The 57,671-nt window shown below is 33.5% G+C and carries 57 protein-coding genes and 9 tRNA genes; 45 read left to right on the top strand and 21 right to left on the bottom strand.

Features of this window, described 5'->3' with window-relative positions; translation table 11 throughout:
- Positions 1–678: 678 nt before the first annotated feature.
- The 7 genes from PLR68_02110 (at position 679) to PLR68_02080 (ending at position 8,589) form a co-directional block, all read left to right on the top strand.
- Positions 679–1,074: a YraN family protein gene (locus PLR68_02110; GenBank protein HOW60524.1), complete on the top strand. Its 396-nt coding sequence runs from the start codon at positions 679–681 to the stop codon at positions 1,072–1,074.
- Positions 1,075–1,135: 61 nt separating this feature from the next.
- Entirely contained in the window at positions 1,136–1,489 is a 354-nt protein-coding gene (locus tag PLR68_02105) for a TraR/DksA C4-type zinc finger protein (GenBank protein ID HOW60523.1), read from the top strand.
- A 1-nt stretch (position 1,490) separates the two neighbouring features.
- Positions 1,491–1,946 carry a signal peptidase II gene (locus PLR68_02100; GenBank protein HOW60522.1) on the top strand — a complete coding sequence of 152 codons (456 nt, stop codon included), beginning with the start codon at positions 1,491–1,493 and terminating at the stop codon, positions 1,944–1,946.
- A gap of 986 nt (positions 1,947–2,932) precedes the next feature.
- Positions 2,933–6,019: a hypothetical protein gene (locus PLR68_02095; GenBank protein HOW60521.1), complete on the top strand. Its 3,087-nt coding sequence runs from the start codon at positions 2,933–2,935 to the stop codon at positions 6,017–6,019.
- Between the two features lie 72 nt (positions 6,020–6,091).
- Positions 6,092–6,499 carry a hypothetical protein gene (locus PLR68_02090; GenBank protein HOW60520.1) on the top strand — a complete coding sequence of 136 codons (408 nt, stop codon included), beginning with the start codon at positions 6,092–6,094 and terminating at the stop codon, positions 6,497–6,499.
- Positions 6,500–6,546: 47 nt separating this feature from the next.
- Complete coding sequence (locus PLR68_02085) at positions 6,547–7,449, top strand: hypothetical protein (protein HOW60519.1); 903 nt, start codon at positions 6,547–6,549, stop codon at positions 7,447–7,449.
- 18 nt (positions 7,450–7,467) lie between these two features.
- On the top strand, positions 7,468–8,589 hold the full coding sequence (locus PLR68_02080; protein HOW60518.1) for a hypothetical protein: 1,122 nt from the start codon (positions 7,468–7,470) through the stop codon (positions 8,587–8,589).
- A gap of 40 nt (positions 8,590–8,629) precedes the next feature.
- Here PLR68_02080 and PLR68_02075 read toward each other — a convergent pair whose 3' ends face one another.
- From PLR68_02075 to rpmH, 9 genes are all read right to left on the bottom strand, one after another.
- On the bottom strand, positions 8,630–9,838 hold the full coding sequence (locus tag PLR68_02075; protein HOW60517.1) for an O-antigen ligase family protein: 1,209 nt from the start codon (positions 9,836–9,838) through the stop codon (positions 8,630–8,632).
- A complete protein-coding gene (locus PLR68_02070; GenBank protein ID HOW60516.1) occupies positions 9,831–11,084 on the bottom strand; it encodes an O-antigen ligase family protein in 1,254 nt (417 codons plus the stop codon). The genes PLR68_02075 and PLR68_02070 overlap by 8 nt, the downstream gene beginning before the upstream one ends.
- 10 nt (positions 11,085–11,094) lie before the next feature.
- Entirely contained in the window at positions 11,095–11,874 is a 780-nt protein-coding gene (locus tag PLR68_02065; protein ID HOW60515.1) for a glycosyltransferase family 2 protein, read from the bottom strand.
- Positions 11,874–12,749, bottom strand: coding sequence for a glycosyltransferase family 2 protein (locus tag PLR68_02060; GenBank protein HOW60514.1), 876 nt, complete (start codon positions 12,747–12,749; stop codon positions 11,874–11,876). Before PLR68_02060 ends, PLR68_02065 begins: the two co-directional genes overlap by 1 nt.
- Before the next feature lie 27 nt (positions 12,750–12,776).
- Positions 12,777–14,192, bottom strand: coding sequence for a flippase (locus PLR68_02055; GenBank protein HOW60513.1), 1,416 nt, complete (start codon positions 14,190–14,192; stop codon positions 12,777–12,779).
- 18 nt (positions 14,193–14,210) lie between these two features.
- A complete protein-coding gene (locus PLR68_02050) occupies positions 14,211–14,684 on the bottom strand; it encodes a R3H domain-containing nucleic acid-binding protein (protein ID HOW60512.1) in 474 nt (157 codons plus the stop codon).
- Between the two features lie 21 nt (positions 14,685–14,705).
- Positions 14,706–15,386 (bottom strand): YidC/Oxa1 family membrane protein insertase, encoded by a 681-nt coding sequence (locus PLR68_02045; GenBank protein HOW60511.1) that lies wholly within the window; start codon positions 15,384–15,386, stop codon positions 14,706–14,708.
- A gap of 79 nt (positions 15,387–15,465) precedes the next feature.
- Positions 15,466–15,807, bottom strand: coding sequence for a ribonuclease P protein component (gene rnpA / locus PLR68_02040; protein ID HOW60510.1), 342 nt, complete (start codon positions 15,805–15,807; stop codon positions 15,466–15,468).
- Between the two features lie 54 nt (positions 15,808–15,861).
- The gene (rpmH, locus tag PLR68_02035) at positions 15,862–15,996 is read right to left on the bottom strand and encodes a 50S ribosomal protein L34 (protein HOW60509.1); all 135 of its coding nucleotides are present in this window, start codon (positions 15,994–15,996) and stop codon (positions 15,862–15,864) included.
- 346 nt (positions 15,997–16,342) lie between these two features.
- On the opposite strand from rpmH, the gene dnaA reads away from it, so the two are divergent.
- The 12 genes from dnaA (at position 16,343) to alr (ending at position 25,259) form a co-directional block, all read left to right on the top strand.
- Complete coding sequence (gene dnaA, locus PLR68_02030) at positions 16,343–17,746, top strand: chromosomal replication initiator protein DnaA (protein HOW60508.1); 1,404 nt, start codon at positions 16,343–16,345, stop codon at positions 17,744–17,746.
- Positions 17,747–17,791: 45 nt separating this feature from the next.
- Positions 17,792–18,940: a DNA polymerase III subunit beta gene (gene dnaN / locus PLR68_02025; protein ID HOW60507.1), complete on the top strand. Its 1,149-nt coding sequence runs from the start codon at positions 17,792–17,794 to the stop codon at positions 18,938–18,940.
- 79 nt (positions 18,941–19,019) lie between these two features.
- Positions 19,020–19,325 carry a DciA family protein gene (locus tag PLR68_02020; protein HOW60506.1) on the top strand — a complete coding sequence of 102 codons (306 nt, stop codon included), beginning with the start codon at positions 19,020–19,022 and terminating at the stop codon, positions 19,323–19,325.
- 113 nt (positions 19,326–19,438) lie between these two features.
- Positions 19,439–19,514, top strand: a tRNA-Pro gene (locus PLR68_02015).
- A gap of 166 nt (positions 19,515–19,680) precedes the next feature.
- The gene (locus PLR68_02010; protein HOW60505.1) at positions 19,681–19,935 is read left to right on the top strand and encodes a DUF5320 domain-containing protein; all 255 of its coding nucleotides are present in this window, start codon (positions 19,681–19,683) and stop codon (positions 19,933–19,935) included.
- 102 nt (positions 19,936–20,037) lie between these two features.
- Complete coding sequence (locus tag PLR68_02005; GenBank protein HOW60504.1) at positions 20,038–20,313, top strand: DUF134 domain-containing protein; 276 nt, start codon at positions 20,038–20,040, stop codon at positions 20,311–20,313.
- 18 nt (positions 20,314–20,331) lie between these two features.
- Positions 20,332–21,063, top strand: coding sequence for a ZIP family metal transporter (locus PLR68_02000; GenBank protein ID HOW60503.1), 732 nt, complete (start codon positions 20,332–20,334; stop codon positions 21,061–21,063).
- Between the two features lie 328 nt (positions 21,064–21,391).
- Positions 21,392–22,633 (top strand): thioredoxin family protein, encoded by a 1,242-nt coding sequence (locus PLR68_01995; GenBank protein HOW60502.1) that lies wholly within the window; start codon positions 21,392–21,394, stop codon positions 22,631–22,633.
- A gap of 150 nt (positions 22,634–22,783) precedes the next feature.
- Positions 22,784–23,719: a hypothetical protein gene (locus PLR68_01990; protein HOW60501.1), complete on the top strand. Its 936-nt coding sequence runs from the start codon at positions 22,784–22,786 to the stop codon at positions 23,717–23,719.
- Between the two features lie 113 nt (positions 23,720–23,832).
- Positions 23,833–23,906, top strand: a tRNA-Arg gene (locus PLR68_01985).
- A gap of 59 nt (positions 23,907–23,965) precedes the next feature.
- Positions 23,966–24,038, top strand: a tRNA-Ala gene (locus PLR68_01980).
- A 96-nt stretch (positions 24,039–24,134) separates the two neighbouring features.
- Entirely contained in the window at positions 24,135–25,259 is a 1,125-nt protein-coding gene (alr, locus tag PLR68_01975; protein HOW60500.1) for an alanine racemase, read from the top strand.
- A 5-nt stretch (positions 25,260–25,264) separates the two neighbouring features.
- Here the strand turns inward: alr and thiI are convergent, their stop codons facing one another.
- Positions 25,265–26,452 (bottom strand): tRNA uracil 4-sulfurtransferase ThiI, encoded by a 1,188-nt coding sequence (gene thiI / locus PLR68_01970; GenBank protein ID HOW60499.1) that lies wholly within the window; start codon positions 26,450–26,452, stop codon positions 25,265–25,267.
- 186 nt (positions 26,453–26,638) lie between these two features.
- Between thiI and PLR68_01965 the strand changes: the two genes are divergently transcribed.
- The 15 genes from PLR68_01965 (at position 26,639) to PLR68_01895 (ending at position 42,118) form a co-directional block, all read left to right on the top strand.
- On the top strand, positions 26,639–27,205 hold the full coding sequence (locus PLR68_01965) for a hypothetical protein (protein ID HOW60498.1): 567 nt from the start codon (positions 26,639–26,641) through the stop codon (positions 27,203–27,205).
- Positions 27,183–28,163: an NADH-ubiquinone oxidoreductase-F iron-sulfur binding region domain-containing protein gene (locus PLR68_01960; GenBank protein ID HOW60497.1), complete on the top strand. Its 981-nt coding sequence runs from the start codon at positions 27,183–27,185 to the stop codon at positions 28,161–28,163. The genes PLR68_01965 and PLR68_01960 overlap by 23 nt, the downstream gene beginning before the upstream one ends.
- 118 nt (positions 28,164–28,281) lie before the next feature.
- Complete coding sequence (locus PLR68_01955; protein ID HOW60496.1) at positions 28,282–30,015, top strand: [FeFe] hydrogenase, group A; 1,734 nt, start codon at positions 28,282–28,284, stop codon at positions 30,013–30,015.
- A complete protein-coding gene (ychF, locus tag PLR68_01950) occupies positions 30,006–31,079 on the top strand; it encodes a redox-regulated ATPase YchF (protein HOW60495.1) in 1,074 nt (357 codons plus the stop codon). Before PLR68_01955 ends, ychF begins: the two co-directional genes overlap by 10 nt.
- Positions 31,080–31,182: 103 nt before the next feature.
- The gene (locus PLR68_01945; protein HOW60494.1) at positions 31,183–32,178 is read left to right on the top strand and encodes a HAMP domain-containing sensor histidine kinase; all 996 of its coding nucleotides are present in this window, start codon (positions 31,183–31,185) and stop codon (positions 32,176–32,178) included.
- A gap of 68 nt (positions 32,179–32,246) precedes the next feature.
- On the top strand, positions 32,247–32,621 hold the full coding sequence (locus tag PLR68_01940) for a response regulator (GenBank protein ID HOW60493.1): 375 nt from the start codon (positions 32,247–32,249) through the stop codon (positions 32,619–32,621).
- 75 nt (positions 32,622–32,696) lie between these two features.
- On the top strand, positions 32,697–34,445 hold the full coding sequence (locus PLR68_01935) for an ATPase, T2SS/T4P/T4SS family (GenBank protein HOW60492.1): 1,749 nt from the start codon (positions 32,697–32,699) through the stop codon (positions 34,443–34,445).
- Positions 34,446–34,525: 80 nt separating this feature from the next.
- Entirely contained in the window at positions 34,526–35,749 is a 1,224-nt protein-coding gene (locus tag PLR68_01930) for a type II secretion system F family protein (GenBank protein ID HOW60491.1), read from the top strand.
- 77 nt (positions 35,750–35,826) lie between these two features.
- Complete coding sequence (locus PLR68_01925) at positions 35,827–37,194, top strand: prepilin-type N-terminal cleavage/methylation domain-containing protein (GenBank protein HOW60490.1); 1,368 nt, start codon at positions 35,827–35,829, stop codon at positions 37,192–37,194.
- A 1-nt stretch (position 37,195) separates the two neighbouring features.
- The gene (locus PLR68_01920) at positions 37,196–37,834 is read left to right on the top strand and encodes a hypothetical protein (protein ID HOW60489.1); all 639 of its coding nucleotides are present in this window, start codon (positions 37,196–37,198) and stop codon (positions 37,832–37,834) included.
- 77 nt (positions 37,835–37,911) lie between these two features.
- The gene (locus PLR68_01915) at positions 37,912–39,339 is read left to right on the top strand and encodes a hypothetical protein (GenBank protein ID HOW60488.1); all 1,428 of its coding nucleotides are present in this window, start codon (positions 37,912–37,914) and stop codon (positions 39,337–39,339) included.
- A gap of 138 nt (positions 39,340–39,477) precedes the next feature.
- On the top strand, positions 39,478–40,557 hold the full coding sequence (gene pilM / locus PLR68_01910; protein HOW60487.1) for a type IV pilus assembly protein PilM: 1,080 nt from the start codon (positions 39,478–39,480) through the stop codon (positions 40,555–40,557).
- A gap of 7 nt (positions 40,558–40,564) precedes the next feature.
- Entirely contained in the window at positions 40,565–41,122 is a 558-nt protein-coding gene (locus PLR68_01905; protein ID HOW60486.1) for a PilN domain-containing protein, read from the top strand.
- Entirely contained in the window at positions 41,119–41,781 is a 663-nt protein-coding gene (gene gspM, locus PLR68_01900) for a type II secretion system protein GspM (GenBank protein HOW60485.1), read from the top strand. The genes PLR68_01905 and gspM overlap by 4 nt, the downstream gene beginning before the upstream one ends.
- A 1-nt stretch (position 41,782) precedes the next feature.
- Positions 41,783–42,118: a hypothetical protein gene (locus tag PLR68_01895; GenBank protein HOW60484.1), complete on the top strand. Its 336-nt coding sequence runs from the start codon at positions 41,783–41,785 to the stop codon at positions 42,116–42,118.
- 54 nt (positions 42,119–42,172) lie between these two features.
- On the opposite strand, the gene PLR68_01890 is transcribed toward PLR68_01895, so the two are convergent.
- The 8 genes from PLR68_01890 to tsaD all read right to left on the bottom strand — a co-directional run bounded on the left by PLR68_01890 (position 42,173) and on the right by tsaD (position 46,447).
- Positions 42,173–42,246 (bottom strand) — tRNA-Arg (locus tag PLR68_01890).
- 27 nt (positions 42,247–42,273) lie between these two features.
- Positions 42,274–42,345: transfer RNA gene (locus PLR68_01885), tRNA-His, on the bottom strand.
- Between the two features lie 27 nt (positions 42,346–42,372).
- A tRNA-Arg gene (locus tag PLR68_01880) sits at positions 42,373–42,444 on the bottom strand.
- A 29-nt stretch (positions 42,445–42,473) separates the two neighbouring features.
- A tRNA-Lys gene (locus PLR68_01875) sits at positions 42,474–42,546 on the bottom strand.
- Between the two features lie 80 nt (positions 42,547–42,626).
- A complete protein-coding gene (locus PLR68_01870; protein ID HOW60483.1) occupies positions 42,627–43,937 on the bottom strand; it encodes a VanW family protein in 1,311 nt (436 codons plus the stop codon).
- 104 nt (positions 43,938–44,041) lie between these two features.
- A complete protein-coding gene (locus PLR68_01865; GenBank protein ID HOW60482.1) occupies positions 44,042–44,554 on the bottom strand; it encodes an Hsp20/alpha crystallin family protein in 513 nt (170 codons plus the stop codon).
- Positions 44,555–44,684: 130 nt separating this feature from the next.
- The gene (locus tag PLR68_01860) at positions 44,685–45,278 is read right to left on the bottom strand and encodes a hypothetical protein (protein ID HOW60481.1); all 594 of its coding nucleotides are present in this window, start codon (positions 45,276–45,278) and stop codon (positions 44,685–44,687) included.
- Positions 45,279–45,361: 83 nt separating this feature from the next.
- Positions 45,362–46,447 carry a tRNA (adenosine(37)-N6)-threonylcarbamoyltransferase complex transferase subunit TsaD gene (gene tsaD / locus PLR68_01855; GenBank protein HOW60480.1) on the bottom strand — a complete coding sequence of 362 codons (1,086 nt, stop codon included), beginning with the start codon at positions 46,445–46,447 and terminating at the stop codon, positions 45,362–45,364.
- Positions 46,448–46,546: 99 nt separating this feature from the next.
- Between tsaD and PLR68_01850 the strand changes: the two genes are divergently transcribed.
- The gene (locus PLR68_01850; protein ID HOW60479.1) at positions 46,547–47,272 is read left to right on the top strand and encodes an RNA polymerase sigma factor; all 726 of its coding nucleotides are present in this window, start codon (positions 46,547–46,549) and stop codon (positions 47,270–47,272) included.
- 67 nt (positions 47,273–47,339) lie between these two features.
- Here the strand turns inward: PLR68_01850 and PLR68_01845 are convergent, their stop codons facing one another.
- Positions 47,340–47,636: a hypothetical protein gene (locus PLR68_01845; protein HOW60478.1), complete on the bottom strand. Its 297-nt coding sequence runs from the start codon at positions 47,634–47,636 to the stop codon at positions 47,340–47,342.
- Between the two features lie 124 nt (positions 47,637–47,760).
- On the opposite strand from PLR68_01845, the gene PLR68_01840 reads away from it, so the two are divergent.
- Positions 47,761–47,832, top strand: a tRNA-Glu gene (locus tag PLR68_01840).
- Positions 47,833–48,201: 369 nt separating this feature from the next.
- Entirely contained in the window at positions 48,202–49,293 is a 1,092-nt protein-coding gene (locus PLR68_01835; protein HOW60477.1) for a hypothetical protein, read from the top strand.
- A 775-nt stretch (positions 49,294–50,068) separates the two neighbouring features.
- On the opposite strand, the gene PLR68_01830 is transcribed toward PLR68_01835, so the two are convergent.
- Positions 50,069–50,680 carry a hypothetical protein gene (locus tag PLR68_01830; GenBank protein HOW60476.1) on the bottom strand — a complete coding sequence of 204 codons (612 nt, stop codon included), beginning with the start codon at positions 50,678–50,680 and terminating at the stop codon, positions 50,069–50,071.
- A 1-nt stretch (position 50,681) separates the two neighbouring features.
- A complete protein-coding gene (locus PLR68_01825; GenBank protein HOW60475.1) occupies positions 50,682–50,960 on the bottom strand; it encodes a metal-sensing transcriptional repressor in 279 nt (92 codons plus the stop codon).
- 301 nt (positions 50,961–51,261) lie between these two features.
- Between PLR68_01825 and PLR68_01820 the strand changes: the two genes are divergently transcribed.
- The 8 genes from PLR68_01820 to PLR68_01785 all read left to right on the top strand — a co-directional run bounded on the left by PLR68_01820 (position 51,262) and on the right by PLR68_01785 (position 57,531).
- Positions 51,262–52,353: a hypothetical protein gene (locus tag PLR68_01820; protein HOW60474.1), complete on the top strand. Its 1,092-nt coding sequence runs from the start codon at positions 51,262–51,264 to the stop codon at positions 52,351–52,353.
- A 110-nt stretch (positions 52,354–52,463) separates the two neighbouring features.
- Positions 52,464–53,063: a DedA family protein gene (locus tag PLR68_01815; GenBank protein HOW60473.1), complete on the top strand. Its 600-nt coding sequence runs from the start codon at positions 52,464–52,466 to the stop codon at positions 53,061–53,063.
- A 135-nt stretch (positions 53,064–53,198) separates the two neighbouring features.
- The gene (locus tag PLR68_01810) at positions 53,199–54,113 is read left to right on the top strand and encodes a metallophosphoesterase (GenBank protein HOW60472.1); all 915 of its coding nucleotides are present in this window, start codon (positions 53,199–53,201) and stop codon (positions 54,111–54,113) included.
- 95 nt (positions 54,114–54,208) lie between these two features.
- Positions 54,209–55,051: an alpha/beta hydrolase gene (locus tag PLR68_01805; protein ID HOW60471.1), complete on the top strand. Its 843-nt coding sequence runs from the start codon at positions 54,209–54,211 to the stop codon at positions 55,049–55,051.
- 15 nt (positions 55,052–55,066) lie between these two features.
- Positions 55,067–56,221, top strand: a complete 1,155-nt coding sequence (locus PLR68_01800) for a glycosyltransferase (protein HOW60470.1) — start codon at positions 55,067–55,069, stop codon at positions 56,219–56,221.
- Positions 56,211–56,735 carry a DNA-3-methyladenine glycosylase gene (locus tag PLR68_01795; GenBank protein HOW60469.1) on the top strand — a complete coding sequence of 175 codons (525 nt, stop codon included), beginning with the start codon at positions 56,211–56,213 and terminating at the stop codon, positions 56,733–56,735. The genes PLR68_01800 and PLR68_01795 overlap by 11 nt, the downstream gene beginning before the upstream one ends.
- Before the next feature lie 53 nt (positions 56,736–56,788).
- Positions 56,789–57,388, top strand: a complete 600-nt coding sequence (locus tag PLR68_01790) for a Fe-Mn family superoxide dismutase (protein HOW60468.1) — start codon at positions 56,789–56,791, stop codon at positions 57,386–57,388.
- A gap of 71 nt (positions 57,389–57,459) precedes the next feature.
- Positions 57,460–57,531: transfer RNA gene (locus PLR68_01785), tRNA-Gly, on the top strand.
- Positions 57,532–57,671: the final 140 nt, after the last annotated feature.

Raw genomic sequence — 57,671 nt, 5'->3', positions numbered from 1 at the left:
TAATTTTTACTATCTTTTCTTTTTATTGAGTTATTTTTGTTAAAAAAGTTATTTTCATCATTTTTCCCCATAAAAAGCCTTTTATTATAAAATATTATTGACCGATTGTCTTTTTTTTGCTATAATTAGGTTATAAAATGTTCTTTACTAAATTAAATCTTCTTTTTGGAACAGTGGAAGCGTTCCAATCACAATTTCCCCCTATTTGTGATTGGAACGCTTCCACTGTTCAAGTGTTTCTTGATCAATGAATCAAGAAGCCGCCCTGATTCTAACCAGGGACCCTAAAACAAAAACAAAAAACTTTTTTAAATATAAAAATAAACAATAAAAAAGTAGTACCTTAAACAACCAATCAAAGGCTATCATGCCAGAGAACGGTAGAAGCATAAACATTAGTAAAGTTAGAAACTAATGAATTTCCGTATGTATACAAAATACACTTACGCTATAATGACGAACAAGCCTTCACCCGGGCTATATCATTTCCACGTTGAGTGTTGATACATACAAACACTCGGCGCTGTTCGCCATTTATTATATAATTGGGCGCTTTACAGCGCCGGGTTTCCATACCTTATTTTAGGGATAATGCGAGCATAAAAATCCGGTTTTATCCTCACATTAACCTTAAAGACGCTTCCCTCAACAGAGGGTTTTTGTTTTTATGCACATTATATGTCTTTTTCATTTAAATTTAAAAGCCTTTTAATAGGTAAGCACGGAGAAAAAATAGCCACTGAGTACCTTAAAGGCCATGGATACAAGATATTGGAAACAAACTTTTCTAATCCGGATGGTCGCCGTTTAGGCGAAATTGACATAATCGCCAAAGACAGGGAAGAAATGGTTTTTATTGAAGTAAAAACTCGCTCAGATTTCAATAAAAATTCTCCTCTACCTGAAGAAAGCATAAATGCAAAAAAACTGCATAAAATAAATAAAATAGCTAATTTTTATATTAATAAACATAGTTTATTTGATGTTTCTTGCCGATTTGATGCTATTTCCATATTGTTGGATAACAACAAAAATTGTTCCGAATTAAGACATTTAAAAAACATTTTTTTATAGTAGACATCGGACTTTTTTTTTGCTATAATTTCAGATATAAACCATTAATTGTCATAATTATATGTCTATTGAGCAACAAAATTTAGCAGAATTAAAAGAAAGTCTTATTAAAGAAAAAAAGAGGATACGGGAAGAGCTTGCGAGAATAGCTAAGCCGACAAAAAATCCTGATGATTACAACACTACTTTTGATAATATAGGGGACGATGAGGATGAAAATGCAACTGAGGTTGAGGAATATGCAGACAACCTTGCGTTGGAGGCTGTTTTTGAAAAACAGCTAAAAGAAATTTCTGACGCCCTTGATAAAATGGCTACTGATAATTATGGTAAATGTGAAAATTGTAAGGCTGATATACCATTAGAACGTTTAAGGGCCTATCCAGCAGCTAAAAAATGCTTTAATTGCCAGTAAAATGCAAAGAAAAATTTTAATAAACTATTTTTTTAGATTTTTGTGTTTTTTCACTGCTTTTTCTCTTATTTTTTTTATAGATCAGTTTTTTAAATATAAAATCCGTCATGAAGACGGATTTTATATATGCAATGAAGGCATATCTTTTAGCATAAGCATGCCAAATGCTTTTTTTTGGCTTTTTTTAGGCCTTTTTTGCTTGATCTTTATTATCTTCCTGATTAAAATAAAAACTGATTTATGTGTCTTTTTTTTAAGCACAGGAGTTTTTATTGGTGGAGCACTTTCAAATGCCTTTGATAGGGCTTTTTTTGGGTGTGTTTTTGATTATATTGTATTTTTTAGAGAATTATTGCCCGTCTTTAATATTGCCGATATAGGAATTTTTATTGGAAGTTTTATTATGTTTCTTACATTATTAAATAAAAACTTTAATAAAAAGTGGATAATTTGTTAATAATAGTTTTTTAAGGCGTTTTCTTTTGTTAATATAACCTTATTTAATTGTGTATAAAAAATAAAAACATAATTTATTTCTTTTTGTTTATTTTTGTCAACATATACATATAATTTTTAGTTATGCTTTATACACAACACGGAAAACAAAAAGTTACCTAATTTTCTAATTGATTTTTATCTTATCCACAAAAACATCTATCTTAATAATAATTAGGTTTATTATAATTAAATAAATTAAAATTAATTTATTAGTATTTTTCTAAAAAATATGCTAATATAATTTCAATAGGAGTTTTTAATATATTTAAATTTCCATGAAAACAAAAGAATTTATAATGAGCTTATTTTTTATTATTTGCTTATTAATTACCTATGGTCTTTTTCCTTCAAGAAATAATTTTCAGCTACTTATTATAATGGTTACTTTTTTTATTTTAATCCCTATAATATTTAATAAATTTATATTAAAAAAAAAGTTAAGTGATATTGGGATTAAGATTGGCAATTGGAAACAAGGATTAATTTGGAGTGGCATAAGTTTAATTATAACTGGTTTTGCTTTTTTTATAGCTATTTATTTTTTTGATTTTTTAACAAAATATCCCATAACTTCTTCTATTATAAATAATTATAAGGAGTTTATTTTTTATGAATTTTCAAGAGTTTTGCCTGTTATTTTTATATATGATTTTTTCTTCCGGGGATTTGTGCTTCTGATACTAGAAAAAAGAATATCCCAGTGGGGGATATTGGTCCAATTTTTACTTTTTTTTGCCTTAGTTATTGGGACAAAATCTTTAACTTGGTCTCTTTTTCCCTATTTAATAAGCGCTCCTTTAGCTGGTTGGATTGTATATAAGAGTAGATCTATTTTTTATGCAACAGCCTGTCAATTTCTTGTAATAATTGTTTTACATGCAAATATGGTGCGTTTAATAAATATGCAAATATAATGTTTTTAATAAAATAATCCCCTTTTTATTTATGCGTAAAAAAAATAAAAAATTAGTTTATCTGGCAACTATTTTATGTATGCTTTTTTTACAAACATTTCCTGCTCCAGTATATTTGCAAGCAGCTTCTGTCTCTTCCGACTTAAGTCAGGAAGATGAAGATGAGATTACCATAGCGCAACAAACCGCTGAAGGCAAAAAAGAGGGTCCCAAGGTAGAAATAAGAGTCATGTTCCCAGGAGGTGTTCCTCAAACTGGAGCTTCCGCAACTGCCGAAGCAGTGGTGGCAGGATTTAGTGGTGATAATCTTTATTATACATGGTATTTAAAGAATAAAGACTGTGATTTAACAGACGAGTGGTGGGATAAGGACGGAGGAGCCGATGGAGACTCGTGTGATTTGGATAACGATAATGTCATAACGCCTAACGATTGGAAGTTAGCCGCCCTAAGATATGCCGGCCAAAATAGTGCCGAGGGAGACACCTCCGCGGAAGCTGGAATAGAGGCGGTGCCCTCAGTCGAAGATGATGATGGATGGATTAAAACCTGGAAAAGAGAAAGCGGCAATAAGTATGAAGCAGAAAATTGCTATGTACAGGAACCAGTAAGCGGACTTATTTATGAATTAAGAAAAACGGAACCAATTTTCAAGACCCCATGCCCAGATGACTATCCGGTGCCAGCTTGCGTAGAAGACCGAACAATGAACTGCGAGGTGCTGGACCCAGCATTTACAGGAACAGAGCCGGTCTGTGACCCAACAAACACAAGTCCGCCCAACACTATACCGCCTTTTTATGATGCAAATGCATGCTGGGAACTGAAACATAATGACATGAATTTTAGTGGCTGCATGGTTAAAAGTATTGCAAGCTCAACTGGAGAAGCCGGAATGAAACAGGTATTTAATTGCACAACTAAAAGTGAGGACTATAAACTGTTTCATGCATATTTGTCGTGTAAAAATGGAGGAACACCGATATGCATGCCGGCAAGCGGGAATTTTAATATGATAGATAACAATAAAACTGCGCCTGATAATATTAGAGCGACTATAGTTAGAAGTGAAGGCGCGTTTTGTTCTTCATTGGGAAAGCCCAACACTAACATTGGTCTACTTGCACCTCCACCAGGAATTTTAGATGAAGTGCTCTATAGTTCAGAACATGAAAATTGTTCTTATCTGACGCAGGGCCTGATAAATGGAGTAAAGTCAGACGGAACCATTAGCGGGGTGTTTGTAGAAGATTCTAATTCTGAGGTAACAGGAAATCCAGATCTTGAACCAAGTTGTTCCTTTGGACCGGCGTTGGGGGAGGAAGATAATTTATGCAAACACCTATTTCCTTATGATCCGGACGAAAATTTTAAGCCCGGGGATGGCCAATTTAAAACTAATGAAAAAAATTTTTATTTTGGAGAAAATTTTAAAGGAAAAGCAGATGAAGCTACTGTAATTGGATTGGGAGCTAAAAAATTTAATTGGACATATACTGATGGCGATGAAATCGGGGTGGTTGTTGAGGGCGAAAGCCAACTAGCGGGACCACACAATGATTCAAAGAATATGATTATGTGGGCATTTTCAAAAGGCAAGTGTGATGAATTAAAGGACATAGTGGGGAAAGAAATGACAGACGGAGGAACTAATGGAACAGCAACGACAGCTTTTTATAAAGACCCTGAAAACAATAAAGGAATATTGACTACAGATTTTGATTTAGATAGATGCCTAGAAGAAAACTTAGTGGATCCGCTTAGCAGTGATGCAACCGGCGGAGTCTCATATGCTTTTGAAACAAAACTTTCTGCCACGCCTACAAATCCCCTGAATGACCCAGAGGGTTTAAACAGCGACACCCTGACGGTTCAGGCTATGTCAAAAAACTCGGGTGATTTGAAAGACATTTATTATGAGTGGAAAGTGGAGGCATTTACTTCTCCGCCAACTGAATCAAGCACGGGCGGACAGGACGTGAAAATAGGATCTTTAAGCGGTTTAGGTAAAAGCAAAATAAGCTTCCCGCTCACATTAGATATAGAGGGCGACATATTTTATCTAAGGATTACAGTAAAAACCACGGACAATAACTCTGGCCAATCAAGCCAAGGGCAGGTTATCGTTAAGGTTAGAAATCAAACGGAAACAATAAAAGTAAGAGAGATAAGCTATTCCGCATCAGGGATTAGTATAGGAAGTCAAATATGTAATGGACAAGGAGAAGCAATTTGTCCCGTGACACAAAACAAATTAGTGGCGGTCGAGGTAGATGGAGGAAGCGGCTATTCCTGGAAAGTTAACGGCCAATCAATGGAATGTCTTTCAACTCTCTGCCAGGGTTTTAATGGTCTAATCTTTCCTATTATAGGTAATCCGGGAGAATCCGTGAATGTTGTTGCTAGGGGAACAAACCAAAATGGCGTCAGGCAAGAAATTACCCAAAGATTTGTTATTGTCGGATCCTATGCTCAGATATCCAGTGCCTCAGGAGCTATGAGAAAATTTATGGGCACATACTACACCGTAGACAACAATGAAGTTGACTCTTTTAGTAATACAGTTATGGAAGCTAAAGAAGACACGAGGGTTTCTTTAACAGCTACTGCAGGAAACAGTTTTGGGCAAAAAGCAGTTTTTGAATGGTATCTTGATGGAGTCCAGGTATTAGATGGAGATGCTTCATATGGAAATGATGATGGTGATATTACAATTTCCTCTACAGGAGATTCTTCCACATTCGAATTTACAGTTAAAAAAGAAGCTAAGGACAGCTATTTGGTGGGATATAAAGTCAGAACAGCAAAACTAGAAAGAGCGGAGAGGGAGGGTCTCAATGCTTTGCGCAAAGAGCTTAAAGATAAGTGGGGCATCTCTCCTCTAAGTTCAAATAAAGACATCTATGTTAATCAGGAGTTTGTTATAGAAGTGACAAAAGACCCTATAACGTTTATGAAAAGTCCCCAAAAAGCAGGTATTTTTGCGAGCCTCATAACAAACCTGCCAGAGCAGATGTTGTTTTTGCTAAGAATAACAGTAACTTCAATCGTTCTGGTGTTCTCGATGGGGATAATATTTTCTTTAATGCCAGAATCAATTTTTGAAAAAAAAGAATAAAAACAAAATGGATAGCTTGTTTAAAAATGTTTTAAAAAATTTCAATAAGAATAATTATGAGATAAAACAAAAATGAAAAGAAAAAAAATAATTATAGCAATAAGTTTTCTATCCTCTTTATTTTTAGGCAGAGCAGTTCATGGTGTAGAAATGAAGTACAATCTACTGCAAGGGATTCCTGGCTTTTACGCTGCAGGCGAAACTGTGGATAATTTTCCGGATCTGATCCTAGCCATCTATAAATTCGGCATCTGGACAGTTGGCATCGCCGGACTTTTTATGATAACCATAGGCGGATTTTGGTATATGACCAGCGCAGGCAACACTGCCAGAGCTGAAACCGCCAAGCAATTGATTGCTGATTCTCTGCTGGGCATTGTGGCGGCCATGTCAGCTTATCTGATTTTATATATCATCAATCCCGATCTTACAAAAGTTGATCTAAGTATTATCCAGAGAACCTTTCAGTCCGGAGAGTAATAATAATCAATAAAAAACAGAATTGCATTATACCCAAAAGAATTAAAATGAAAAAATTTTTTTTAATTATCCCCATAGCCCTTTTTCTTTTTTGGGGACTAAGCAACACAACTCAGGCTGCGATAATGGAATACAAACTGCTACAAGGTATTCCTGGTTTTTATGATGCAGGCGCAAAGGTTGAGAGTTTTCCGGATCTGATCCTAGCCATCTATAAATTCGGCATCTGGACAGTTGGCATCGCCGGACTTTTTATGATAACCATAGGCGGATTTTGGTATATGACCAGCGCAGGCAACACTGCCAGAGCTGAAACCGCCAAGCAATTGATTGCTGATTCTCTGCTGGGCATTGTGGCGGCCATGTCAGCTTATCTGATTGTATATGTCATCAACCCCGATCTTACTAATATAAATATAGCTTTTGTGCCGGTAATTATTGAAGAAGGAGCAGAAGATGAAGACGCAATATCTCCTGGACCAACACCAGCGCCGACACCAAGAGATATAGCCCAAAGCAAATCACGCAACACCAAGCCACTTAGCCAGCCGTTTATCGAGGCGCTAGATTATGCTAATAGCAAAGGCGTGAAAACGATAGTAACTTCTGGCATCAGGACTTTCGAGGAACAGAAGGCGCTAGTGATACAAAACTGTGGAAGTTATCCTACTACAAAAAGATCAAGTCAATGCAGGATACCAACCAACACACTAAAAAACGGAAGAGATTCTCTCAAGAGATGTCCACATTGCGTGGGCGCAGCGGCAGACATATGGGTTGCCAAAGGCGGAGCTCAAGTTATTTATCAAAAACAATGTTTAAAAGATATTGGCAATTGCAAACGAATACAAAAACCCCTTATCGATGCAATGAAAGAAAAAGGTTTTTGCGTTCTTGCTTCTGAGCCCTGGCACTTCGAAAAGCCCAAAATGTCTTCAGCTTGCAATTAATAACAATACAAAATATTTATGAAAAAAATTTTTATATTTTCCTCAGCCTTGCTCGTATTCATTCTCTTTTTTTTAGGCATATATAACTTTGCTTTTAAACAAGATGTTCCGGAAAAAATTGTCCAGCCAGAGGAAAACAAAGAAATGGTTCCGCAAAAAATACCTGAAAAAATAAAATCAGTTTCTGATCAGGAAGTAATGAGCCCATTTTTTGACGAAAAAAACGGAACAATAGTTTTTTATTCGGCAGAAGACGGAACTGTTTGGCAAGCGATTGAGAACGGCAGTGGAGAAAAACAAATAGACCCGACCAAGCTCGATGGTCTGGCTGGCGCGTTGTGGTCTCTTGACCACAAAAAGGTTCTGACAACTTTCAAAAAAGATGGGCAGACTTATTTTTATGCCTATGATCACCAAAACAAAAAGGGTACCAGATTAAAAGATGGCACCGACCTAGTTGTTTGGGACAATGCAGGTGCAAAAATTTTCTATAAATATTATGACTCGATAAAAAAGGAAAGATCTTTAAACATAGCTGATCCGGACGGAGGAAACTGGCAGAAGCTTGCCAATATAGATTTCAGAAAAATATCCATGTCCGCTGTTCCATCAACTCCCAATGTTTCCTACTGGAATTATCCTGACGCAGGGCAAGAATCACAATTAATAATAGTAAACGCAATCAGTGGTCAGCCCCAAACTATTTTTAGGGGGAAACATGGAGCGGATTACTTATGGTCTCCGGATGGAACACAGGCGCTTGTAAGTTCCTTGGCTAGTGAAAACAGCAAGATAACCACGCTTGGGCTGGTAACAAGCAGTGGCGAGTATCATGATTTAAACATACCCACCATGGTTTCAAAGTGTGTGTGGTCATCTGACGGAAAGACCATTTATTATGCTCTTCCCGGAGGGATACCCGATAAGGCTGTTATGCCAAACGATTACCAAGAAAACAAATTTACAACCGAAGATACTTTTTGGAAAATGGATGTTGCTACAGCCAAGAAAGAGCGTGTGGTAAGTTCAGCAAACATTCCCAAAAAATACGATTCAAGCAATTTATTTCTTTCCAAAACTGAAGACTTTCTTTATTTTGTAAATAAAATTGACGGCAAATTGTACAGAATTGAAATGTAAACAAAATAGAAAAATGAAAAACGAAAGTGGAAGAAAGTTATTAATGTTTATATTTTTTATAAACAACAAGAGTTAAAAAAACACAAACCCAAAACAGAAAAGAGAGATCATTTTTCCAGTAAGGAGTATCTATCAATCCGTGTAAAACAGTGTAAAGAAAAAAACCAAAAATAGGTGCAGCAAAAGCTGCATTTTTTTTGTTATCTCTTAAAATATCCAAGAGAATTCGGAAAACATAGAATAATAAAAATAAAAAACCAGCTAAACCAAGCAGGCCAGTCTGTATCCAAAAAGCCAAGAAAATATTATGAGGTTCTGGAACTGCCCATTGTAAATAAGGAGGAAAATATTTCTGAAGAGAAAGATAATTTGTCTGAAAATTTCCTGGTCCAACCCCCCAAACTGGATTTTGTTTAATCATAAGCACAGAAGCTTTCCAAACCATAGTCCGAGATGCCCAGGATGATCTTTCAGAAAACAAATCTAAAAACTTGGGAGAATTTATCTGAAGTACAAATGCAGCTGCAATAGTTAAAAGAAAGATCGCTATAAACAGAAACTTCCTTTTTTTTGCAGCAAGTACTATTAAAACCAAAAAAGAAGTGCAAGCGGCCATCCATGCCCCATAGGAATAGGTATAATATAAAGGCGATAAAACAAGCAACAGCAAAAAAACATTTGTAAAAAAACCGTATCCATACGCATTTTTTCTGAAAGACTTGGCTAAAAAATAAAAACCGAAAAATATTCCTGGAGCAATATACATAGCCAGATAGTTAGGAGACAAATAAAAAGATTGCAAGCGATTGTCATAAGTTACAATTCCCAATATTTTATAGACAATGCTTATGGCGCCAACGAGTGCGGTAGAAAGAAAAATTGTCATGAATATTTTTTCAAGAAAAATTTCCGAGTCCAAAAAAACATAGAGCATAAAAGAAAAAATAATCGGCAAAATAAACCAGCTCTTGAAAATGGAAAAGCCCGAAGCATAAGAATTATTCAGAAGTATTGAAAATAAAACTCCCGTTACAACAAGAACAACAGAAGCAATAAAATATTTTGGCAGGCCGTAAAAATCATTTATAAATAATTTTTTTCTCTTAAAGAATGAAAAAAACATAACTGAAACCGCTAATATCTCGAAAAGATTGGTTGATATTCCTCCAAGGCTTAAGCGGTACAAATATAAGGGCAGGCTGAAAATAACCAAGCAGAAAAAATTTTCAATAGAAAGTATTTTATTCATATTTTTCAACAGCAGAACTTAAAGCGATAATAATAAAGAAAAGAATTAAGACATGAACAGAGAACAATGGATTTTCAAATAATGAATGAATGGAAAAAATAGTTATGCTGGCAACTCCAGCTATAAAAAAAGGATTTTTTTTGGCATTTTTCCAAAAAACAATAAAAACATAAAGCAAAAGAAAAAGAAAAACACCTGTCGCCAAAACACCAAGTTCGCTGGCTATATCCAGGTATAAATTGTGGGCATAAATAGGCTCGCGATAATCAGCATCTGGCTTGATTTCAAGCGAATAGGCTCCTATACCTACTCCCAAGGGTTTTTCTGTTATAATTTCCAATGCTTGTTGCCAGTTGGAAATTCTTGCTTTATTGGAACCTTCTTGCACGTCAAAAGTTGATATGAGTCTGCCAGCAACTGGGTTATGCGGAACAAGCATGATTAATAAGACAAAAAACAAAACTCCAGCCAATAATTTTTTAACCACACGCCTGGAGACTAAAGGCAAAGTCGTCAATGTGCCAGCAATGATGGCGACATAACTTCCGCGCGTAAAAGTAAAAATATCAGCCAGTAATATCGAAACAAAAATAAGAAGAAAAGCTTTTTTATATTTAGTTGCTGTCGCCCAAAGAACCAGGGACCAAGGCATAAGCATTTCAAGATAATAGGAAAACATATGTGGATCGGGAAAGTTTGCAATTGTACGCATATAGGTAGATCCGTCACTGTTGACTAGCCAGCTGGGATAAGAAAGAACTTCTTTCGAGAACGAATTTCCGAGAAAAAATGGAGCAATCTTTTCTGCTAAAAACGAATAAACAAAATCTATTCCAAAAATAAATTGAGAAGCAAACTGGAAGAGTCCAAAAAGGGAAATAATACCTGCACCAGCAACAAGAGCAATGATTATTTTACGTTGTCGGTATTTTTCATAAAATAGGTGGGCAGCAATAAAATAAACAGGCATCAAAGAAAAAAGAAACATTAATTTTTTCAATGACCAGCTTATTTTTTGAGAAAAACAAAGAGAAATGACAGCAAGTAAAGCAAAAAGAACAAGAGAGTAAGTTATTTTATTTTTTATAATCAGTGGATATTTGTTCTTTATTGAAATGATTATCCAAAAAATAAACAGCAAAGGTATGATTATTCTGGACACGGCTAAATCGACTCCTTCCAGCGGGTTTAGAGCAAATTGAAACGGCAAAAATGCGCAAAAAATCAGAAAAATTTTATAAAACATGAGACAAAGATTATCCTATAAAAAATAAAAAAATACTTCTGATTGTCCTTATCATGAAATAATAAATCGTGCCAAAGTTCTTTTTAAAATAGTAATCCTGTGACAGATAGTATTGTTCCTTTTGTTTTTTTGCATTTAATTTACTTTGGCCGCCATTATGGATAACATGGGCATTTGGGAAAAGTATAATTTTTTTGCCCATATTTCTTATGCGTCTGCACAAATCAACATCTTCGAAATACATGAAAAAATTTTCATCAAACCCATGGCATTTTTCAAAAACTTCTTTTGAAACAGCTAAAGCAGCTCCACTTGCCCAATCAACCTCACTGATTTCTTGTTTAAACCAAACAGCTTTGCTTTTTATGTATCCTAAATTGTTTTTAATGATATCCCAAAAAGTTATTTCATAACCAGCCCCCCAAGACTGAGGATGCCCATTCGGCAATATTAGCTTTGGCGCAGCTGCACCAATAAGTGGATCATTGAAAGAATTCTTAATGTCAATGATGTTATAATCCGTGAGTTCAGTATCAGCGTTTAAAAAAAACAATATTTTGCCTGTCGCTTTTTCAGCTCCCAGATTTGAAGCGTGAGAAAAGCCCTTGTTTAAATTATTTTCCACTATTTTTAAATCATATGAATCTAAGATTTTTTCTAATGCTTCTCTATCGTTGTTTATTATAATAACCTCAAAGGAAAAATTTGTGGCATATTTAAATATGGATTTTATACAATTTTCTAAAAAATTCCTGCTCCTATAATTAATAATAATAAAAGAGACATCCATTACTTTTTAAAAGCATTTTTAAAATCTTTATAAGCTTTTTGCACATCACGCGCAACATTATTTTTTCCGAAACACACGTCGTAGTAATTTTTCAATTTTCTGAGCGGAATATATACAAAAAAGATCCAAAGCTTATTCAAGAAAGAAGAATGAGTGCGAAAAAAAATAAGACCAGATAAAACTAGCCAATAAGCCTTCATTTTATTAATTGCATTGCTTTGCTCAAAATGCCTTATATGTGCTGAAGGAATAATTATTAATTTAAAGCCAGCCTCTTTTGTTCTAAAAGAAAAGTCAGCATCTTCGTAATAAAGAAAAAATCTTTCATCAAAAAGGCCTATTTTTTTAAAAACATCCTTTTTGACAAGCATGGCACAGCCACTTATATATTCGGTCGGATATGGAGCTTCCGATTCTATCTTGTGCAAATGACTGGCTTTCATTTTTTTCCAATGGATATTTCCTCCAGCAAACCAAATGCTTGTGTTATCAGGAGTGAAAACCAAAGGACTTCCGATTCCAGCCAAAGGATAATTTTCCATAGCATCAATCAATAAGGAAAGAGTATTTTTTTCAACAAGCGTGTCATTATTCAAAATAAAAACATAGTCGGCAAATTTTTCCAAAGCATAGCGGATTCCAATATTATTTCCCTTGGAAAAACCAACATTATCATCGTTTTTAATAAAATATGCACGGGAAAAAAGTTTCATCGCTTGTTCTAGTGATCCGTCTTCAGAATTATTGTCTACAACCACAACATCAAAATTGGAATAATCAGAATGAAAGACCGATGACAAGCAATTGTCGAGAGTTTTTTTGCCATTAAAATTAAGTACAATGACAGAAATTTTTGGATATATTTTTTCGCTCATAATAAATTATTGCCATCTCCTAGTATTTTATTTGGTAGTGAAAATTTCAGAGAATTCTTTAAAGGTTATTGTTTTAGTTATCCAAAGGAATGTCGCATATACAAAAGAGCTTGATATTGCAAGTAAGAAAAATCCCTGATTTCTGAAAAGGTAAAGAAAAACACCCATGGCTAGCCCAGACAATAATATCTGAGGAAAATTTTTTACCAAAGGAATGTAGCCAACATATTTTGCAGTGAGAACAAATCCTGCCAAGGCTACAAAAAATTCAGTGAAAGAAGATATGACAGCGGAAGCGGTATAAGAAAATAAAGGTATGAAAATGATATTAAAAATTATGTTGAATAAGGCGCAGGCCACAAAAACCCAAAGCATTTTCTTTTGATGATTACTTGCAATCAGGATATTATTGAACAATCCTCCAAAAAAAATAAAAGCCAAAGCAAAAACCAAAATTCGTAGAGTTCCAGCTGATTGGGAAAAAGCTGCTCCACCAATAAGGTTTATTATTCCCTCCGAAAGAAATAGTGTTCCAACTACTATAGGTACGATAAGAATAGTGAAAACCTTGAATGTTTCATTGGCTAAATAGTAAAATCTTTTTTTATCAGAAAAAATATGCAAAGAAAACAGGGGAAACATTAAACCCGTAATCATGGATGGAAAAAATGAAGCATTTTCTATGACCTTATAAGCCGCGTTGTATATGCCAACTTCTGCATTTGTTTTTAGTATAGACAAAATAATTGTGTCCATTTTAAAATACATAAATATAACTGCAACAGATATTCCAAGAGGCAGGGATTCTTTAAGGAATTTTTTCCAATAAGCAAAATCAAACTGGAGCTTAAGGGGGATATATTTATTTACCATGAGAAGAACAGCAAGAAAATTAAAAATCATAGAGAAAAGCACGGACAGAACAATGGATGTAAATCCTAAATCATTCTTAACGGCCAGTACTATTATTATAATTTGTAGTAATTTTCCAAGGACTTCTGCTCCCGCCACCTTATCCATGGCTAGATTTTTCTGGAAGACGCCATTAAGAACCATGTAGGTTGAAGAAAAAACAAAAGAAGCTGCTGCGATAAATATTCCCAATTTTACGTCATGAGAATAAGGAAGGAAAAAAATAATACAGGGGGTAATAATAAAAACTGTAACAGAAGAAAGTAGGCGAAGGGAAAAGGCATTGCCTAATATTTTTTTTTCATCAGCGCCAGGTCGTGAAATCTCGCGCGCAGTTATGGAATACAATCCAAGATCAGCAATTGAACCAAAAAACGAAAAAAAAGCTAAAACAGTAGAATAATCACCGAAGCCTTGTGTTCCAAGGTATCGCGTAATAAAAGCTATCCCAACTAAAGCAAGAATAGTTGAAAGAATCTTAGTAATTACATTAAAAACCACATTATACGCAATTTTTCGTGCGATAGCCATTTAATTATGAAACTAAAATTATTCGATAGAATCTTTTGGCTTTACGATTATTTTTCGCTCATCTCCCTCCCCAACGCTTTCTGTATAAACTTTAGGATTTTTTGAAAGCTCCATATGGACAATCCTGCGTTCATATGTCGACATGGGTTTCATAATTATTGCGCGATGCTGAGTTATTGCTTCCTTAGCTGCAGATTGAGCCTGTTCTGCTATGGACTCATTTCTCTGCTGTTTATAAGAATTTACATCAAGAATAAAGTTTATTTTTTCTGATATTTTTTTTCTTACAACAAGCCTGACAATGTGTTGTATTGCTTGTAAATTTGTACCATGTTGTCCTATGAGAAAATGAGAATCAGTGTCGGTCGAAAGATTGCAAATTATGCTGTCATTTTCTTTGGAATTTGAAACAGAAACCTGAGCAGAAAAACCCATTTTTTGGATTAAATCCGTAATAATTTTTTTGAGGTCATTGCTTATTTGTTCTTCCATATATTTGTAAATTGTGAAAAATTAGCGTAATGATTTCTTTTCAATCAAAAACTGCTGTACTAGCATGAATAGTGTTCCGATTAACCAGTAAAGAGAAAGTCCTGCGGGAAATTTTATTCCTATGAAAAGAGTCATAATTGGACCAAGATACAGCATTTGCTTGCTCATCATTTGTGCTAAATCTGGCTTGTCAGAATCATTTTTCTTTTCAACCTTAGGTTGTTGTTTCATCAGCATCTTTGTTTGGAAATACTGTGCTATAGCCGCTAAAACCGCAATTACAACACTTGGTTTTGTGAGATCAACTATGCCAATAAAAAACTGGTTTATTTGTCCCGGGTTTTTAACAAAAGAATAAAGCTGGGAAGTGTCTGCTAATAATCCATTATTTGAAATAGTTATCAGAACCCTATAGATTGCAATGAGGAAAATCAGCTGGACTATAAGAGGCAGGCAACCGGAAAAAGGATTTGTTTTGTGCTCCTTATATAATTCCATCATTTGCTTTGTCTGTTGTTCTTTGTTTCCCTTTGTTCTTTCTTGCAGTTCCTTTATTTTAGGCTGCAACTCTTGCATTTTTTTCTGTGACTCTATCTGTTTTTTATATATAGGGATCAAAACTATCCTGAGAAGTATCGTAATAAGGATTATTGATATGCCAAAATCTTTTCCCGGAACAATATTATACAGGAAAATAAGCATATTATAGAGAGGCTGATATATAAGTGAATGAAAGAGAATAGTCATTTTGTTTTAGCAAAATCTCCCAATTGGAGAAATATTATTTAAACAAATTAGCTTTTATAAAAATGTTATTTAAAATATCCTTTGTTTTATTAAATTCAATCCTTTCTTGGTTTGGTCTTGGGGTAATTACTATATCAAAGCCATTTTTTAATGAGGGAAGATAAAATCGACAAACTTCTTGGAGCACTCTTTTTGTTCGATTTCTTGATACGGCTTTCTTGGAAAAATGCTTGCTGACCGAAAACCCTATACGGCTTAAGGGTTGTTCAGATTTCAAATATTTGATTAAAAGAGCATCTTCTTCAATGCAGAATCCTTTTTTATATACAGAATAGAAATCTTCGCGTTTCGTTAATCTATATTTTTTAGAAAGCATAATTTAGTTATTTTTTTACTATCTCATAAAAACATGGACAATGATCTGCTTAACTTAAACAGAAAGCTTTTTGCGGCCAACTTGTCTCCTTCTTTTGATTACAGCTGCGCCCTTTTTAGTACCCATGCGTTTTAGAAAGCCATGTCGACTTTTTCTGCGCCCCTTTTTTGGTTGGTATGTTCTTTTCATAGTAATAAAGTATATAAACAAATTAATTGATTACTACTAAAGTTTATCAGCCACACATAAAAAGTCAACAACATTATCACCGAAAAATAGCGCAACAAAGGTTTAAATCTGCCATATTGACAGACGTTACAATTAGTAGCATGAATAGGAAGTTCTATAAAGTTGGGAATATTTACCAGAAAGCTTGTTTTTTTATAAAAGACGTGTGAAAATAAAGCTTGGCAAGAGGACAAAATAGACTTATCCACTTATCCACATCTTATCAACATTTAAGTTTATTTTTGCCTGGTATCGATGTAAGCCACGTGGTATAATTTCCTTTACTTGATTAAAAAGCTTTAACTATATGAATAATGCGGAGCTTTGGCAAGCAACACTTGGAGAAATTGAACTATCAATTTCGAAGGCTAATTTTAGCACTTGGTTTAAAAATACTTCCATAATCTCTAATGAAAATGGCAAGATTGTTATAGGCGTGCCTAATGGATTTGCGAAAGAATGGTTAGAGAATAAATATAATACTTATATTTTTAAAGCAATAAGAAACTTTCAGGAAGACATAAAAGAGATATCTTGTATTATTTACAGTGCTGATCAGTTTCCTCAGCGTGATACAAAAAAAATTGATTCAATTGTTTCTATTGCACAAGATGGACAGCCAGACAATCCTGCTGTTCCTTTTCAGCAAAAATCATTAGACCAGAAAATTACACAAAACCAAAATGAAAAAAATATAAACTTGAGATATACTTTTGAAAATTTTGTTGTAGGAGAAAACAATGAATTGGCACGCGCTGCCTGTTTTGCAGTCTCACAAAATCTGGGAAAAGTATACAATCCATTGTTTATATACGGAGGAGTCGGACTCGGAAAAACGCATCTGCTTCAGTCTATAGGCAATGAAGTTTTCAAAAAAGATCCTCATAAAAAAATAAAGTATATAACCTCAGAGCGTTTCGCTAATGAGCTTATTGATTCAATACGCAATCAAAATGTTAATGAATTTAAAACAGCTTACCAAGCCATAGACCTGCTTATAATTGATGACATACAGTTTTTATCAGGAAAAGAGAAAACTCAAAATGAATTTTTTCACATTTTCAATGCGCTTTATCAAATAAATAAGCAGATAGTTATAAGTAGTGATCGTCCTCCTAAAGCTATTGCCACGCTCGAGGAGCGACTAAGATCTCGTTTTGAAGGTGGAATGATTGCTGATATAGGCAAACCAGATCTGGAAACACGTATAGCAATTTTAAAAACAAAGTCAGCTGAAAAAAATTATAATTTCGACGAAGAAACGCTTAGATATATTGCCGAAAATGTAAAGAACAATATACGTGAACTAGAAGGAGCTCTTAATAGAATAGTTGCTGAATGTGAGTTTAATAAAAAAATTCCCACACTTAAATTTGTCCAACAATCCCTTGCAGAAATAATTTCAAGCGGAAAGAAAAAAGGAGTGCAAGCGCAACATGTAATCTCGGCTGTTTCACAATACTTTAATGTGTCCAATAAGGAACTAACAGAAAAAGGCCGCAAGAAAGAAGTTGCTTATGCACGGCATTTAGCAATGTATCTTATGCGCAGTGAATTAAATATTTCATATCCAAGTATCGGCAATCATTTTGGCGGTAGAGATCATACGACTGCGCTGCATGCTTTTGAAAAAATAAGCAAAGACAGCGAGATAGACGAAAAAGTCAGAGAAGATGTGAATGTTCTAAAAGAAATGTTATATGCAGTATAGTCTAAATAAACAAAACTATTAATTAATTTATTTATTTATTTTCATATGAAACTTACCTGCACTCAGGAAAATTTTAAAAAAGCCATATATAGCACAGAAAGAGTTGTAGGCAAACAAATAACTTTGCCTATTTTGGAAAATATTTTGCTGCAAACTGATCATGGAATGCTTAAAATTTCCGCTACTAACCTAGAAATCGGAGTTTTTCTGAAAATTGGAGCTAAGATAGAAAAGGAGGGCATGATTACAATACCAGCAAAATTAATTAGCAACTTTATAAACAATATTCCAGCCGAAAGTATAGTTTCCTTAGAAGTTATAGAACAGACCTTATATATAGAAAGTGGCTCATTTAAAGCTCAAATAAAAGGTCTTCAAGCACAAGATTTTCCTATAATACCTGAAATGCAGGGTGAATTTCTTTTTTCTCTTCCTGCTCAAGAAATTAAAGAAGCAATCCCTCGCCTAGCTCCATGTGTTTCTATAGATTCAACAAGGCCAGAGCTTACTGGCATGAATGTTTTATTGCAAAAAAACGAAGTGCACATAGCCGCAACCGACAGCTTTCGCTTAGCAGAATCTGTTATAAATATTAAAAAAACAAATTCCCAAAGTTACAGTATTTTTACTGATAAAACAAACTCCATTATTGTTCCATTGAACACTTTTTTGGAAGTTTTTCGGGTTATTGACAATGATACACAAGTGATAGAAGTGAGCATAGAAGAAAGCCAGATATTTTTTCAGATTGGCAATGTGAGAATCGTCTCAAGACTTATTAATGGTAAATATCCTGAATACCGGCAAATTATTCCGCAAAAATTTGCAACAAAAATTATCATGGAAAAAGATAGTGCGCTTAGAGCTGTAAAAATTGCCGGAGTTTTTACAAATAATAAATCAGGAGAAGTAAAATTTTCAGCTAATGACAAAAAAAATGAAGTAATAATTCAATCAAAATCAGAAGAAATAGGCGAAAATAGGACTATGTTGGATGCCAAAATTGACGGATCGTCGCAGGAAGCAGTTTTTAATCCGCGATATATGACAGATGCACTCCAGGCGATCACAATGCCAAAGTTTATTTTACTTATGAACAGTGGGACATCAGCAGCAGTCATAAAAATGGTTCAGGGCGAAAAAAATGAAGAACTATCTTCATATACTTATGTAATAATGCCTATAAAGAATTAGTTTTATTAGTCTTAAATCAAACAAAAAAAGATAATTTTAATTTTGTATTCCTCTGTACTGATGGGTGCAAATCTATGAAATGCTTGATATTTTATATTTGATCATGAAAAAAATAGGAAGCTTATTAAATAAAAAAGAATTAGTCAGAAAAAAAATAGATCAAAAGACTATTTTTTATATTTTTGAAATGATAATAAAAGAAGAATACGGCAAGCAGGGGGTTAAAAATATCAAACCAAATTTTTTTGGGGATAAAAAAATATTTATAAAATCAGCGAATTCATTTTGGTCAGATGAAATTTCAGAACAAAAGAAGGATATCATTAAAAAAATAAATGAACAGCTGGGAGAAAATGAAGTTGCCGATATTATAGTTTCAAATTAATAATTGACTGGTAAATTTTTTTAATATAATATAGACATTAGTTTTAATATTCGCTTTGCGCTGATTACTTGCGGACTTTGTCCTGCTGTAATTTCGCTTTAGCGTGATGAAAGCGGGGTGTGGTGTCAACGGCTAGCACGAGTGGTTTGGGACCATTTAGACAGGGTTCGAATCCCTGCACCCCGACCAATGAATTTAGGGCTTACATAAGCCTACTTTTTTGTGTTTTTCGAGGCGACTAGAACTGTCTGTTTTTTGCTGAAATATATTCTAATCTTGACAGTATTATATTATGGGTATATATTCATAATATATATCTAAATAATAAAATAAACTAGAAAGGCAGGTGATTTATATGCCAAGAAGAAACGGGACAGGTCCTAGAGGAATGGGACCAATGACAGGACGCGGAATGGGTCCTTGCGGAGGAGGATATAGTTCAGGATTAGGCCGTGGCAGGGGTTATGGGAGAGTTATGTGCGGATGGTTTTATGATAAATATAAAGCAATGCCGAAAAACGAAAGAAAGGATTTACTAAAAGCTGAAATTGAGGATTTGAAGCAAGAACTTAAAATGGTAGAAGAAGAATTAAAAGAGCTAGACAAATAACCATTCTTGTCAAAAATAGTCTTTCTCTTTCTTTGGCTAACGAAAAAGGAGAAGAGTATTTTTGATGGTATAATAATATTAACTCAGTAAAATAATAAATATATGGTAAGACCAAGAATTTGCAGGCGTCTTCATTTTAGGCCTAAAGCACATTACTTTAAGCCCCAGGGAATCCCAATGCATAATTTAGAAGAGATTGTTTTAAGCAAAGAGGAAATGGAAGCGGTAAAGCTTAAGGATTTTGATGGGCTGGAGCAAACTGAAGCAGCTGAAAAAATGAATACTTCGCAGAGCACTTTTCAGCGGATTTTGTCTTCTGCCAGAATTAAAATTGCAGAAGCAATTGTTAAGGGAAAAGCATTAAGAATTGAAGAATAAAAAAAGCATGCCTTATTTATGTCTAATGTAAATATATTAATCCTGGCTAGTTTATCTGGCCTGGCTACTTTAATAGGAGTTTTTTTGGGCAGTCTTTTTAAGAAAACAAAAAAGAATATTATTATTAGCGCGAGTTTTTCTGCCAGCCTGATGATTTTAATATCAGTTTTTGAACTTATCCCGACTGCTTTCAAAGATATCGATATAAAAAGTTTGATTTTTTGGGTTATGCTTGGAGCTTTCATAATTTGGATATCCAACCTGGTTATTCCGCATTTACATTCAATGAAAGAGATCAAGGATTGTAAGGGAAAATGTTTAATAAAGATATCTTATCTCATTGCTATTGGTCTTGTGCTTCATGATTTTCCCGAAGGCTTTGCTATTCCAAGCTCTTTTGGCCATTCAGTCTCGCTTGGATTTATGGTTGTAATAGCTACTTTTTTGCATAACATTCCCGAAGGATACATTTTAACATTATCACAGATAAAACCGGGTAGAAATAACTTTTGTTTCATAGCAGCCATATTTTCCGTACTGGCTACTTTTCTTGGAGCTATTTTGGGAATCAGCTTGCTTACTAGTTTTCGGAATTTCAACCCAGCCTTATTGTGTTTAGCAGCTGGAGCTATGCTTTTTATATCACTTCATGAACTTCTTCCTGAAAGCTTTAAACACAGAGACATCAAAATGTTTGTATTAGGTATTGGCTTGGCTTTTTTTGTTTACTTTGTGCTAAGTTTGCTATAATTTTTTAATATTATGCTATAATTAAACTATATAAATAAAAAGTTGAATATAAATTTTAGTTTTGATTATAAATTATGAAAGTTCACAAGTTTTGGATTATTAACTTAAATATGGTATACAAACATACTAACTCCTTTCTATAAATATAATTCTAAGACTATCTGCAGCTACCGACAAAGAAATAGCAAAAAAGGATGAGCTTGATAAGAATTTTACTATTTTTATTTTTTTAATAAAGACAGTGAAAGAATAATGCTCAAAAATATTAAGATTTTAAAGTAAGAATTACTCGAAAAATATAAAAGAACACAAAGAAAAATAAACTATTATGAATTTCAATATCATAAAAAAAATACTTTTTATAACCTTCTTTGTTTTTTTGTTTTTACCTCTTCAAAACACCTCAGCTCAAGACGCTCTTCCTTTTTCCAATAAAGCAACAGAAAAAGAAATCACTATCTACTTTTTTTGGGGGAAAGGGTGTCCTCATTGTGAAAAGGAAAAGCCTTTTTTGGATAAAATCACAAAAAAATATCCGCAAGTAGAGATCCAATCATATGAAGTATGGGGAAGCAAAGAAAACCGTGATTTGATGATTCAATTTGGGGAAAAACTCAACGCAGACGTCAGAGGCGTTCCTTTTACAGTTATAGGTGAAAAATACGTAACAGGCTGGGTGGACGAATCTTATACCGGAACGCAAATTGAAGATGCTATAAAATGTGCTATAAACAACGGTTGCCGTGATATTGGAGCTGAGATTGGCGTTTCAGGCTCAAAAGAAAATGAAAACAAAACAAAGAAAGAAATCACATCTCTTCCTGAAAAAATCACAGTTCCTTTTTTGGGGGAAATTGAAATAAAAAATTTTTCCTTGCCGATCCTGACAATTATTCTGGGAGTGTTGGACGGATTTAATCCCTGCGCTATGTGGTCATTGCTTTTTCTCATTAGTTTGCTTTTGGGAATGGGAGACAAAAAGCGCATGTTCATTTTAGGCAGTGCTTTTATCGTAGCTTCAGCTTCCGTTTATTTTCTTTTTATGGCGGCTTGGCTTAATCTTATTTTGTTTATCGGAATGATTGTCTGGGTAAGATTATTTATAGGAGCTGTTGCTTTGGCTGGTGGTGGGTATAATTTGAAAGAATATTTTGCAAACAAAGATCAAAGTTGCAAGGTCACAAGATCTGAAAAAAGACAAAAAATTTTTCAAAAACTAAAAAACATAACCCAGCAAGAAAGTTTTTATTTGGCACTTGTGGGCATAATAATCCTGGCTTTTGCAGTTAACCTTGTGGAATTGATTTGTTCAGCTGGACTGCCCGCTGTTTATACTCAAGTTTTAGCTTTAAGCAATTTGGCCAAGTGGCAATACTACCTTTATATTTTAGTCTATGTATTCTTTTTTATGCTGGATGACTTGATTGTCTTTTTTATTGCGATGGCAACTTTACAGATGACTGGAATTACGACCAGATACAGCAGGTGGTCTCATTTTATTGGGGGAATCCTTATGATCATCATAGGTTTTTTGCTAATTTTTAAACCCGAATGGCTAATGTTTGGATAAATTTAAAAATACCGGACTTTAAAAATTATCTTATTTTATTTAGCAACCGGTTATGCTGAGTTCAAAAAAATAAAAACAAAGCCTTTATTATTAGGCTTGTTTTTATATTCAAGCGAATAATCACAATTTGTGGTATAATGAAAAAAACATATGGAATTAAAAACAAAAAATAAAACAATTGTTCTTGTCTTATCTGCATTAGCCATAATTTCGGTACTTGCATGTCTATTTTTTATTTTTAAAAATAAGCAATATGACTCTGCGAGGAAAAACCAGAATCACAATAATGGAATCAATAATGTCTCAAATGGCATTGATGGTGGAAGTGAAGAAACTAAAATGTCATTCAGTTCAGAATCTAAAAGTAGTGTTTATAAGATCAGAAAGGATGATAAATGGGTTTATATTATAAACGGCCAAGAAAGCGAAGCTTATGATGAGATAGGAAGCTTAGCTTTCGGTTTAGATGGAGAAAAAATTGCCTTTAGTGGAATTCTTGATGGCCAAACTTATATTGTTATTGACGGTGTCCCTAAAGGTGTTCCTTATGAAAAAATAATAAGCATTGTTTTTAGTCCAGACGGAAATCATATAGCCTATATAGCAGAAAAAGAGAAAAAATTCGTGGCGGTATTGGATGACAAAATAAGTAAGGTTTACGATGAAATTGGAAAGCTAGGCACAAAAAATGGATTAACTTATTTAGTTTTTAGCCCAGACAGCCAACAGATCGCCTTTAAAGTAGTCGTAGAGGAAGGATCTTTTGTTGTTGTTAACCAGCAAGAGGGTAAGGTTTATTCTGAAATAACAAACTTTCAATTCAGCGATGATAGCAAACAGTTTTCCTATCAGGCCGAAAAAGGAGAACAACAAATCACAGTTATTAATAATTCGAAAGAAATTATTAATAATAACAATGGGACCCAATATACAAATCCTACATCCACTATTCCTGGAAATTATAAAAAAGAATATATTAATTATGGTTCAAAAGGAACAGGAGAACTTTATTCCGGAGGTTATGACGAATCATTATACCAAATTAGTTGCAAAGGCAGCAATGCAGTTGCAGACTGCAGAAAATGATATAAACAAAACCTTATCAATGCTAGGGCTTGTGTAGCCCTGTTTTTTGTAATAAAACAAATAAAGGATAAGTTATAATTTAATAGTAACTATTGGTAATTTTTACCTACCTTGTCCTTATAGCTCAGTGGATTAGAGCGCTTGGTTCCGGTCCAAGAAGTCGGAGGTTCGAGTCCTCCTAAGGACACAGAATGGGCCTATAGTATAGTGGCAGAACAGTACATTTTTACCCCCACACCAATATTTGGGCTGTTAGCTCAGTTGGTAGAGCGCAGCATTCGCATTGCTGAGGTCAGGAGTTCAACTCTCCTACAGTCCACATTTATTAAAATTGGTGTTGGGGCGAGTTGTACGAACGGCGGTTCGATTCCGCCTAGGTCCACCACACATTAATTTAAAATTAAAATTTGATAGTATGCTTTCATATATTGAAATATCCAAAAAAAATCTATTCCATAATTTTCGAGCGATGAAATCGCTTGTGAAACCAGGAGTAAAAATAGCGGCCGTTATCAAAGCTAATGCTTATGGACATGGGCAAAATATTGTAGCTAAAATTTTAGAAAAAGAAGCCGACTATTTCCAGGTTGATGATATTGAGGAATTGAGGAGCTTGCGTCAGGTTTCTAAAAAAAAGATTCTTGTTTTTGGTTATGTATCAAAAAATGAACTAGCAGAAGCCCTGAAATTAAAAGGAATTTTATGTGTTTATAATAAAGATCAAATCTTGTCCTTAAATGCTGTTGCTAAAAAAATAAAAAAGAAAGCTATTGTACATATAAAAATAGATGCAGCTCTGGGACGGCAGGGAGTTTTATTGAAAGATTTTCCAGAAATTATAAAAATTCTCAAAAAGTGCAAAAACATTATAGTAGATGGTGTTTATGCCCATTTTGCCAACATAGAAGATACAACAGATTTTTCTCATGCGCAAAAACAGCTGGAAATATTTAATCAAGCTATAAAAATATTTCAGAAAAACGAGTATAAAAACTTTAAAACCCATATTTCTGCCAGTTCTGGAGTAATGGTTTATGAAAATAATGAAGGCAAGTCGGAATTAATCAGGCTAGGCATAAGTCTTTATGGAATGTGGCCGTCGGAAGATTTGAGAAAAAGATTTGAGAAACAAGGCTTGAGATTAAAAGCAGTTATGCGCTGGGTAACTCATGTTGCACAAGTCAAAATACTGCCTAAAAATCATTACATAGGTTATGGTTTGACATACGTAACCAAAAAGCCAACTAAAGTAGCAATAATTCCGCAGGGATATAGCGATGGATATGACCGCGGGTTATCCAATAAAGGGGAAGTTTTGATTCAAGGACAACGCTGCAGTGTTTTAGGCAGGGTAGCTATGAATATGTTTGTAGTTGATGTAACTCATATTAAAAGCATAAAAAACGAGGACGAAGTTGTCCTCTTAGGTAGGCAAGGCAAGGAAGAAGTTACAGCTGAAGAACTGGCTAAGCACTTGGGAACCATAAATTACGAAATCACTACGCGCATCACACCATTATTAAAAAGAGTTGTTAAATAAGGTTATTAGTTTATTTCAATCTTTTTAGTTTTAGCTAAAGTATCTTCAACTATTTTTTTTATATTCAAACTTTTTTCAGCTTCCAAAATATCATTTAATTTTGTTCGGATTTCTGGATTTTTTGGCATAAGGCGCGTGCAGCAGTCATCATGCGGAAGTTTGGAAATATCATAAGTCCCAATTTCTCTGGCTTTTTGCATAATTTCTTCCTTGTCCATTCCGATCAGTGGACGAAAAACTGGCAAAGCCGCAGCTTCGTTGACTGCTAAAATATTTTCTAAAGTTTGCGAAGCAACCTGTCCGACACTGTCGCCGGTGATAAGTGCCAAGCATTTTTCTTTTTTAGCCAAAGCTTCAGCAATGCGGATCATAAATCTTCTATAAAGAATAACTCGCAGGGGGGCTGGAGTTTTCATCATGATTTCTTTTTGCACATCAGCAAAAGGAATAGAATACATAATTCCGGAAGAGCCGAATTTTTTTAATGTCTTAATTAAACTAGCAACTTTTTCAACAGAAGCTTTGGATGTATAAGGCATGGAATGAAAATGAGCAAATTGCACGTTAACCCCGCGTTTCAGAAGAAACCAGGCGGCTACCGGAGAATCAAATCCGCCAGACATTAAAACCATGGCTTTGCCACCGGTGCCAACTGGCATGCCAACTAGTCCCTGATTTTTTTCTAAGGACAGAAGTATTGTTTTATTAATTATATTTATAAAAATTTCAAGATCTGGTTTTTTTAAGTTTACCGATTTTTTTCTATCCAATTTTTCATAGATATATTCACCAACCTGCTCATTTATCTGCTGGGAAGTTAATTTAAACTGTTTATCTGATCGTTGGGCTCTGATACGAAAAGTTTTAAAATCCTTTTTTATGCCATAAGATTTTATCATATCCCAGCAAGCTTTTTTAATTTTTTCAATATTTTGCGGAATATCGGTTGCAAAATAGAAATTAGATATTCCAAAAATGCACATCAACGCCTCTTTTATTTTATCTTTATTTTTTGTGCCTATTTCATTTAATTTTATCAGTATCCCGCCTGAAGTTTTGGAAACACTGCCAAAGCTTTCTGGAGCAAAAAACCCCAGCTGATTTTTGATATTTTTTATTAATTGCGACTCAAAATAATTACGGTTTTTGCCTTTTAGCGCAATCTCTCCATAATGTATAAGAATATAATTCATACAATCAGTATACCGTGTTTAGTATTTTGCACAAATAATAGCAGGTAAATATAAAGCAAAAAATCCCGATTGCCTATTTCAGTAATTTATCGTAAAGTTAACTATAGGAATGGGCTTTTAAAAAGATGCCGAAAATCATTGTCATTTTAGATAAAAAATAATTAAACATTTAAATAAAAATAAAAAATGGATGTTTTAATTGAAGCACTAAAGCTTAGAGAGATTAAAATGGAAAAAATAAGCGAAGAAATGCAGTGCCTTGTGTTTTCCATTGTAGCTTTTTTATTACCTTTTTCTATTGGTCATCCTCAAGTTGTTGTGGGGGTTGTTGTTAATATGCTGCTGTTTATGACAGCTTTTAATTTGAAAGGCTATAAAACTTTGCCGATAATATTATTGCCAAGCATAGCAGTTTTGTCGCGTGGCTTGATTTTTGGTCAATTCACTTATTTTCTGATATATACTATTCCATTTATCTGGATTGGAAATTTGCTCTTGGTTTTTGCCTTTAAGTATATGCACTTTAAGCAAAATTGGAACAAATATTTTTCTCTGCTCACCAGTATTGCAATTAAATTTACGGTTTTATATTTGCCAACTGTTATGCTAATAAAATCCAATGTTTTACCTGACATATTTGCAACTTCTATGGGCGTTTTACAGATATACACAGCTATAGTGGGTTGTGCATTAGCATTAATTTTACAAAAAATGATTAAATCAAAAAAATATGAAAAAAGACATTATAACTGAAATAAAAAAAGCTAATTTACTGGGCCGTGGTGGGGCTGATTTTCCAACTTGGATGAAATGGGAAGCTGTGAAAAAAGAAGAAGGTAAAAAAATATACATAATCGCCAATGGTTCGGAAGGAGAACCGTCAGTTTTTAAAGATGAGTTTATATTAAAAAATCATCCGGAAGAGTTTATTGAAGGCATTAAAATAGCGCTAAAAACATTTACTAATTCCGAAGCTATTATTTATCTGAACCACAAATATTACGATAAGTACAAAAAAAATTTGGAAAAATTCAGCCAGGGTTTTCCCATAACTTATTTCAGAAAAACGGGAAAATATATTGCCGGCGAAGAAACAGGACTTTTGTCTCATATTGAAGGCAAACGCATAGAGCCTCGCTCAAAGCCGCCATATCCTACCCAATCCGGACTTTATAATTTGCCGACTTTAATAAATAATATCGAAACTTTTTATCGTGTCTATGAAATTGAGAATGAAAAATATGAAGGAAAAGCATTTTTTTCCATTTCTGGCAATGTAAAAAACAAAGGAGTTTTTGAATTTCCAGAAGATTATCCAATCAAAAAAGTTTTAGAAGAAACAGGCAACTGGCCTGAGTTTGATTTTTTTGCGCAAATTGGAGGCGGAGCAGCTGGCGAAATTTTTCTGCCTGAAGAGCTGAATATGCCTAAGCGCGGAGTAGCTTCTATTGTTATTTTTGACAGAAAAAAAACCGATCCCATAAAGCTTATGAAATTTTGGGCGCAGTTTTATGCCGAAGAAAACTGCGATAAATGCACGCCTTGCCGTGAAGGGTCGCTCCGCATACTGGAAATGATAAATAATAAAAAAGTAGATTATCAAAAAATAGAGGAATTATTTTTATCTCTGGAAAAAACTTCCTTCTGTCCATTAGGCAAGGGGATGGCCAATCCTTACAAAACTTTAATAAGTAAAATATTAAAAAAATAATTTTTAGCAAATAGCGTAGAAAATTTTATTTTTCAGCCCTCCGTTCCAGTAGGTACGAGCCTAAAAAATAAAATTTTCTACGCTAAAACAAGTATTTGTAATTTATAAAAATAAAAAAATGGATAAATTAAAAATATATATAAATAATAAAGAATTAGAGTTCAATGAAGGTGATACAGTTTTGAAAGTCGCCAAAAAAAACGGCATATTTATTCCGGCCCTTTGTTATCATAGCGACCTGAAACCGCATGAGAGCTGCCGCCTGTGCATGGTTGAAGTTGAGGGAGATAAAAATCTGAAAACTGCCTGTTCTTTGGTTGCTAAACCGGGAATGAAAATTTTTACAGACACTCCATTGGTTCAAAAAACAGTCAAAATAAATCTGGAACTTCTTTTGGCGCAGCATGACGATGATTGTGAAAAATGCAAGCGCATGAGTAGCTGCAATCTGCACTATATTTCAGAAAAATATAACCCTGACATCAAGAAACATTCTAATCGTAAAAAAAAGCTACCCAGATTCCAGTTTGGTCCCTCAATTATTTTAGACCAAAAGAAATGCATAAACTGTGAAAATTGCCTGGAGATGTGCGCCAAACAGACCAATGGCGGATTTTTGGCAACCAAAGAAAAGAAGCTTGATTTTGAAATAACCCCTTCAAAAGAAAAAAATAGGGACTGCATCTATTGTGGGCAATGCATTGTTCATTGTCCAACAGGAGCGCTTTATGAAGTTGAAGATTATCAAAAAGTTAAAAAATTATTGTTAGAAAAAAAGAAAAAAGTAGTTTTTCAGTTTGCTCCATCAATTAGAGTGAGTATTGGAGAGGAATTTGGCATGCTTCCCGGTGAGGTTGTAACTCAAAAAATATTTTCTGCTCTAAAAAAAATCGGGGCTTATAAGGTTTTCGATACCAGCTTCGGCGCAGACGTGACGATTATGGAAGAATCGGAAGAGCTTATTAAAAAAATCATAAATAACAAAAAAGAAGTCATGTTTTCTTCTTGCTGTCCGGCCTGGGTAAAATATGTTGAATTCTATGAAAAAGATTTTGTCGGCAACCTGACTTCAGTACGTTCTCCACAGGCAATTTTAGGAGGTTTAATCAAGACTTATTGGGCCGAAAAGGAAAAAATAAATTCAAAAGAAATTATCGTGGTTTCTATTATGCCATGCACTGCCAAAAAATTTGAAATTACACGTAAAGAATTGAAGGTTAATGGCCTATATCCTATTGATATAACTATTACTAATAGGGAGTTTGCAAAATTATTAAAGGAATTTAATATTGATTTTCCAAATATTGAACCAAGCGAAGAAGATAATGATGTTATGGGTACATTTACGGGTGCCGGAGAAATATTTGGAGCCAGTGGAGGAGTTTTGGAAGCAGCTATTCGGACAGCTTATGCTAAAATAACCGGAAAAAGCCTGGAAAATCTTGAATTCAAGGAAATTCATGAATTTGCCGGAATTAAAGAGCTGGAATTAACTCTTGAAGGTAAAAAATTAAGATTTGCAGCGGTTAATGGCATAGAAAATGTTAAAAAAATATTGGCGGAAATTAAAAAATATCCAGAAAAATATAATTGCGTGGAAATTATGGCTTGTCCTGGTGGTTGCATTGCTGGAGGCGGACAGCCGCTGCCAGTTGATGATGAAATTAGAAAAGCAAGAATAAATGGATTGTACCAAGCTGACAGGAAAAATAAGCGACGTGAGTCGCATAAGGATCCTAGCATTGAAATTTTATATAAAGGATTTTTAGCGAATGAAAAAAATAGAAAAAAAATATGTCACACTCATTTTGCTTTAAGAAGAAAAGGTAAAATTAAAAAACTATGTCTCTAAAAATTGGAATAGTAGGATTACCTAATGTTGGAAAATCAACTCTTTTTAAAGCTTTAACTAAAAATCCTGTTGATACAAGCAATTATCCGTTTTGCACAATCGAACCTAATGTCGGAGTAGTTAAAGTTCCAGATGAACGTCTGGAAAAATTAGCCGAAATGTCAAAATCTGAAAAAATTGTTCCAGCTGTGGTTGAATTCGTGGATATAGCCGGGATTGTTAAAGGTGCTTCCGAAGGCGAAGGCCTTGGCAATAAGTTTTTAGCCAATATTCGCGAAGTTGATGCTATCGCTCAAGTTGTTCGTGTTTTTCAGAATGAAAAAATTACTCATGTTAGTAATAAAATTGACCCATTGGGAGATATTGAAGTAATTAACACAGAACTTATTTTAGCTGATCTGGAAACAGTAAATAAGACAGAATCAAGATTAGAGAAAGAGATGAAAGGTAATAAAAAAGGAGTCGATAGACAATTGGAAATTGTCAGAAAAATAAAAATGACTTTAGAGAGTGGAAAATTAGCTAATGAAACTGACGGGATGCTGAAAATAGTAAACTCATCTTCTGGAGATGAAAGTAGCAAGATTGTTATACGCGAAATGTCACTTCTCACTATGAAGCCATTTTTGTATGTTTATAATGTTGCAGATACTGAAGAAAAGCTGTTGGGTGAGCTAGAAAAAAGAAAGCATGTTAAATTAGACATAAAGATAGAAGAAGAATTGATAGATATGAGTGCAGACGATCAAAAAGAGCTTAGCCTCAACTCTCGTATCTCAAATCTGATTGTAGCTGCTTATGATTTATTGGGGCTTATAACATTTCTAACAACCGGAAAAGATGAATCACGTGCCTGGACGATAAAAAAGGGTTCAACTGCGCCTGAAGCTGGCGCAGCCATTCATACTGATTTTCAAGAAAAATTCATACGCGCTGACGTTATTATGTGGGATAGTTTATTAAAAATAGGTTCATGGGTAAAAGCTAAAGAATTAGGGGAGATAAAAACAGTAGGAAAAGAACATATTATGCAAGATGGAGAAGTTGTTGAATTTAAAATATAAAAATTTCTTGAAAATCATGGATATATAATAGCGATTTATTATCGCTATTTTTTATTTAGATTCATATTTAGCCACTTTTAATTTTATATGTTATAATAAATGCATGAAAAAGCTGTCTTATAGCAAAAAAAAGAAATCAATAACAAGGCGGATTTTAAACGAATTTAATCTGAAAAAACAGGCTGATGAACTTGGCGTAAGTATTTGGCAGACGCCTAATTTCCTATTTGTTGTTATGGGAATAATAATTATCGCTGCTATGACTGGAGTATATGTAATTTCTAATTACTATAATTCGATAGAAGTTTTGGTTTTGAGTGAGTCAATGGTTGTAATGATATTATTCACTATTGGAAATTTTATAATAAAAAGTGTTGAGGAAGCAGCAAAATCAAATAAAATGAAAAGCGAGTTTATTTCAATTGCTTCTCATCAGCTAAAAACGCCAATTTCTGAAATAAAATGGGAAATAGAATTGCTTTTATCTAAATTTTCTTCAGGATTGACTAAAAAGCAAGATGAAATAATAAAAGAAATTTCTTATTCGGGTAAAAAAATGGAGAGATTGATAAACGACCTATTGGATGTTGCTAGAATTGATCAAAGAAACTTAGTTTTATCGAAAGATAGGCTAAACATGGAAAAATTAATTGAAGAAGCTATAGAATCTCAAAAAGAGCTTGCTTTATCCTATAATGTAGAAATAAAAAAAGTTATAAAAACCAAAAAACCAGATATTATTGGTGATAAAAGACGCATAACTGTTGTTTTGGATAATCTTATTTCAAATGCAATTAAATATTCAAAAGAAAAAGGAAAAGTTGAAATTATCCTAGAGAAGAAAGGGGGAATGATACAAGTCATTGTTAGAGATAATGGCATAGGGATTCCGAAATCAGAACAGTGTAATATTTTTGAGAAGTTTTTCCGTAGTAATAACTCATCTAAAAACAGAACAGAAGGAACGGGCTTGGGCTTGTATATAACAAAAAACATAGTAGAACAATCAGGTGGGTCAATCTGGTTTGACTCTATTGAGAATGTCGGATCAGAATTTTATTTTGTTTTACCATCGTGGAATAAAAATGCAAATCACTAATTAGATTATGATAATATGTAGATTAAAAAAATTTTTAAATCAACATCGTTCATATTATAAAAAATATTATGGCTAAAAAAATTTTAATTATCGAAGATGATTTATCTCTTCAAAAATCATTAGCGGCATACCTTGACAGTGAAGGTTTTAATACTGAACTTGCTTCAGATGGTGAAAATGGAGTGAGGATGGTTTTATCCAGAAATCCAGACCTTGTTGTACTTGACATTATCTTGCCTAAAAAAGATGGTTATGAAGTTTTGAAAAACATTAAAGAAAATAAAAAAACAAAACATATCCCGGTAATAATTCTTACAAATCTTGATAACATTTCTAATGTACAGAAAGCTTTGGATTTGGGAGCAACCACATATTTAGTTAAAGCTGATTATAAACTTGAGGAAATAACAAAAAAAATAAAAGACACTTTAAGCATTGAATAATGTTGCATAAAATAAACAAAAAACTTTTCCGTATTTACTTAAGGAATTAGAAAAAATCAAAAACAAAAATCAAATATGCAAGTAGAGAATGTTCAACTCAAGGCTTTCCTTCTGGACTCAAATTTGATTGAAGGAAAAGTTGTCGAGGATAATTTTAAGGAAGCTTCTAAATCCAATAAAAGATTGGGAGATTTATTGGTGGAGAAAAAGCTGATAACTGAAATAGAGCTGAGAAAGCTTTATGCTTATATATTAGGCATTCCATATGTAGATCTTGAGAAAGAATCTATAAAATCTGAAGTTTTGCAAATAATTCCAGAACCTATTGCAAAAAAATATAGCATAGTTGCTTTCGAGAAAGATGGAAAAAATCTTAAAGTAGCCATGAAAAATCCAGATGATCTGCAAACAATCGATTTTATGAGAAAAAAAACAGGGTTAAAAATCATACCTTGTCTCACAAATGATGAAAGTATTGCTGCTATATTGAAGCAATATGAAAAAAGCCTGAAAGCTGAATTTAGTGACATTATAAATAAAAAGTCAGCAGAAATTGCAGCTGAATCAGATGATAATGACTTAGAAAAAATAGCTCAAGACCTACCTATTATAAGAATTGTAGATACTTTAATTAAACACGCCATTTTACAATCAGCTAGTGATATTCATGTAGAACCTGACGAAAAAGAAGTGCGTGTGAGATATCGTATTGATGGAATACTTCATGATGCCATGACTTTGCCAAAACAAATAATTGATGGTTTAGTAGCTCGTATAAAAGTATTATCCAATCTCAAACTTGATGAACATAGATTACCACAAGATGGGAGGTTTAAAATTGAAAAAGAAGGGATTAAAATCTCATTTCGTGTAAGTATAATACCTGTTTTTGATGGTGAAAAAATAGTGATGCGCTTGCTTGATGAAAGTTCAAAGGGTTTAACGCTCGAAAAGATGGGCTTAATTGGCAACGCCCTGGAAATAGTACACAAAAGCATAAAAAGACCCAATGGAATGATATTAGTAACTGGACCGACTGGAAGTGGGAAAACAACAACCCTATATACTGTTATGGATATATTGAATAAGCCAGAAGTAAACATAAGTACAGTTGAAGATCCTATTGAATATCGTATGGTTCATATTAATCAGACACAAGTAAATCCAAAAATTGGGATGACATTTGCTACGGCACTGCGCTCTCTTTTGCGTCAGGATCCAGACATTATTATGATCGGAGAAATTCGTGATGGGGAAACTATGCAAATAGCCATAGAATCTGCTATGACAGGTCACCTTGTACTCTCAACGCTTCACACAAACAGCGCGGCTGCAACCTTGCCACGTCTTTTAGATATGGGGGCAGAAGCCTTTTTGATTGCATCTACAGTTAATGTGATTATTGGACAGCGACTTGTGAGAAAATTATGCAATGAGTGCAAGACTACATATATGTTAAATGACAAAGAAATAAAAATACTAAAGTCCAGTTTTGAAATAGATAGATTATTATCATTTTTAAAAAATGTTCCAGAATTAAAAGGTATAGTCAATAAAGAAAGCACTTGGAAAGATATAAAATTTTATCGCGCAAAAGGATGTGAACAATGCAATAATGAAGGCTATCATGGACGCATAGGAATTTTTGAGGTTCTCGAAATGGATGAGGAAATGGGGAGACTTGTAACATCCAATGCTACATCAGATGTTATTGAACAGAAAGCTAAAGAAAAAGGCATGAGAACCATGAACGAAGACGGTTTTATAAAAGCCGTTCAGGGCACAACTTCGCTCGAAGAAGTTATCAGAGTGACTAAAGAATAAAGAAGGTTTATAAATTTTTATTTTTTTGGCAATCTCTATTTTCAATAAATATTTTAAAGAAAAAGCATAATTAATTTTATATGCCAAAATTTATCTACACAGCCAGAGATTATAAGGGAGAATTAAAAAATGGTGAAATAATTTCTCAAAATGAAAAAAACCTTGCCCAGCAATTGCGCAGTGAAGGTCTTTTGGTAACTTCAATAAAAGTAGTTGATGAAAAAAAGAGTGAAAAAATAAGCACAAGATTACTGAATGATTTTCAGACTATTCCCTTAAGGGAAAAATTAATTTTTGCCAGAAATCTTGGAATTATGTTTGCATCTGGAATCACTATTTCTCGTGCTATTGAAAATTTATCAATTCAGACTACAAATAAGAAATTTAAGAAAATCTTAACGGACATTTTCAATGAAACTCAGAGTGGCAAATACCTAAGTGAGGGTTTGGCTAAATATCCCAATGTTTTTGGAGAATTATTTGTAAATATGGTTAGTGTGGGTGAAAAGGCAGGTAATCTAGATGAAGTTCTTAAAATTGTAGCAGTGCAACTGGAAAAGGAACATGATTTAAAAAGTAAAATAAAAGGAGCAATGGTTTATCCTGCTGTTATTCTTATAGTCATGATAGCTATAGGCATTTTAATGCTTATTTTTGTGCTTCCTAAGCTTATAAAAGTTTTTGAAGACATGGATGCAGAATTGCCAGCAATTACTAAATTTATTATAAGCTTGAGCAATGTCTTAAGAGACCATGGATTGCTAGTAATAGGCGGTTTGTTTCTTTTTATATTTTTTTTGCAGTATTTTTTTCGAAAAAAAATAGGCAAGATAGTATTAAGCTGGATATTAATTAATGCTCCGATGATTAATCTTATTGTAAAAAAAATAAATTGTGCACGTTTTTCTAGAATATACAGTTCCCTGATAAGAAGTGGAGTTGGATCAGTCGAAGCGCTTAAAATTATTTCACATACGTTGACAAATTATTATTATCAGCAAGCTCTTGTCAAGAGTTCTGAAGAAGTTAAACAGGGTGTAAGTTTGAGTAAATTTTTGTCTGATAATCAAAACATTTTTCCTATAATGGTTTCACAAATCGTAAGGGTTGGAGAAGAAACGGGGAAAACCGAAACGGTTTTGATGCAATTGGCTGAATTTTATGAAGATGAAATAGATCAAGTGACCAAAAATATGTCTGCAATTATAGAGCCTGTTCTAATGGTTTTAATAGGGACAGCTGTTGGTTTTTTTGCAGTAGGCATGCTCCAACCAATGTATTCACTTATGGATAAAATTAAATAAAAAATTTATTTTTTTAAATCAATAATTTATATAAGTTTGCAGTGTAAAAATTTGTTTTATAAATTTAGTATAGGTTTATGAGATATGGATTAAGCAAAAAAATAAAAGGATTTAGCCTCGCTGAAGTCATAGTGGTTATGTTTATAGTGGCAGTTGTTTTTTCTGGTTTTTATTCAACTTTTATGATTGGATCAAAATATATAATTGACTCAAAAAATAGGCTTGAAGCAGTAGCTTTGGCAAACGGGAAAATGGAAACAATAAGAAACTTGGCTTATGAAGACATTGGTCTTCAGGGAGGAGTTGCTCCTGTCGGGAACATTTTGCAAGATGAAGATATAATATCAGGTGGTCACCAATTTCATGTTTATACTCAAATTGAATATTACGACGATCCTTATGATGGTCTAGCTATAAATAACGAAGATTTAATACCAAATGACTATAAAATCGTAAGGATAGTGGTTTCATGGCAAGGTGGTGTTCAAGCTCAGGAAGTTGCTTCCGTTTCACGTTTTGTTCCTCCCGGTCTTGAAACAAGTCTAGGGGGCGCTCCATTAATTATTAATGTTGCAAATAGTGAAGGGATAAGCATATCCCAAGCATCAGTTCATATAGTTAATAACTCAGTTTCTCCTGCAATAAACACAAATATGCAGACGAATAGTGAGGGGCACATACTTTTTCCTTCAGCACCAGCTTCTATTGGTGGATATCAATTTACAATAACAAAAAGTGGATATGAAGAAGTTTACACTATGAGTCCAACAGCCACTTTCACTCCAATTTACCAAAATGCCAGTGTGGTAATGGGCTCACTAAATAATTATAGTTATATTCAAAATAAATTATCAAACCTTACTATAAAGACTGTCGATTGTCAGAATAATACGATTGGGAATGTTGAATTTACAATAGAAGGAGGTAAAATTATAGGTTGTGAATATTGTAACGATAATTATTATTATAAAGATGTATTTAGCTTGCAAAGCGAAACAGGAACAACAGGAGAAACAAGTGGAGAAAAAAAATATTCAAATATAAGTCCAGGAAATTATACTGTTACAATGAGTTCAAATGACCAGTATGAATTTATCGATTTTAATCCGTCTGTCTCTCCGATGCCTGTCAATCCAGGAAGCGATGAGTCTTATGTTATTAAAGTTGCTGATAAGGAAATAGAGAGTTTATTTTTAAAGATATTTAATAGTGAGGGAAATCCAATCGCAGACGCAAGTGTTACAATGACGGATAGCTCAAATAATGAAATCTTTTCTGGAAAGAAAAGTTCATTAAGAGGTGTTGTTTTTTATCCAGATGAAAATGTAGTTTTATTAGCAGGAGAATATAATTTAAAAATAGAAGCTACTGGTTTCAAAACAGAAAATACTACGGTCACAATAGATGGTCTAACTGAAAAAAGCGTTCAACTAACAAATAATTAAAATGCAAAATAAAGATATTAAGTACAAAAAAGGTCTTACACTTATTGAAACTATTGTAGCAATAACTCTTTTCCTTTTGGGCATACAGGCAACTATATTAGTTTTTTCTAAAACTATGCAAAGCAAGTCTTATTCTATAGAAATGGGCAGAGCAGCATTTATTGTTTCAAGAAGCGTAGGCGATCTTACGAAATATTTAAGAAAAGCCTGTCAATCAGATGCTGGAGCATATCCAATTATTTCAGCTGGAGATGACTATATAAATTTTTACTCTGATTATGATAAAGACGGAGATGTTGAAAGACTGCATGTTTATTTGTCTAATGGAATAATTTTTATGGGAATACGCAACCCCTCAACAACTTTTCCTGTTACGTACCAAGCAGGAGATGGGGAAACTATAGAATTAGGGAGAAATATTGTTAACACAGCAAGTGAACCGGTATTTTCTTACTACAATAGAGATTATCCCGCAGATACTATTAACAATCCTGTTGCTACCCCAGCAAATGTGTCTGAAGTGCGCCTGATAAAAATATTTTTAAAAATAAATATTGACCCAAACAAAGCTCCAGACAATATTAATCAAGAAACTCTTGTAGAAATAAGAAATCTGAATGATTATAATCGCATCCAATAATTTTTTATTGAAAAACTGTGAATATTTTTAAATTAAAAATTTTAAAAGTAAACTGTAAAAGAAGAGGAAGTGCCCTAATGCTAGTTTTGGTAATGGTAGGAATTATTTCTATGATACTTACTTCGCTTTTAGGCTATATCACATCGCAAGTAAGTTATAGTAAGGATAGGGTAGAACGTGAAAATGCTTTTCAGATTGCAGAATCAGGAGTATTTTTCTATAGATGGTATTTAGCACATGAAATTTCAGGTAAAACAGCTGAACAAATGGAAAATTTTTGGGAAACAACCGGTTCTGGATGTCCTTTGGGTGTTTGCTCTGCTTATGAAGCTGATTTCAATGATCCAGAAGGCGCTACCGTAGGAAGATATCGACTGGAGGTTCAAAAACCATTAGCAAATTCAACCATATTAACGGTTAAATCGACTGGCTGGACATATAAAAAACCATCAGCAAAAAGAGTTGTTCAGGTCAGATTCAGAAGGCCATCTTGGAGTGAATATTTATTTTTATCCAATAGTTTTCTTAATTTTGGAAACCAGTCTACTGTGTATGGTAAAGTTCATTCTAATTTCGGAGTTCGCTTTGATGGTATTGCCTATAATACGGTAAGTGCATTGCCTGCAAGATTTGATGACCCATCTTATGGAGGTAATGAGATGGAGTTTGGTGTGCATACCACAGTTAACCCAGCAGATCCAAAAGCTCCAGCATATCCTTGGGTATTGGGCACTGTACCTATTCGTTCAGATATTTTTGTTGGCGGAAGAGAATTTCCGGCACCAGAAGTTAATTTTACTTCAGTAACTGCAGATTTTTCTAATATGAAAAAAAAAGCACAAAATGGGAAGGGGAGATATTTTGATTCAACAGGACTGGGCAGAAAAATCATACTAAAAACTAATGGGACTTTCGATGTTTGTACCGTTATGGAGGCCAATAAAAACACCCATGCAATTACTCGTTATTGGAAAAATGACATGAGTGGCTATTGTACTTCTTGTAGTGAAAGTTGCTTGAGCAATTATTCCATTATTGATGGAGGAGTAATTTTTGTAGAAAACAATGCTTGGGTCGAAGGTTCTATAAGCAACAAAAAAATAACAATAGCAGCTGCTAATTTATCTGGAGCGGGGAATTTAGCCGATATATACATAGGTATAAGCAATAATAATTTACGTGTCTCGAGTTATAATTGTGATAATATGCTGGGGTTAGTTGCGCAAAAAGACGTGCGAGTTCTTAATGATTGTCCTTCTAATTTTACTGTTGATGCTGCCCTATTAGCTCAAACAGGGCTTGTTGGCATAGTTAATGGAATGGGAGGAAAATATTCCCTGGTTTTTAATGGGGCGATTGCTTCTTACTTACAGCCCTACTTCCAAAGCGGAAACAGCGGTTTTGCTGATAGGACATATAATTTCAATAATAATTTATTATATTGTCCTCCGCCTTACTTTCCGACAGGAACTGAGTATTTCATAGATCTTTGGGATGAGTTATAATAAAAAAGAAGGGATTATTTAGAAATAAATAGTTTAATAATAAATACAAAAAAGTAATAAATAAAAACAGGTCTAATTTGAAAAAGTTAAAAACTTATCAAAAACCTAGAATTATTTATTAATGTTTAAAAACAAAAAATGAGTTTTTTCAATAAAAAAATTTTTGATTACGAGTCTGATATTATCGGATTAGATCTGAGTGATTTTTATGCTAGAGTTGTAAAAATTGAGGATTTCGGCAGTTATAAAAATATAGTAAGCTACGCGACCTGTCCTATTCCGGCAGGATGTATAATTAATGGTGAAATCCAAAAAAAGGACCAAGTTATATCAGTAATCAGAAAGGCTGTATCCGTTGCTGGTCCCAAAAAAATAAGGACAAATAAAGTAGCTTGCTCTTTACCTGAATCAAAGGCTTTTTTACGCATAATTTCTTTGCCGCACATGAGTGATTCAGAAATAGAGGAAGCAATAAAATGGGAAATGGAGGCAAATATACCGCTTCCTTTAGATCAAGTATTTTATGATTGGCAAATAATTTCCAAGTCTGTTCTTTCAGAGAAAAACAGGATAAATATCATTGTCGCAGCTGTGCCAAAATTAGTTGTCAATCAAGTCATAGAGATCCTTGAATTAGCGGGACTTGAGCCAATAAAGTTAGAGATAGAGTCAATTGCACAAGCTCGCAGCCTGCTTAACGATAAAGATGAAGAATCTACTGCAATGATTATAGATATCGGTGCTCATCGTACCAGTTTCTCTATTGTTATGAAAGGATTGCCGTGTTTTACTTCTAGTATTCCGATTTGCGGGAGAACACTTACGGATGCTATTGCTAAAGATTTTAAAATTACATTCGAAGAAGCAGAGAAAATTAAAATAAGTTACGGAATAGGCTATGATAAAAAAGAAGCTGTTAAAGATGAGTCTATTTTTAAGGTGCAAGAGCCAGTATTAAAAAATTTGGTTCAAGAAATTGAACGTTCAATAAATTTTTATCTAACAGAGCTGAAATATTCTAAAAGTATAGATAATATAATATTATGTGGAGGCGGAGCGAACACTAAAGGTATCTTAAATTATCTTTCAGAAAAATTGGGACGTAAAATAGAATTAGGTAATCCATGGATAAATATCAAGTTAGACAAAAATACTAAGGTAATACAAGAAGACCAATCCCTGAGATATTCTACGGCGATAGGATTAGTATTGAAATAAAATTATTATGAAAATACATATTGATTTATTACCACCGTACAGAAAAAAGGAGATAAAAAAAAGGGAATTATTCCTTAGGGTTTTAGAAGATGAATCACTGTTTATTATTCCTTCTATTGTGCTCATAGCTATGCTTATTAGTATTTACTATATACTTACTCTGCAAAAAAATGTTATTTTAGATGCTTATAATGATCAAAAATTACAAAAAGAATATCAACAACTCGAGGTATACCAAGGAAAATTCAAACAGACAAATTTATTGGTGCAGAATATTAATAAAATTCACTCCAAACACCTATATTGGTTAAACTTTTTTAATCAATTTAGTAAAATATTACCGGAAGATGTTTATGTAACAGATATTTCAACAAAAGATTTTAATGTTTTTTTGGTAGGCAAAGCTAAAAATCGTGATAATCTTTTGGATTTAAAAAGTAAATTAGAAGCAGAACCATGTTTTGAAAATGTCAATGTTCCTATATCGAATCTTGTTGTCAAGGAAGACGTAGATTTTCAAATAGACATTTTAATAAATGAAGATTGTTTAAAGAAAGATAGATGAAAAAATTTTTAAAAAACCAAAAAATAATTATTGCAATAAGTGCCTATGCTATTCTGGTTGTATTTTTGTTTTATTTTGTAATATTGCCTCTCGTATCGAAAATTGAAGAAACCAAAGATCAAATTCAAGAAGGAAATTTGAATCAAGAAATGCTAAGGGAAAAACTAACAGAGTTGCCTAAAATTAAACAGCAATACGATGCTTTAGAAGAGCATAGAAGCCTGGAAGATGTTTTGTTAGACAAAAATAATCCCGTAGCCTTAATAGAAAAATTAGAAAAAATTGCCCAGGAAAGCAATAATAAAATCAAAATTTCTGCGCAAAATTCACAGCCAGAAAAAAAATCCTCAAATACAAAGAGTATAAAGGTTGCAGAAGAGACATTAATTAGCAAATTGCCAAGTACTGAATATCTACAAATGCAAGTATCTCTTACTGGTTTTTACAATAATATAATAAACTTCATAAATAAACTTGAAGGTACTATTTATTATTTTGATATTGTAGGCATTAAAATCAGGCAAAGCGAAGAGAACACTAATTACAACAGCAGTCCATTTAATCAAAGTTCACCAGCTGATTCTAAAAAAACAGCCGAAGAGCCAAAGGAAAAAGTTTTAGAAGCTATTTTAGATATAGTGTTTTATACAAAACAATAACATGAAATATAACTTAAAAGACAAAACAAATATAAATATAAAAATTATCGGCATATCTTTTGTAAAGGTATTCATTAGGAGCGTAAAAAAGATACGCATTCATATATTCTTCGTTGTGTTACTTGGATTTATTGCAATAGGTAGTTATATTTGGTGGAAAAACATATATTCAGGAGAATGGAGCAGTGAAAAAAAACAGGAGTATATGAATATACAAAACAAAAAAATAATGCTAAATGAAAAAGACTTAAATAACGTTATTGATGACATATCATTAAGAGAAGATGAATTTTTAAGGGAATACCAGCCAGTAAAAGATATATTTAAAGCATACTGAAAATTAACGAAAAAAATTATAAAAACAAAAAAACACGGCCATGTGTTTTTTTTGTGCGCTCTGAGGGATTCGAACCCCCGACCTTCTGGTTCGAAGCCAGACACTCTATCCAGCTGAGCTAAGAGCGCATTGCTTTTTATAGAAATATACAGGGGGGCGGCCACTGGGAATCGAACCCAGATTCTCGGTACCACAAACCGATGTCTTAGCCGCTAGACGATGACCGCCACTCTGCATACTTCTTTTTAAACCAGTACCCCCAACAGGAATCGAACCTATATCTTCAGCTTAGAAGGCTGTTGCTCTATCCATTGAGCTATGGGGGCAAAACCCCATGACTATGGGGAATATCGTGTGCGCTGTGAGGGATTTGAACCCCCGACCATATCCTTAAGAGGGATCTGCTCTACCAACTGAGCTAACAGCGCAAAATTTAAACAACGAAATAATCCTACTAAAAAATAGCCGCTTAGTCAATGTTGTTTATTGTTATTTAAAAATACTAAACTTATTCAGATGGCTTATCCATGTCTCTTAACATTTTTTTATAATTTTTCCACTCATCTTTTGACCAATTCGATGGTTTAGTTGTCAATATTGGACCTCCAGGATGAGGATATAGATACGGTGACTTGTAAGAACTATTGAAAATATCTTTAATAAACTCTTTTCCATCTCTGTCAAAGACATGTTGAGTAAAAGTTGCTTTCATGGCACCATCCGGTTGCCTTTCGGTTATAGTTGGTCCGTCTATGGTTGTTTTTCTACCATCATCTGTGCCATAAAAATCAAAAGTCAAAACCGTTCCCTCAATTTTAGTCTGAATCAGAATGTGTCCAGGAGTATTATTTATGAATTTTAGATCGGGTTGAGGAACATAAACAGTTGCATCCATTCCTTGTGGGTTATAATAAGAAACCGGGTAGGCATGATTTCTGCGAGCAGTTATTTTGAGTCCGGAATAAAGCGCAGCTCTGAATGCAGTAGTTGAAACCTGGCAAATTCCTCCACCAAACTCAGGCTCCGTCACTCCCTTTTTTATTACAAGTTCAGGCAAATATCCATGGTCAGCATCCACATCTCCCAAGATTTTTGTAAAAGAAAACTCCTCCCCAGGCTTTATAATTGTTCCATTGAATCTTTCTGTTGCTACTTTGATATTATGTATTCTGTTTTTAGGCGAACCCCTGAAATTAGATGTTCCTTCTCCGATAAGGGATGAAATTCCTAAATTATTAATGTCAGCATAATCAAATTCAGGCTTTGCGTATTCAAAAGGCAGAGTTATTTTCTGAGAAGATGCCTGGCTGTTTTTTAATGCATTCAAAATAACCTCAGTGCTTTTTTGTACATCGAGAGCAATGCCATTCTGAGATTTAGAAAAGGCAGTTACTTTTCCATTTTCAATTGCAAACTTGGCATTTACTGGATCACGGTTGACTCTTCTAGCAAGGTCTTCTAGGAAAAAATTGAGCGTTGGGATATCTATATATTTTTGAGAAAAAATTCTCATATGCTGGCGTTGTTTGCTGGTTAATGTTAATTCGCAAAATATTTTATCTACCGGGCAATATGAATTATTTTCAATTTCAGATTTAGATATACTTGAAATAGACAATGAATTGGTTTTTTTTACCCACGATTCAATTGTGTTTTTCGTCACAGATTCAGAATAATTATCAACTTCTAATATTATATTCGTAATATCATAAGGCAGGGTGTTTTTAGCTGTTTCATATTGAAAATTCTCTCCCATTGCTATTGAAGGAGAGGATAATAAAAAAATTGAAATAAGTAAGTAATAATAGCGCCTATACATAATTTAAGAATACTTTATTTTTCAATGAATAACAAGGACAATTTTTGTTTAAAGCTAAAAAAGAGAACCATATAGGTTCTCTTTTTTTAAAGTTTCTAATTTTTTTAAAATCCACGTACCTGTATCTTCTTAACTTTTCTGGTATCAGCTTTTGGCAAACGAATGGTTAAAATACCGTTTTTTAAAGAAGCTTCTGATTTTTCTGTAAGTATATCTACGGGCAGAACCACTGAACGAGAAAAACTGCCCCAGTAACACTCTTGATAGTAATAATTTTCACCATTTACAACTTCTTCATTTTTGCGTTCACCTTTTATAGTTACCATGTCATTATTAATCGAAACATCCAAATCCTCTGGTTTTACGCCAGCAATTGTTGATTTTATGACAATTTCATTGTCAGTCTGGTATACATCTATGGTTAGTTGTCCTTCTGCATCGCTAGAGAAGCTTTCTTCTTCTACATACATATTTCGCTTTGGTTCGGCGTTCATAATCATTTGAGCCTCCTCTTCTTCTGAAAAAACAGACATGGGTCGCTCATTATTCCTGCTCTCAGGTTCAATTGAAGTTGATCCAGTTACACGTTCAAAAAACGATTTTTTTGTTTTTAACATAATAAACTTATGAATCTTTGACACTCTTCTGCCTAATGCAGGACAGCCATTGATTCTTTGTTAAGAATTATTTTGCATTTTTCCTTACTGACATTATATTATGGTTCTGTCTTTGTTGCAAGCTTATATTTCAAAATTGTTCAGAGATTGTTTTTGAGGTTATTTTTTTAAAGTATAAAAAAATACCTAAATTTACGATAATAAGTAATCCTAAAATAAAAAATATTCCATAAGTATAAGTCGAATATCTGTCTATAGATAAGAAATTGTATGCAACATGGAAAAATAACGAAGCGGCCATAGCATATACAAAATTAGTCACTACATTAGAAGTCTTTCTGATAATTAAAATGCTTCCTATTAAAATTGCAGTTCCAATATGTACAATTGAAATTTCTAACAATGGCCAGAAGGAGGACAGTGTTTTAGTGGAAATAATAAGTGTTGATTCAAAAAGAAAAAACCCAAAACCTATAGAAAATATGTCTACTAATCCGGTTTTTTTTACAGATGGTAGATGAATTCTTTTGAAAATAACAATATATTTGAAAAACTCTTCAATAAAAGCAAAAACAGCAATAAATTCAGGAAAAGTAAAGAATTGAGACAAAGAGGCTGTTGTTTTGCCCATAAAAAACAAAATTATTGTGTAAAAAATAATTTCTACTATGAGTGCGCTTAGTGCTGCAATAATTCCCCAAAAGAAAGATTCGATCTGATTCATCTTTTTTGTTTTTAATTATTCTGAATATTTTTAAATTCAGGAGTCTTGTCTTTGCACATTTTTATGGTAGCAGTTTAGCTGTTTTATTTCAATCTTAAATTAGCGTCTGGCTGAATTTTTTTCCATGCATTTAGAGATTCTTTTCTTTGTGATTTGGATATTTTTTGCCAACGAATAGCAGCGGCAGCTGCAATCATAGCAGAATTATCTCCAGTTAATTTTATATCAGGATTCCTATATAAAACATCAGGCATATATTTTTTAATGGCTTTGCCAAGTTGTTTTCTGAGTTCTTTATTGGCACTCACACCACCAGCCAGCATTATTGTTCGAGGCCTGTATTTTTCTGCTGCTCTTAATGTTTTTTTTGTGAGCACGTCGATTATCGATTGCTGAAAATCATTACAAATAGCAGCAATATATTTTGTGTTTTTTAATAAGTCGGGATTTTTTTTAGTTTCATAAAGAACCGCAGTTTTCAATCCGGAAAATGAAAAATTAAAATTATTCTTATTTATCATTGGACGAGGCAGTTTAATTTTAAATTTTGAACCAGAATCCTTGCTTTTGGTGGCCCAGCTGGCAATTGCAGGTCCTCCCGGATAGCCTATATTTAAAATTCTGGCGACCTTATCGAAAGCTTCACCAGCAGCATCGTCTAATGTTTGTCCAACAATTTCATAATCCAAATGATTTTTCATAAGTACTAGTTGTGTATGACCACCTGAAACAGCTAAACACAAAACAGGAAAGAAAACTTTAAATTTAGATTTGCCGATAAAGTTAGAATAAATATGTCCCTCAATATGGTGAATTCCTAGAAGAGGTTTTTCCCACAAATAAGAAAGTGTTTTTGCAAAATTATTACCAATCATAAGTGCAGGGATAAGTCCCGGACCTTGCGTAACGGCAATAATATCAATATCTTTCATAGAAACATCAGCATTCCTTAAGGATAGCTCAAAAAGCGGAGCGATATTCTTTATGTGCTCGCGGGCAGCTAAATTAGGCACAACTCCGCCCCATTTAGCATGTAATTTTACTTGTGATGAGACTTCATTAGAAATAATTTTTAGCCAATTTTTTGAAGCACACAAAACAGAAACAGCCGTTTCATCACAAGATGTTTCAATCGCTAAAATAAGTTTTTTTTTGCCGAATATTGACATATAAGTATTATTATTGTAACATAAAGTCCCCTTAATAGAATATGCTTATAGACAAAGATTTTTTGCCTTTTATTATGTACATTTAAACGATAATATCATATGGCAAGAAAAAAGAAAAGCTTAATACGGGGAAAAAATAATTTGGCCAAAGTCTCGGATAAGGCAACTTTAAAAGCTGTTGTTTTCGGCCGTAAAACTGATTTTCCTTTGAGATTTTTGGAGCTTAAATCAAACAAAAAATTTTATCACAGGAATAATAGCTGTGGAATTTTAAGTGATAATGATCTTGTATCAAGCATTCAAGAAGAAGAAAACTTCAAGGAATTATTTTCCCGCTATCGAAAAAAACTTTTTATATATATTTTTCATCTAGTCAGAAATAAAGAAGAAGCCGAAGATGTTTTACAAAATGTTTTTTCAAAAATGTATAAAAACATAAATAATTTTGATACTTCGCGAAAATTTTCTTCCTGGATATACAGAATTGCCCATAATGAAACTATAAATTTTCTTAAGCAAAAAAACAGGCGCCATTTAGTTTCATGGGATGATATAACAAAAAGCAAGGACAAATTAGATCTGGCCTACAATGGTGAGATAATAGAAGAAAAATGGGAACATCTGGAAATTGTCAGAGAAATTGACAGAGCGTTGAAAAAACTTCCTGAAAAATATCAGCAAGTATTAAAACTCAGATATTTTCAGGAATATTCATATGAAGATATCGGGCATCTACTTAAAAAACCAGTTAATACTATCGGAACTCTCATAAATCGAGCGAAGAAAAAGTTGCTTGAAGTAGTAGAGCAGGATAAATTCGAATAATAATTAAAAAATACTCCATCTGCCATCCGACGAATAGGAGTATTTTTTTGAAAATATCAGAAAAGATTTATTGAATCATTAAGTTTCCCATAACATAATGTTCGGATTGAGGTACATTCCTATGATTTTTTGAAACAGATGTGTCCTCTGAAACTTTTACAAAATTGCCGGAAACGACATCGGAATAATCCGGATTTTTCTCTATATTCTGTTTGGTCTGTAATTCGGCAACCTGCATTTTCAGAGCATTAATGGCTATCCAAGCTTCTGCTAAAGAACCTTCATTAGTTGTGTCTTCAGCCAGAACCAAGCTGGAAATGAAGAAAATGCTGGCAAAAACAACTGCAAATATAAGCTTTTTCATATTTTTGGAAATAAATATCTTTAAAGCTGACTAGGTATAGTAAAGCTTAATTCATATTTTGTCAAGAATCCTTTGACTATTTGTATTCTTTATGTTAAGCTGCCCAATGTTATTATTTTATTATGGCCCTATCGTCTAGTGGTTAGGACACCAGGTTTTCATCCTGATAACAGGGGTTCGATTCCCCTTAGGGCTACAAATCCCCCCACTTTTAAAACCCTTACCAAAAATTTTGCCAAGTTTTAAGCAAGAGTTAGAACTCTTTGATAAATATTCACTCAAGATACTGTCCTTTCAGATAGTATTTTTTGTTTGAACAGCAGAATCTGCCCCTATTCTAATTATAGTGAGTTTTGGGTCATTTGGTTGCGGAAGCAATTTTGTCTATTTAGCCCATATTCTCATTATAGCGAGTTTGAGTGGATTTCGTGACATTATTTTTGCCTCCTTTTTATCTTCAAATTTTTTCTTTACCTAAAATTGACAATAATATCAATAGGTTATATTATCTATTGTCAGATTTTAGATAGCAATCTTAACAATTGAATAAGGAGGGAGTAATTTAATGGAATATTTATTGAGCTTAATCAAAAAGGAACATTTTGACGGCATATTAAACAACGAGGAATTCTATGAGCTTAGAGAAAAAATACTCAAGTCTATTGTCCTGGGCGATTGCGCAAAAAAACTGTTCTGTAAGGTTGTATCCGTTTCTGAAAATGGACAACTATACGATCCTGTTTATCCGGAAATGGAAAACAGCGTAATCGGACAAATTACACAATGGTTACAAGGGCTAAAAAAGCTTAAAGAAAAAGCAACGCCCCAAGAATTTGAATTCTGGAAAGAAGCTTTATTATATGGGGACAGAGACTTTATGACATCAGTAGCCACCGGAGTTGAAAGCGGACGAACACTTCAAAGGAAAGATTTTGGATTTATCAGAGAAGACGGAGCTTCTTCTTTAAGAGAAACGGTCTTTAACTTTTTTTCTAAAGAAAACAACTTCCCTTATTCTTTTCTTGTGTTTAAAGACTTGAAAACAGGGATGTATCTGGATTTACAACAACTATTACCTGCTGATAAAAATTTTTTCTTCAGGCCTTCCGTAATGATTCCATGTAAAAATGGGGAAAGAGGGAAAATAGTCTTTGATAAATGTAGGAACCTAGAGGATTACAATGGAACCAAATTCATAAAACGCAGAGAAAATGACATAGGTTTTTCAATGTTTGATTCCGCTTTGGAAGGTACAGTTGCGTACGAAAACTTGATTGAAAAAGGAGGCATGCTAAGCCTGTTTCATGAAATTGCGCATACGTGGCAAAGAAAAGGAGGGTTCTTCTGTGAAGTAGAAAAAATTTTTCGAATAATTGAAAATCTTTTGATCAAAGACATACCTGCAGAAAAAATAAATAAATTTTTGCTTAAACACAAAAACTTTCCTGAACTTGTCATTAACTCTCTTGAGGCAGAAGAGGGAGCCTGGGACAGCGCTAGGCAAGTAATCTTATTTCTGCGCAATTGCGGAGTGGATCTCGAATCGCAGATGTGTTTTGATGAAGATTTTAATACCACAAAAGAACGGTGCTTGAAAACATACAGCGATTTTGTAAGAAATAAACTCAAGTCAATTCAATTTGAATCTCCAATTTAAACAAGAACAAAACGTGATCATAACTGATCCAAACCAGGTACGATAAGCCTGGTTTTTTATTTGATTTATTTTTTACTATAAAACTTATCAGCTTTCATAACCCCAAACACTTTTCACATTATACTTTCACATAAGCTTTATATAATTCCTTAATTTGTTTCCTTCTTAATACTTCCGGATTTTCCAGTAATTCCTCTATAAGAAAGGGATCTAGGCCTTTTTTTAATCTGTTCCATTTTCTCATTTCTCTTAATACCATTTTCCAATGAACGAGCTCAAGGGCTACAGATAAATTAAAAACTCCTCGTGCAGGAGTTTTTAATTTGTTCGTATTTTCTAAGGGGAATCGAACGGGCAGAAACGAACAGCGAGCGAAGGCGAGCTAGGTGAGTAGCGATGAATGCGAGCAAGTGCGAACATTCAGCGCTGCCCAGGGCAAGAAGTTTTCAGCAGAAAACGACGCGGAATTCCCCTTAGGGCTACATTATTTTAGACTTTATCAATTAAAAAACAGAACCTTTTTAGAGTTCTGTTTTTTTGTGGATTTATTTATTGCAACCGCATTTACATTCTGGCTCGCAGGTGCATTTTTTCCCATTTCCGCACCCGCAGTCACACCCACATCCACAGCTGCAAGTTTCTTTTTTTTCGTTACTCATATTTTTAAAATGATTTAATAAATTTGTTAATTAAATGGTCTAATAGTTTTTTCGCGACGTAAAACTATTAAATGTTCGACCTTTTTGCCCCTATATTTAATACGGGGCTACCATTTCTAATTGATTGTTGCCTTATATGTCTTAAATATTTCTGCTGAGGCTATTTTTTCTTGAGATGTTTCATTAGGATCATATTTTATTTTAAAAATACCGGGAGTATTAAATTCTACAGACTGTACGCCGCTATCTTTTTTAATTTCGTCTATTATTAAAGTAGCGTGGCCTGAGCAAGGAATCTGAACACTAAGTGATAAATTAGAAGAACTTTCTCCTTGAACAACCGGTTTTTTCTGATACGCATTAGCTAAGAACGGGAAAACGACAAAAAACATTAATAAGTTAACCATAATTGTCGAAAAATAAAGCGCAGTTATATATTTCCATTTGCTTCTTATGCCGGAAGCGCATAGGCAGCTACATTTTTTAAGATAAATCGCAGAAGATGCTGTAGCCAGTAGAAATGAAACAAAAACTAAAAAATAAAAAAAATTTGGAATAAGCAAAAATCTTTTCAAGAATGTGCTTGCAGCAACAGCACTGACAGTTGAAAATATAATGAAGGCAATACAAAAAGAATGGGGAATCAAACCATATAATATGCCAGACAAAATTCCTTGGCTTTTTTTATCTTTTGTGATTACGCAGCAAGTATTTTCTTGTTGCTTCATATTATTTATTATATAAATTTGTTACCTTTAAAATTTCTCCTATCATTTGCTGTTTCTTTTTTTCATTTTTGGAAGCCATAGCAGATCTGAAGCAAGTATTAAGATGATTCTCCATGAGCATCTCGTGCGCTGACCTTAGAAGACCAATAACAGCTAAATTCTGTTGCATTACATCAATGCAGTAACAGTCTTTTTCAACCATCTCGCTAATTTTTGAAAGCAAGCCGGAAGCTTTCTTGAAGCCGATACGAATCTTCTTCTTTTTGTCTTCTTTAATCATAGTTTCTTAATTATTTTTTTAATTAATATACCTGGGGGGTAGGTATGCCTATATGATAGCAATTCATAAAAATCTGTCAACTCCTATGCATATAAAGGCTAAAATTTGTGTTAAGTTTATCCATCTTCTTCTGTGGGCATTAGCCAGTACCAAGCATATGGCTGCCAAAAGAGCAAGGGCTAGAAGCCTTGTCTTTTGTTTGTATTGACTGTTTTTTATTTTTGTATTAAGCTTTTTGGATTGGCGTAGGAAAAAGTTGTTTACAAACTTAACCATTTTTATTAATTTTTTGGAGGAAAAAATGAATACAGTTAATACAGATAATGCAGTAATAAAAACAGAACTGATTAGATTTGAAAACAAACCGGATTCTCTAAAGGAAACAATGATGGGGAAAATAACTTACAATAATGGCAATCATTTGAATGTTGTTTTCTGCAATCACAAGGAGTTTTCAGATGATGATTCTTTAATTTCCATGATCTTTGATCAGTCCGGGCAAGAACTCTGGCGGCATAAAAAAATTGAAGGGCAAAAAACAAGAATATCCAAACTTATTTTTCATGAAGAAATTAAGGAACATGTAATTATTTCCGAAAGATGGGGCATAATTTATAAAGTTATACCAACCTTGGATCTCATGAAAGATAAGGTTAGGGAATCTACGGAAATTGCGCTTTTTGTAGGAGGCCGGAAACTGGCTGATCTTATATATATAAAAAAATCGATCGCCAGGCAACTCGGAATGAGGTATGTTTTTTCAGATGACGAAAAAAAATATTTAACTGCTCAACAAAAATTAAAAACGAAAAGAATGGAGGCGGAGCAGAAACTCGCACTTGAAAAAAAACAGGAAGAATATAAAGAAAAAATCAGAAATAAAAAAGGAAGGCTATCTAATCTGATTTCTCGTGAAGAAATAAAAGTCATGGGTCCCAATGGAGAAAAACTTTGGGGGATTCCTGTTGTGGAAACAGAATGGGAAGTGTTGCCTGTAGATACGAAAGTTATCGGCGTTGAAAGGTATGAAAAAGACATGGGGTTAGAGGACATGAAACCTTTCGAAGCTTTTGTTACAGGAAAAACAGTCAGCGGAAAGTGCGTTAAAAAAAGACTTACTGTTGCTATGCTACCTAAGCTCAAAGCAATAAAAGAGCCCATGGTAAAAGTTCTTGGAGTACTTATCTTTGAAATTGATGGTAAGTCAGAAGAAGTCCAGCTTTTTTCTCAGAATGGCTTAGATGTTCTACGAAAAAACGGACTTAACAATGGAACTATTGTTGCTATCGGAGCTCAAGAAGATAAGGAATTTGAGGTCATGAAGCTCGAAGGTAATGAATGTCAGCGCATTGGTTCCCTGTCTCCAGAGGCAGAAGTCTACTTTACCTTATAAGATGAAAAAATTGTATCTTACGCCAAGAAAACCCTGTTTTTTAAACACGAAAAACAGGGTTTTTAAATTGTCTTAAAATATGATAAATTAAGGTCATATAAAAATTGCTTATGGATCAAACTGGACAACATATTTTTGAATTTCTGAAAACATATGGCTATTGGGCTATGCTACCACTGATGACACTTGAGGGTCCAGTGGTGACATTAATTTCCGCCATGCTGGCGTCTCTGGGCGCATTTTTTTGGCCATGGGTGCTTATACTTTCAATTTTGGGAGATGTTATTGGGGATGTTATTCTTTATGGTCTTGGTTATAAATACGGGATGCATTTCGTAAGACATGTCGGAAAATATATAGGCATCACGGAGGATTTAGTTGAAAAAATGGAAAGATATTTTCAAAATCACGGAGGCAAGACGATTTTTGTAGTAAAATCAACAGTCGGATTGTGCTGGGCAACGTTCACTGCAGCTGGAATTGTGAAAATGGATTTCAAGAAATTCCTGAAGTATTCTTTTTTAGGAGGAATCATTTGGAGCGGGTCATTAGTGGCAATGGGATATTTTTATGGTTATCTATGGAGGAGCATAAAAGGGTATATAGATTGGATAGGTTGGGTTATAGCAATAATAACCATTACTTCTTTTGCAATCATTACTTTTTATAAAAAATATCAGTCAAGAAAGCTTTTAAGGGAAGAGAAATAAAAATATAGAATTTAAAAAATGAACCGTACAAGCTTGAGCGGTTTTTCTTGACTTTTTTTACAATAGATTATAATATCATGTGTTGATCTTTAAAAATTTTAAATTATAAAAATAAAAATACAACGGGGGTGCCTAATGAAAAACATTATTGCAACAATTGCTTTTTTTTCTGATCCTCATTTTTCAACGAGTAGTGAAAAAAAAGAAGAAAAGTGGTTCCCGCCAATATGTGATTGGTTAGAAAAAATCAATTCTTCTGGTGGTTTGGTTAAAAAATTTCTTAATTTTTGGGACAAAAAAACACAGCGATCTTTTTTTGCACTTGTTAAAAAACTAATTGACTTGCAGCCATTCGATCGTCTGATTGGGCTGGGGGATTATACCCCAGGAGCAAATGAAAGCGGTATGTTAGCGAGGAAGACCCATATTCAATATCTTGATTTTAAAAAAACACTAGAGAAGATAATTTGTAAGAAAGAATTGGTTTGGGGAGATCATGATGCTGGCTATAAATTTAATCTTAAGAAAAAAGCAGGAATAAAAATCGGTACTGAAAAAGGAGGACTATCTGCTAAAAGCGTTAAAGTAGCCAATTATCTTATAGGTAGGCCTTTTGGAGTTTTTTATGTTAAGGAAACAAAATTTATTTTTCTTGCTACAAACTTAGTAAGAAATGTTAACAAGAAAAGCGAAAAAGAACTCCAGGATTTAAAATTAGAGCAAGAAAATTTTCTGGCAAAAGAGCTGGGTAACGGTGCTAAGAAGGTTTTTATTCTATTGCATGATCCTACAGCCTTATCGAAAGAAACGTCTTTAAGGATGATTATGGACTCTCACTGCGATAAAATCATTGCCATCATCCACGGACATTTGCATGCGGAATTTTCGAGAAAGATTGCAATGTTTTCTCCGGTATACCGTGATCTTTGTCGGAAATATAAAACAATTTTGGTTCCGGCTCCATGGGGTATGATGGGAATTGGAGGAGGGTTTCTAATCATGAATATTTTCAGTGACGGAACTTACAAAATCCAAAAATACAAAACATAACAATGGTTAAAATTTGTAAAAGGAGGCACAACAATAAGCCTCCTTTTTTCTTGCTTAAATGATTAAAAAGAGTAAAATTGTGCTTATAAGTTAATATGGTACAAAAAATTGTAAAATTAGCGGAAAAAGCTGTTGGAAAAGCTAAAAGTATCATTTTTGCAGATCCCAAGCTTTTGTATAAAAAGGAGCGGCACTTATTAAATCAGCCGTTTTTTTTCGAAGGCACAAATGGAAAAGGTGTTCTGCTTGTTCATGGCTGGACAAGTACTCCTTATGAATTAAGGCGTTTGGGTAAATATCTAAATGAAAACGGATACACGGTTTTAGGGATTCAGCTTAGCGGTCATGGAACAGTGCCTAAAGATCTCGAAGACGTTAAATGGCAAACATGGATAAATGATATACAGCTTGGTTATGAAAAACTTAAAGAAGTGTGTCCAAAAATATATATTGCCGGAACTTCTATAGGGTCAAGCTTGACAATCGTGTTTGCCAAAGAAAACCCGGAAATTTCTGGTTTAGTTCTTATGGCAACTCCATATAGGATGAAATTTGAAAAAATACTGGAGCTATGGGGGAGATTCACGAGTCTTTTCAAAGAATATAATAAAAAATTTTATCCCCCTACATTTGGATCGAGGTCTACTATAACAAGACTCATTGCTTATCAGTCATATCCTATTAAAAATGCTTTCGAAACATTTGCTCTGATAAAGGAATCCAAAAAAAATATGGAAAAAATAATACAGCCATGTCTTATTATGCAATCTACGCACGACCATCTTGTGGAAAAAAATAGTTTGGAAAATATTTATAATCAAATAGGATCAAAAATAAAAGAAAAAAGATATATTTCAAAAGCTTATCATACTTTCATTTCTGATATAAAAAATGAGCATGTATTTGAAGACATTCTTAATTTTTTGAATAATAATTAAGAATTGTTAAGGCCTATGCGCATTGCAATTTTTACCAATAATTATCTGCCTAATGTTTATGGTGTGCCTATGTCGGTGGAAACATTCAGGAAAGAATTCGAATCCCTCGGACACGAGGTTTTTATTTTTGCTCCGAAATATTCTGATTATAAGGATATAAATAAAAACATTTTTCGCTACCCATCATTTGATATAAATATAAAATTTCGTTTTCCTTTGCCGATTCCATATTCACACAAAATTAATAAAATTTTGGAAGATTTAGACATTGATATTATTCATTCCCAGCATCCTAATCTTTTAGGCTCGGCAGCTGCCAGATGGGCAAAGAAAAAAAACGTTCCACTGGTTTTCACTTGGCACACTCTTTATGATCAATATACGAATTTTGTGCCTTTTTTACCGGCAAAAATAGTGGCCAAGTGGGCAATTAATAATGCAGTCAAATATGCCAATAAAGTGGATACTATTATTGTGCCAACTGAATCAGTAGCGCTGATTATTCAGAAATGGGGAATGAACAATAAAATAATTCCGATTGCAACGGGAGTTATGGAAAAAGAATTTCTAAATACAGATAGAAATGAAATTCGTGAAAAATACGAAACTAAAGAAAATGAAATTTTATTAATTTTAGTTTCACGTCTGACAACTGAAAAAAATATTAATTTTGTTTTTGAAGCAGTCCTGAAAATTCTCAAAGAAAATAAATTAGCTAAATTTCTATTGGCAGGAGATGGATATCTTCTTCCTGAATTGAAGAAAAGAGTTAAAGAAGAAAATTTAGAAGACAAAATTATTTTTGCCGGAATAATCACTCACCAAGAAATAAAAAATTATTATGCGGCTGGAGATATTTTTGTTTATGCTTCCAAATCGGAAACGCAGGGTATGATTATAACTGAAGCGATGTATGTCGGTTTGCCGATTGTGGCCGTTAAAGCTCCGGGTGTGGAAAGTTTGGTAGGAAATAACATAAATGGCATCCTAACTTCTGAAAACGAGAGCGAATTTATTAGAGCTATCCAAAAACTTATGACTGATAAAGATTTACGAAATAAAATGTCGCAAGAATCCGCCAGAATTGCCAGAGAAAAATATACTTCTAAAATATGTGCCGAAAAAATGCTGGAAGTTTATGAAAAAGCAATAAAAAACCATGCTCAATAAAAACTTTTATAAAAGAAATACTTTAAAGGTTGCCCAGGATTTGTTGGGCTGTTTTTTGATTAGGAAAATAAATGGAAAAATTATTAAAGCGATGATTGTAGAAACAGAGGCTTATATGGGTGAAGATGATTTAGCGTCGCATGCTTCTAAAGGCAGAACGCCCAGAACGGAACTTATGTTTGGCGAAGCAGGCAAGGCATATGTTTATATGATCTATGGAATGTATCATTGTTTGAATATCATAACTGAGAAAAAAGATTTTCCAGCAGCTGTTTTAATCAGGAGCGTAAAAATAGAGGGCGTGGATTATAAAAAAACAAACGGTCCGGGAAAATTATGTAAAATTCTGAAAATAGACAGGAAACTCAATGGCTGGAATATTATAAAAGGCGAGAAGTTATGGTTAGAAAAAGGAATTAATATCAAACAATCTCAAATAAAAAAAGAAAAAAGAGTCGGAATAGATTATGCCAAGCACTGCAAGGAATATATCTGGAGATTTATACTGGAATAAATAAAATAAATAATTTGTAATAAAACATATCAATAAATTATAACCAGAAAAATATGTACGAAACAAAAAATTTTGAAAAACTTTTAGGCATAGAAGGCTTTTCAGAAAAATTATTAAAAAATCATTTCACATTGTACCAAGGATACGTCAACAATTTCAATAAACTCGATGAAATTTTGATGGGGATGGAAAAAGAAGGAAAATTTGAAGGCCCAGTATTCAGTGAATTAAACAGAAGGCTGGGATGGGAATTTGATGGTATGCGCCTGCACGAACTTTATTTTGAGAACATGATGAAAGGTGGATCAAAAATGGAACTGGACAGTGATCTTGGCAAAAAAATAAAACAGGAGTGGGAATCATTTGCAATGTGGGAAAAAGATTTCAAAAGCATGGGAGCCATGCGCGGTATCGGATGGGTGATTCTTTATTATGACAAAATAGCCGGCAGACTTTTTAATGTTTGGATAAATGAACATGATAGCGGGCACCTGGTTGGCTGTGTTCCGATTTTAGTTATGGATGTTTTTGAGCATGCTTATATTGGAGATTATGAAATAAAAAAAGCAGATTATATTGAAGCATTTATGAAAGTAGTTTGCTGGCATGTTGTAACCGCTCGTTTTAATGAGGCAAAAAAATCAGTTAAATAAAATAAAAACTGCATTTGTCCATTCTGGACAAAAGAAATAATTCAATTATAATATGTAAAGTTGAAACCAAAGCGGGTATAGTATAATGGCTCTTATGCGACCCTTCCAAGGTTGAGATGGGGGTTCGATTCCCCCTACCCGCTCAAAATCAAAAACTATAAAGTTGTCAAAACATATAAAAAATCACCAGTATTTCGTCTTGGTGATTTTTTTATTTGCATCATATCTAATTTCATTGTAAAATTAACCTAGAAACAAGTTCCTAACCTATTTTCCAAAGGGG

The sequence above is a fragment of the Candidatus Moraniibacteriota bacterium genome, assembly GCA_035390125.1.
Taxonomy (GTDB): Bacteria; Patescibacteriota; Minisyncoccia; order Moranbacterales; family GWC2-37-73; genus DAOOTD01.
This window is presented reverse-complemented; position numbering and strand designations above follow the sequence as displayed.

Excerpts from the sequence above, each read along its gene's own strand:
- PLR68_01795 (HOW60469.1), top strand. The coding sequence starts at position 56,211 with ATGCTCAATAAAAACTTTTATAAAAGAAATACTTTAAAGGTTGCCCAG.
- PLR68_01835 (HOW60477.1), top strand. The coding sequence starts at position 48,202 with ATGGAATATTTATTGAGCTTAATCAAAAAGGAACATTTTGACGGCATA.
- tsaD (HOW60480.1), bottom strand. The coding sequence starts at position 46,447 with ATGTCAATATTCGGCAAAAAAAAACTTATTTTAGCGATTGAAACATCT.
- rnpA (HOW60510.1), bottom strand. The coding sequence starts at position 15,807 with ATGCTTTCTAAAAAATATAGATTAACGAAACGCGAAGATTTCTATTCT.
- PLR68_02080 (HOW60518.1), top strand. The coding sequence starts at position 7,468 with ATGAAAAAAATTTTTATATTTTCCTCAGCCTTGCTCGTATTCATTCTC.
- PLR68_02090 (HOW60520.1), top strand. The coding sequence starts at position 6,092 with ATGAAAAGAAAAAAAATAATTATAGCAATAAGTTTTCTATCCTCTTTA.
- PLR68_01790 (HOW60468.1), top strand. The coding sequence starts at position 56,789 with ATGTACGAAACAAAAAATTTTGAAAAACTTTTAGGCATAGAAGGCTTT.
- pilM (HOW60487.1), top strand. The coding sequence starts at position 39,478 with ATGAGTTTTTTCAATAAAAAAATTTTTGATTACGAGTCTGATATTATC.
- PLR68_01995 (HOW60502.1), top strand. The coding sequence starts at position 21,392 with ATGAATTTCAATATCATAAAAAAAATACTTTTTATAACCTTCTTTGTT.
- PLR68_02055 (HOW60513.1), bottom strand. The coding sequence starts at position 14,192 with ATGGCTATCGCACGAAAAATTGCGTATAATGTGGTTTTTAATGTAATT.
- PLR68_01925 (HOW60490.1), top strand. The coding sequence starts at position 35,827 with ATGAGATATGGATTAAGCAAAAAAATAAAAGGATTTAGCCTCGCTGAA.
- PLR68_02060 (HOW60514.1), bottom strand. The coding sequence starts at position 12,749 with ATGAGCGAAAAAATATATCCAAAAATTTCTGTCATTGTACTTAATTTT.
- PLR68_01860 (HOW60481.1), bottom strand. The coding sequence starts at position 45,278 with ATGAATCAGATCGAATCTTTCTTTTGGGGAATTATTGCAGCACTAAGC.
- PLR68_02005 (HOW60504.1), top strand. The coding sequence starts at position 20,038 with ATGGTAAGACCAAGAATTTGCAGGCGTCTTCATTTTAGGCCTAAAGCA.
- PLR68_01805 (HOW60471.1), top strand. The coding sequence starts at position 54,209 with ATGGTACAAAAAATTGTAAAATTAGCGGAAAAAGCTGTTGGAAAAGCT.
- PLR68_02000 (HOW60503.1), top strand. The coding sequence starts at position 20,332 with ATGTCTAATGTAAATATATTAATCCTGGCTAGTTTATCTGGCCTGGCT.
- PLR68_01820 (HOW60474.1), top strand. The coding sequence starts at position 51,262 with ATGAATACAGTTAATACAGATAATGCAGTAATAAAAACAGAACTGATT.
- PLR68_01955 (HOW60496.1), top strand. The coding sequence starts at position 28,282 with ATGGATAAATTAAAAATATATATAAATAATAAAGAATTAGAGTTCAAT.
- PLR68_02070 (HOW60516.1), bottom strand. The coding sequence starts at position 11,084 with ATGTTTTATAAAATTTTTCTGATTTTTTGCGCATTTTTGCCGTTTCAA.
- PLR68_01810 (HOW60472.1), top strand. The coding sequence starts at position 53,199 with ATGAAAAACATTATTGCAACAATTGCTTTTTTTTCTGATCCTCATTTT.
- PLR68_01960 (HOW60497.1), top strand. The coding sequence starts at position 27,183 with ATGAAAAAAGACATTATAACTGAAATAAAAAAAGCTAATTTACTGGGC.
- PLR68_02045 (HOW60511.1), bottom strand. The coding sequence starts at position 15,386 with ATGCTTATTTTCCTGTATAATATTGTTCCGGGAAAAGATTTTGGCATA.
- PLR68_01935 (HOW60492.1), top strand. The coding sequence starts at position 32,697 with ATGCAAGTAGAGAATGTTCAACTCAAGGCTTTCCTTCTGGACTCAAAT.
- PLR68_01830 (HOW60476.1), bottom strand. The coding sequence starts at position 50,680 with ATGAAGCAACAAGAAAATACTTGCTGCGTAATCACAAAAGATAAAAAA.
- dnaA (HOW60508.1), top strand. The coding sequence starts at position 16,343 with ATGAATAATGCGGAGCTTTGGCAAGCAACACTTGGAGAAATTGAACTA.
- PLR68_02020 (HOW60506.1), top strand. The coding sequence starts at position 19,020 with ATGCTTGATATTTTATATTTGATCATGAAAAAAATAGGAAGCTTATTA.
- alr (HOW60500.1), top strand. The coding sequence starts at position 24,135 with ATGCTTTCATATATTGAAATATCCAAAAAAAATCTATTCCATAATTTT.
- PLR68_01870 (HOW60483.1), bottom strand. The coding sequence starts at position 43,937 with ATGTATAGGCGCTATTATTACTTACTTATTTCAATTTTTTTATTATCC.
- PLR68_01990 (HOW60501.1), top strand. The coding sequence starts at position 22,784 with ATGGAATTAAAAACAAAAAATAAAACAATTGTTCTTGTCTTATCTGCA.
- PLR68_02065 (HOW60515.1), bottom strand. The coding sequence starts at position 11,874 with ATGGATGTCTCTTTTATTATTATTAATTATAGGAGCAGGAATTTTTTA.
- thiI (HOW60499.1), bottom strand. The coding sequence starts at position 26,452 with ATGAATTATATTCTTATACATTATGGAGAGATTGCGCTAAAAGGCAAA.
- PLR68_01940 (HOW60493.1), top strand. The coding sequence starts at position 32,247 with ATGGCTAAAAAAATTTTAATTATCGAAGATGATTTATCTCTTCAAAAA.
- PLR68_01930 (HOW60491.1), top strand. The coding sequence starts at position 34,526 with ATGCCAAAATTTATCTACACAGCCAGAGATTATAAGGGAGAATTAAAA.
- PLR68_01920 (HOW60489.1), top strand. The coding sequence starts at position 37,196 with ATGCAAAATAAAGATATTAAGTACAAAAAAGGTCTTACACTTATTGAA.
- PLR68_01845 (HOW60478.1), bottom strand. The coding sequence starts at position 47,636 with ATGAAAAAGCTTATATTTGCAGTTGTTTTTGCCAGCATTTTCTTCATT.
- PLR68_01895 (HOW60484.1), top strand. The coding sequence starts at position 41,783 with ATGAAATATAACTTAAAAGACAAAACAAATATAAATATAAAAATTATC.
- PLR68_02100 (HOW60522.1), top strand. The coding sequence starts at position 1,491 with ATGCAAAGAAAAATTTTAATAAACTATTTTTTTAGATTTTTGTGTTTT.
- gspM (HOW60485.1), top strand. The coding sequence starts at position 41,119 with ATGAAAAAATTTTTAAAAAACCAAAAAATAATTATTGCAATAAGTGCC.
- PLR68_01945 (HOW60494.1), top strand. The coding sequence starts at position 31,183 with ATGAAAAAGCTGTCTTATAGCAAAAAAAAGAAATCAATAACAAGGCGG.
- ychF (HOW60495.1), top strand. The coding sequence starts at position 30,006 with ATGTCTCTAAAAATTGGAATAGTAGGATTACCTAATGTTGGAAAATCA.
- PLR68_02105 (HOW60523.1), top strand. The coding sequence starts at position 1,136 with ATGTCTATTGAGCAACAAAATTTAGCAGAATTAAAAGAAAGTCTTATT.
- PLR68_01850 (HOW60479.1), top strand. The coding sequence starts at position 46,547 with ATGGCAAGAAAAAAGAAAAGCTTAATACGGGGAAAAAATAATTTGGCC.
- PLR68_01815 (HOW60473.1), top strand. The coding sequence starts at position 52,464 with ATGGATCAAACTGGACAACATATTTTTGAATTTCTGAAAACATATGGC.
- PLR68_02050 (HOW60512.1), bottom strand. The coding sequence starts at position 14,684 with ATGGAAGAACAAATAAGCAATGACCTCAAAAAAATTATTACGGATTTA.
- PLR68_02085 (HOW60519.1), top strand. The coding sequence starts at position 6,547 with ATGAAAAAATTTTTTTTAATTATCCCCATAGCCCTTTTTCTTTTTTGG.
- PLR68_02075 (HOW60517.1), bottom strand. The coding sequence starts at position 9,838 with ATGAATAAAATACTTTCTATTGAAAATTTTTTCTGCTTGGTTATTTTC.
- PLR68_01965 (HOW60498.1), top strand. The coding sequence starts at position 26,639 with ATGGATGTTTTAATTGAAGCACTAAAGCTTAGAGAGATTAAAATGGAA.
- rpmH (HOW60509.1), bottom strand. The coding sequence starts at position 15,996 with ATGAAAAGAACATACCAACCAAAAAAGGGGCGCAGAAAAAGTCGACAT.
- PLR68_01905 (HOW60486.1), top strand. The coding sequence starts at position 40,565 with ATGAAAATACATATTGATTTATTACCACCGTACAGAAAAAAGGAGATA.
- PLR68_02010 (HOW60505.1), top strand. The coding sequence starts at position 19,681 with ATGCCAAGAAGAAACGGGACAGGTCCTAGAGGAATGGGACCAATGACA.
- PLR68_01825 (HOW60475.1), bottom strand. The coding sequence starts at position 50,960 with ATGATTAAAGAAGACAAAAAGAAGAAGATTCGTATCGGCTTCAAGAAA.
- PLR68_01865 (HOW60482.1), bottom strand. The coding sequence starts at position 44,554 with ATGTTAAAAACAAAAAAATCGTTTTTTGAACGTGTAACTGGATCAACT.
- PLR68_01915 (HOW60488.1), top strand. The coding sequence starts at position 37,912 with ATGCTAGTTTTGGTAATGGTAGGAATTATTTCTATGATACTTACTTCG.
- PLR68_02095 (HOW60521.1), top strand. The coding sequence starts at position 2,933 with ATGCGTAAAAAAAATAAAAAATTAGTTTATCTGGCAACTATTTTATGT.
- PLR68_02110 (HOW60524.1), top strand. The coding sequence starts at position 679 with ATGTCTTTTTCATTTAAATTTAAAAGCCTTTTAATAGGTAAGCACGGA.
- dnaN (HOW60507.1), top strand. The coding sequence starts at position 17,792 with ATGAAACTTACCTGCACTCAGGAAAATTTTAAAAAAGCCATATATAGC.
- PLR68_01800 (HOW60470.1), top strand. The coding sequence starts at position 55,067 with ATGCGCATTGCAATTTTTACCAATAATTATCTGCCTAATGTTTATGGT.